At 44.2% G+C, this 57365-nt stretch carries 55 protein-coding genes, 1 tRNA gene, 2 pseudogenes and 1 riboswitch (2 of these 59 cut by a window edge); of the genes and pseudogenes, 35 read left to right on the top strand and 23 right to left on the bottom strand.

The window, feature by feature from the left end:
* The 4 genes from AC2UZJ_RS09445 to AC2UZJ_RS09430 all read left to right on the top strand — a co-directional run.
* Window positions 1–814: the 3' portion of a F0F1 ATP synthase subunit alpha gene (locus tag AC2UZJ_RS09445; protein WP_486949903.1), read on the top strand. It extends 689 nt beyond the left edge of the window; only the last 814 of its 1503 coding nucleotides appear in the window; its start codon lies off the left edge, out of view; it ends in the stop codon at window positions 812–814.
* 7 nt (window positions 815–821) lie between these two features.
* Entirely contained in the window at window positions 822–1691 is an 870-nt protein-coding gene (locus AC2UZJ_RS09440) for a F0F1 ATP synthase subunit gamma (RefSeq protein ID WP_486949902.1), read from the top strand.
* A 95-nt stretch (window positions 1692–1786) separates the two neighbouring features.
* Window positions 1787–2230 carry a DsrE family protein gene (locus tag AC2UZJ_RS09435; RefSeq protein ID WP_486949901.1) on the top strand — a complete coding sequence of 148 codons (444 nt, stop codon included), beginning with the start codon at window positions 1787–1789 and terminating at the stop codon, window positions 2228–2230.
* A 20-nt stretch (window positions 2231–2250) separates the two neighbouring features.
* A complete protein-coding gene (locus tag AC2UZJ_RS09430) occupies window positions 2251–2841 on the top strand; it encodes a GNAT family N-acetyltransferase (protein WP_486949900.1) in 591 nt (196 codons plus the stop codon).
* Here AC2UZJ_RS09430 and AC2UZJ_RS09425 read toward each other — a convergent pair.
* Together AC2UZJ_RS09425 and AC2UZJ_RS09420 are read right to left on the bottom strand one after the other, a co-directional pair.
* Window positions 2812–3477, bottom strand: coding sequence for a helix-turn-helix transcriptional regulator (locus AC2UZJ_RS09425; protein WP_486949899.1), 666 nt, complete (start codon window positions 3475–3477; stop codon window positions 2812–2814). The genes AC2UZJ_RS09430 and AC2UZJ_RS09425 overlap by 30 nt on opposite strands.
* Before the next feature lie 381 nt (window positions 3478–3858).
* Window positions 3859–3935 (bottom strand) — tRNA-Pro (locus AC2UZJ_RS09420).
* A 171-nt stretch (window positions 3936–4106) separates the two neighbouring features.
* Here AC2UZJ_RS09420 and AC2UZJ_RS09415 point away from each other — a divergent pair.
* Window positions 4107–4268: a YodC family protein gene (locus AC2UZJ_RS09415; RefSeq protein ID WP_486949898.1), complete on the top strand. Its 162-nt coding sequence runs from the start codon at window positions 4107–4109 to the stop codon at window positions 4266–4268.
* Window positions 4269–4273: 5 nt separating this feature from the next.
* A complete protein-coding gene (locus AC2UZJ_RS09410; protein ID WP_486949897.1) occupies window positions 4274–5536 on the top strand; it encodes a DUF445 domain-containing protein in 1263 nt (420 codons plus the stop codon).
* Between the two features lie 15 nt (window positions 5537–5551).
* On the opposite strand, the gene AC2UZJ_RS09405 is transcribed toward AC2UZJ_RS09410, so the two are convergent.
* From AC2UZJ_RS09405 to pbpG, 6 genes are all read right to left on the bottom strand, one after another.
* Complete coding sequence (locus AC2UZJ_RS09405; RefSeq protein WP_486949896.1) at window positions 5552–6223, bottom strand: putative quorum-sensing-regulated virulence factor; 672 nt, start codon at window positions 6221–6223, stop codon at window positions 5552–5554.
* Window positions 6224–6231: 8 nt separating this feature from the next.
* Window positions 6232–7518: a TrkH family potassium uptake protein gene (locus AC2UZJ_RS09400; RefSeq protein ID WP_486949895.1), complete on the bottom strand. Its 1287-nt coding sequence runs from the start codon at window positions 7516–7518 to the stop codon at window positions 6232–6234.
* Window positions 7519–7611: 93 nt separating this feature from the next.
* Window positions 7612–8265 carry a potassium channel family protein gene (locus AC2UZJ_RS09395; RefSeq protein WP_486949894.1) on the bottom strand — a complete coding sequence of 218 codons (654 nt, stop codon included), beginning with the start codon at window positions 8263–8265 and terminating at the stop codon, window positions 7612–7614.
* A gap of 34 nt (window positions 8266–8299) precedes the next feature.
* The gene (locus tag AC2UZJ_RS09390; protein ID WP_486949893.1) at window positions 8300–8719 is read right to left on the bottom strand and encodes a carboxypeptidase-like regulatory domain-containing protein; all 420 of its coding nucleotides are present in this window, start codon (window positions 8717–8719) and stop codon (window positions 8300–8302) included.
* A 58-nt stretch (window positions 8720–8777) separates the two neighbouring features.
* Window positions 8778–9569 (bottom strand): NRDE family protein, encoded by a 792-nt coding sequence (locus AC2UZJ_RS09385; protein ID WP_486949892.1) that lies wholly within the window; start codon window positions 9567–9569, stop codon window positions 8778–8780.
* A gap of 27 nt (window positions 9570–9596) precedes the next feature.
* Window positions 9597–10529, bottom strand: a complete 933-nt coding sequence (gene pbpG, locus AC2UZJ_RS09380; protein WP_486949891.1) for a D-alanyl-D-alanine endopeptidase — start codon at window positions 10527–10529, stop codon at window positions 9597–9599.
* A gap of 181 nt (window positions 10530–10710) precedes the next feature.
* On the opposite strand from pbpG, the gene AC2UZJ_RS09375 reads away from it, so the two are divergent.
* From AC2UZJ_RS09375 to AC2UZJ_RS09365, 3 genes are all read left to right on the top strand, one after another.
* On the top strand, window positions 10711–11097 hold the full coding sequence (locus AC2UZJ_RS09375; RefSeq protein ID WP_486949890.1) for a hypothetical protein: 387 nt from the start codon (window positions 10711–10713) through the stop codon (window positions 11095–11097).
* 97 nt (window positions 11098–11194) lie between these two features.
* Complete coding sequence (locus AC2UZJ_RS09370) at window positions 11195–11995, top strand: motility protein A (protein ID WP_486949889.1); 801 nt, start codon at window positions 11195–11197, stop codon at window positions 11993–11995.
* On the top strand, window positions 11995–12864 hold the full coding sequence (locus AC2UZJ_RS09365; RefSeq protein ID WP_486949888.1) for an OmpA/MotB family protein: 870 nt from the start codon (window positions 11995–11997) through the stop codon (window positions 12862–12864). The genes AC2UZJ_RS09370 and AC2UZJ_RS09365 overlap by 1 nt, the downstream gene beginning before the upstream one ends.
* On the opposite strand, the gene AC2UZJ_RS09360 is transcribed toward AC2UZJ_RS09365, so the two are convergent.
* A complete protein-coding gene (locus AC2UZJ_RS09360) occupies window positions 12857–14296 on the bottom strand; it encodes a sodium:solute symporter family transporter (protein WP_486949887.1) in 1440 nt (479 codons plus the stop codon). The genes AC2UZJ_RS09365 and AC2UZJ_RS09360 overlap by 8 nt on opposite strands.
* A 54-nt stretch (window positions 14297–14350) precedes the next feature.
* Window positions 14351–14452: riboswitch (TPP riboswitch) on the bottom strand.
* A 73-nt stretch (window positions 14453–14525) separates the two neighbouring features.
* Here AC2UZJ_RS09360 and AC2UZJ_RS09355 point away from each other — a divergent pair.
* Together AC2UZJ_RS09355 and AC2UZJ_RS09350 are read left to right on the top strand one after the other, a co-directional pair.
* On the top strand, window positions 14526–15299 hold the full coding sequence (locus AC2UZJ_RS09355; RefSeq protein ID WP_486949886.1) for a 3-oxoacyl-ACP reductase: 774 nt from the start codon (window positions 14526–14528) through the stop codon (window positions 15297–15299).
* Between the two features lie 4 nt (window positions 15300–15303).
* The gene (locus tag AC2UZJ_RS09350) at window positions 15304–16599 is read left to right on the top strand and encodes an LLM class flavin-dependent oxidoreductase (protein WP_486949885.1); all 1296 of its coding nucleotides are present in this window, start codon (window positions 15304–15306) and stop codon (window positions 16597–16599) included.
* Here AC2UZJ_RS09350 and mgtE read toward each other — a convergent pair.
* A complete protein-coding gene (mgtE, locus tag AC2UZJ_RS09345; RefSeq protein WP_486949884.1) occupies window positions 16596–17948 on the bottom strand; it encodes a magnesium transporter in 1353 nt (450 codons plus the stop codon). The two genes, AC2UZJ_RS09350 and mgtE, sit on opposite strands and share 4 nt — an antisense overlap.
* Window positions 17949–18196: 248 nt before the next feature.
* On the opposite strand from mgtE, the gene AC2UZJ_RS09340 reads away from it, so the two are divergent.
* Window positions 18197–19087, top strand: coding sequence for a TIGR01777 family oxidoreductase (locus AC2UZJ_RS09340; protein WP_486949883.1), 891 nt, complete (start codon window positions 18197–18199; stop codon window positions 19085–19087).
* Here the strand turns inward: AC2UZJ_RS09340 and AC2UZJ_RS09335 are convergent.
* Complete coding sequence (locus AC2UZJ_RS09335; protein WP_486949882.1) at window positions 19073–19570, bottom strand: GNAT family N-acetyltransferase; 498 nt, start codon at window positions 19568–19570, stop codon at window positions 19073–19075. The genes AC2UZJ_RS09340 and AC2UZJ_RS09335 overlap by 15 nt on opposite strands.
* Window positions 19571–19816: 246 nt before the next feature.
* On the opposite strand from AC2UZJ_RS09335, the gene AC2UZJ_RS09330 reads away from it, so the two are divergent.
* Window positions 19817–20272, top strand: a complete 456-nt coding sequence (locus AC2UZJ_RS09330) for a DUF1016 N-terminal domain-containing protein (protein ID WP_486949881.1) — start codon at window positions 19817–19819, stop codon at window positions 20270–20272.
* A gap of 161 nt (window positions 20273–20433) precedes the next feature.
* Here the strand turns inward: AC2UZJ_RS09330 and AC2UZJ_RS09325 are convergent, their stop codons facing one another.
* Window positions 20434–21477, bottom strand: a complete 1044-nt coding sequence (locus AC2UZJ_RS09325; RefSeq protein WP_486949880.1) for a hypothetical protein — start codon at window positions 21475–21477, stop codon at window positions 20434–20436.
* A 403-nt stretch (window positions 21478–21880) separates the two neighbouring features.
* On the opposite strand from AC2UZJ_RS09325, the gene AC2UZJ_RS09320 reads away from it, so the two are divergent.
* The 10 genes and pseudogenes from AC2UZJ_RS09320 to AC2UZJ_RS09275 all read left to right on the top strand — a co-directional run.
* Window positions 21881–22144, top strand: a complete 264-nt coding sequence (locus AC2UZJ_RS09320) for a helix-turn-helix transcriptional regulator (protein ID WP_486949879.1) — start codon at window positions 21881–21883, stop codon at window positions 22142–22144.
* A 465-nt stretch (window positions 22145–22609) separates the two neighbouring features.
* A complete protein-coding gene (gene iscB / locus AC2UZJ_RS09315; RefSeq protein ID WP_486949878.1) occupies window positions 22610–23941 on the top strand; it encodes an RNA-guided endonuclease IscB in 1332 nt (443 codons plus the stop codon).
* A 102-nt stretch (window positions 23942–24043) separates the two neighbouring features.
* Window positions 24044–24700, top strand: coding sequence for an IrmA family protein (locus tag AC2UZJ_RS09310; protein WP_486949877.1), 657 nt, complete (start codon window positions 24044–24046; stop codon window positions 24698–24700).
* Between the two features lie 20 nt (window positions 24701–24720).
* Window positions 24721–25782: a Fic family protein gene (locus tag AC2UZJ_RS09305; protein ID WP_269902075.1), complete on the top strand. Its 1062-nt coding sequence runs from the start codon at window positions 24721–24723 to the stop codon at window positions 25780–25782.
* A gap of 306 nt (window positions 25783–26088) precedes the next feature.
* On the top strand, window positions 26089–26715 hold the full coding sequence (locus AC2UZJ_RS09300; protein WP_486949876.1) for a YagK/YfjJ domain-containing protein: 627 nt from the start codon (window positions 26089–26091) through the stop codon (window positions 26713–26715).
* A 101-nt stretch (window positions 26716–26816) separates the two neighbouring features.
* A complete protein-coding gene (locus tag AC2UZJ_RS09295) occupies window positions 26817–27731 on the top strand; it encodes a GIY-YIG nuclease family protein (RefSeq protein WP_486949875.1) in 915 nt (304 codons plus the stop codon).
* 125 nt (window positions 27732–27856) lie between these two features.
* Window positions 27857–32848, top strand: coding sequence for a DEAD/DEAH box helicase (locus AC2UZJ_RS09290; protein WP_486949874.1), 4992 nt, complete (start codon window positions 27857–27859; stop codon window positions 32846–32848).
* Window positions 32849–32895: 47 nt separating this feature from the next.
* On the top strand, window positions 32896–33396 hold the full coding sequence (locus tag AC2UZJ_RS09285) for an early set domain-containing protein (protein WP_486949873.1): 501 nt from the start codon (window positions 32896–32898) through the stop codon (window positions 33394–33396).
* 208 nt (window positions 33397–33604) lie between these two features.
* Window positions 33605–34012, top strand: a pseudogene (locus tag AC2UZJ_RS09280) (flagellin N-terminal helical domain-containing protein); the annotation flags it as partial.
* Window positions 34013–35180: 1168 nt separating this feature from the next.
* A pseudogene (locus AC2UZJ_RS09275) lies at window positions 35181–35267 on the top strand (flagellin); the annotation flags it as partial.
* A 136-nt stretch (window positions 35268–35403) separates the two neighbouring features.
* Here AC2UZJ_RS09275 and radC read toward each other — a convergent pair.
* The 5 genes from radC to AC2UZJ_RS09250 form a co-directional block, all read right to left on the bottom strand.
* Complete coding sequence (gene radC / locus AC2UZJ_RS09270; RefSeq protein WP_486949872.1) at window positions 35404–35904, bottom strand: RadC family protein; 501 nt, start codon at window positions 35902–35904, stop codon at window positions 35404–35406.
* A gap of 69 nt (window positions 35905–35973) precedes the next feature.
* Window positions 35974–36840 (bottom strand): recombination directionality factor, encoded by an 867-nt coding sequence (locus AC2UZJ_RS09265; protein ID WP_486949871.1) that lies wholly within the window; start codon window positions 36838–36840, stop codon window positions 35974–35976.
* 79 nt (window positions 36841–36919) lie between these two features.
* The gene (locus AC2UZJ_RS09260) at window positions 36920–37921 is read right to left on the bottom strand and encodes a YqaJ viral recombinase family nuclease (RefSeq protein WP_486949870.1); all 1002 of its coding nucleotides are present in this window, start codon (window positions 37919–37921) and stop codon (window positions 36920–36922) included.
* 137 nt (window positions 37922–38058) lie between these two features.
* Entirely contained in the window at window positions 38059–38409 is a 351-nt protein-coding gene (locus tag AC2UZJ_RS09255; RefSeq protein ID WP_486949869.1) for a hypothetical protein, read from the bottom strand.
* Between the two features lie 150 nt (window positions 38410–38559).
* Complete coding sequence (locus tag AC2UZJ_RS09250; protein WP_486949868.1) at window positions 38560–38997, bottom strand: phosphoribosyltransferase; 438 nt, start codon at window positions 38995–38997, stop codon at window positions 38560–38562.
* Between the two features lie 138 nt (window positions 38998–39135).
* Here AC2UZJ_RS09250 and AC2UZJ_RS09245 point away from each other — a divergent pair, with 138 nt between their 5' ends.
* Window positions 39136–39735, top strand: coding sequence for a hypothetical protein (locus AC2UZJ_RS09245; RefSeq protein WP_486949867.1), 600 nt, complete (start codon window positions 39136–39138; stop codon window positions 39733–39735).
* 128 nt (window positions 39736–39863) lie between these two features.
* On the opposite strand, the gene AC2UZJ_RS09240 is transcribed toward AC2UZJ_RS09245, so the two are convergent.
* Together AC2UZJ_RS09240 and AC2UZJ_RS09235 are read right to left on the bottom strand one after the other, a co-directional pair.
* Window positions 39864–41072: a tyrosine-type recombinase/integrase gene (locus tag AC2UZJ_RS09240; RefSeq protein WP_486949866.1), complete on the bottom strand. Its 1209-nt coding sequence runs from the start codon at window positions 41070–41072 to the stop codon at window positions 39864–39866.
* Window positions 41073–41252: 180 nt separating this feature from the next.
* The gene (locus AC2UZJ_RS09235; protein ID WP_486949865.1) at window positions 41253–42179 is read right to left on the bottom strand and encodes a YicC/YloC family endoribonuclease; all 927 of its coding nucleotides are present in this window, start codon (window positions 42177–42179) and stop codon (window positions 41253–41255) included.
* 86 nt (window positions 42180–42265) lie between these two features.
* On the opposite strand from AC2UZJ_RS09235, the gene rph reads away from it, so the two are divergent.
* From rph to AC2UZJ_RS09210, 5 genes are all read left to right on the top strand, one after another.
* Complete coding sequence (gene rph / locus AC2UZJ_RS09230) at window positions 42266–43009, top strand: ribonuclease PH (RefSeq protein ID WP_486949864.1); 744 nt, start codon at window positions 42266–42268, stop codon at window positions 43007–43009.
* Window positions 43006–43608, top strand: a complete 603-nt coding sequence (gene rdgB / locus AC2UZJ_RS09225; protein ID WP_486949863.1) for an RdgB/HAM1 family non-canonical purine NTP pyrophosphatase — start codon at window positions 43006–43008, stop codon at window positions 43606–43608. Before rph ends, rdgB begins: the two co-directional genes overlap by 4 nt.
* A gap of 19 nt (window positions 43609–43627) precedes the next feature.
* Window positions 43628–44833, top strand: a complete 1206-nt coding sequence (hemW, locus tag AC2UZJ_RS09220) for a radical SAM family heme chaperone HemW (protein WP_486949862.1) — start codon at window positions 43628–43630, stop codon at window positions 44831–44833.
* A gap of 57 nt (window positions 44834–44890) precedes the next feature.
* The gene (gene glnA, locus AC2UZJ_RS09215) at window positions 44891–46306 is read left to right on the top strand and encodes a type I glutamate--ammonia ligase (protein WP_486949861.1); all 1416 of its coding nucleotides are present in this window, start codon (window positions 44891–44893) and stop codon (window positions 46304–46306) included.
* A gap of 112 nt (window positions 46307–46418) precedes the next feature.
* Window positions 46419–46739 (top strand): hypothetical protein, encoded by a 321-nt coding sequence (locus AC2UZJ_RS09210; protein ID WP_486949860.1) that lies wholly within the window; start codon window positions 46419–46421, stop codon window positions 46737–46739.
* Window positions 46740–46747: 8 nt separating this feature from the next.
* On the opposite strand, the gene AC2UZJ_RS09205 is transcribed toward AC2UZJ_RS09210, so the two are convergent.
* The 3 genes from AC2UZJ_RS09205 to AC2UZJ_RS09195 form a co-directional block, all read right to left on the bottom strand.
* The gene (locus AC2UZJ_RS09205; RefSeq protein ID WP_486949859.1) at window positions 46748–47536 is read right to left on the bottom strand and encodes an ABC transporter ATP-binding protein; all 789 of its coding nucleotides are present in this window, start codon (window positions 47534–47536) and stop codon (window positions 46748–46750) included.
* A gap of 30 nt (window positions 47537–47566) precedes the next feature.
* Complete coding sequence (locus AC2UZJ_RS09200) at window positions 47567–49225, bottom strand: ABC transporter permease (RefSeq protein WP_486949858.1); 1659 nt, start codon at window positions 49223–49225, stop codon at window positions 47567–47569.
* A gap of 91 nt (window positions 49226–49316) precedes the next feature.
* On the bottom strand, window positions 49317–50339 hold the full coding sequence (locus tag AC2UZJ_RS09195; protein ID WP_486949981.1) for a Fe(3+) ABC transporter substrate-binding protein: 1023 nt from the start codon (window positions 50337–50339) through the stop codon (window positions 49317–49319).
* A gap of 235 nt (window positions 50340–50574) precedes the next feature.
* Here AC2UZJ_RS09195 and AC2UZJ_RS09190 point away from each other — a divergent pair, with 235 nt between their 5' ends.
* From AC2UZJ_RS09190 to AC2UZJ_RS09165, 6 genes are all read left to right on the top strand, one after another.
* The gene (locus AC2UZJ_RS09190; RefSeq protein ID WP_486949857.1) at window positions 50575–51351 is read left to right on the top strand and encodes a ferredoxin--NADP reductase; all 777 of its coding nucleotides are present in this window, start codon (window positions 50575–50577) and stop codon (window positions 51349–51351) included.
* A 30-nt stretch (window positions 51352–51381) separates the two neighbouring features.
* Window positions 51382–51771 (top strand): Rid family detoxifying hydrolase, encoded by a 390-nt coding sequence (locus tag AC2UZJ_RS09185; RefSeq protein WP_486949856.1) that lies wholly within the window; start codon window positions 51382–51384, stop codon window positions 51769–51771.
* Window positions 51772–51775: 4 nt separating this feature from the next.
* The gene (gene recG, locus AC2UZJ_RS09180) at window positions 51776–53851 is read left to right on the top strand and encodes an ATP-dependent DNA helicase RecG (protein WP_486949855.1); all 2076 of its coding nucleotides are present in this window, start codon (window positions 51776–51778) and stop codon (window positions 53849–53851) included.
* Window positions 53852–53880: 29 nt separating this feature from the next.
* A complete protein-coding gene (locus AC2UZJ_RS09175; RefSeq protein WP_486949854.1) occupies window positions 53881–54813 on the top strand; it encodes a LysR substrate-binding domain-containing protein in 933 nt (310 codons plus the stop codon).
* A gap of 35 nt (window positions 54814–54848) precedes the next feature.
* Window positions 54849–55358 carry a Dps family protein gene (locus AC2UZJ_RS09170; protein WP_486949853.1) on the top strand — a complete coding sequence of 170 codons (510 nt, stop codon included), beginning with the start codon at window positions 54849–54851 and terminating at the stop codon, window positions 55356–55358.
* A 99-nt stretch (window positions 55359–55457) separates the two neighbouring features.
* On the top strand, window positions 55458–56582 hold the full coding sequence (locus AC2UZJ_RS09165; protein ID WP_486949852.1) for a high-affinity branched-chain amino acid ABC transporter substrate-binding protein: 1125 nt from the start codon (window positions 55458–55460) through the stop codon (window positions 56580–56582).
* Here the strand turns inward: AC2UZJ_RS09165 and AC2UZJ_RS09160 are convergent.
* A protein-coding gene (locus tag AC2UZJ_RS09160; RefSeq protein ID WP_486949851.1) for an ABCB family ABC transporter ATP-binding protein/permease crosses the window boundary here: on the bottom strand, window positions 56560–57365 show its 3' end. Its footprint extends 1009 nt past the window's final position; only the last 806 of its 1815 coding nucleotides appear in the window; the start codon falls outside the window, past its right edge; its stop codon occupies window positions 56560–56562. The genes AC2UZJ_RS09165 and AC2UZJ_RS09160 overlap by 23 nt on opposite strands.

The raw sequence follows: 57365 nt of genomic DNA, 5'->3' as shown, positions 1-57365 counted from the left end.
ATCGTATGTGGCGCCTTACGCTGCGATGACCATGGCCGAGTATTTCTCGGCGCAGGGTGAGGATGTAGTCGTGATTTTTGATGATATGACGCACCATGCCCGTGCTTATCGTGAATTATCCCTATTGTTACGTAGACCGCCAGGGCGTGAAGCTTTTCCAGGCGATATTTTTTATGTGCATGCGCGACTTTTAGAACGAGCAGGGCAGTTTGGTCCAGACATAGGGGGCGGCTCCATTACTGCCTTGCCTGTGGTGGAGACGCAGGCGGGTAATTTGTCGGCGTATATTCCCACTAATCTCATCTCTATTACTGATGGGCAAATTTATTTATCACCGCAGCTAGTGCGTAAAAATCAGTTTCCAGCAGTGGATTTGGGGTTATCTGTTTCTAGGGTAGGTAGTAAAGCGCAGAACCGCACCTTGCGTGCTGTATCGGGGAATTTACGCGTTACTTTGTCACAGTTTGAAGAATTAGAAGATTTTGCGCGTTTTGGTACGCGTTTAGATGATGCGACCCGAGCCCGTTTGGCCCGCGGTTCTGCTGTGCGTACTGCTTTACGTCAGGCTGAGCGTGATCCCATGCCTGCACTGGAGCAGCTAACGGTGCTAGTAGCTGCTATGGCCGGTTTATTTGATCCACTCAATGAGCAAGAAATCAGTGCAGCCATGCATGCAGTACGTGATGCGGCTCAACGAGAGTTAGCAGTGATTGAGCAGCGCATCAAGGATAATCAGCCGCTTTCTGATGAAGATCGTCAATTGATTACCGATTGTGCACGTGACGCCTTAGAAAAACGGGATAAAAAAGAATGAGGTATACATGGCGCAAACCTTAGAGCACCTTTCTAGAAAAAACGATACCTTAACCAGCATTCGCGGTATTGTGCATACCATGAAAACCTTGTCGGCAATTAACGCTGCGCCTTATGAGCAAGCCGCACAGTCCATCGAGTCATACCATCAATCCATTCTTCAAGGTTTGGCTGCTTTTGTGTACCGTAGTGGTGGGATTCGTTTACTTACAGAGGCTGTGCAGCCTACTATCCGCTTAGTGGTGGTATTTGGCTCAGATCACGGTTTATGTGGTAATTACAATGAATTAGTAGCGGATAAAGTCATTGAATACCGCCAAGCGCAACCCATAGCAAAAGAATCTATTCTTTGTCTTGGTTCTAGAATGGCAAATGCTTTAGTAGAACAAGGGTTGGAGCCTGAGGTGGTGTTAATGCCGCCGGCTTCTGCTGATGGCGTAAGGCGTTTAGCCGGTGATATTGTAACGCGTATAGAACAGCTAGGTCGTGGCCAGCCTTTAGCGCATTTAGCGGTAAGTTTGGTTTTTACTCAACGCGCTGCACACGGTTATCAAGAATCAGTGGTTCGCGATTTATTGCCTTTAGATAAAAAATTATTGCAACCAGTACAACGCTGGCCGTCGCGTTCCTTGCCCGATTACAGCATGCCAGCGGATGCATTATTATCTTCATTGATACGTAATCACGTGTTTGCCAGTGTATTTAGAGCTTCTGCTGAAGCCATGGTTACAGAAAATGCCACGCGTTTAGCGTTGATGCAACAAGCAGAGCAGTCTGTGGATGAGCAGTTAGAAAGCTTACAACAGGAATTAAACAGCGTGCGCCAAGATGAAATTACGAATGAATTGATGGATATTATTATTGGACACTTAGCATAAAGCGGCGATAAGTTAAAGAAAGATATTATATATTTATGTATACTGTTAATTATTATTTATAATTCCATAACTCGTAACACATAAAGGACATAACGATGAAAGCACAATTAACCCGTTTATTAGCAGGTGGGGCGCTTGGTTTGGGCCTCATAACTGGAGCACAGGCAAATACTGATACTGTTGAGAAAGCCATGGTAATCGTAAGCAGTGATTCGCTACAAACACAGGGCATGGCAATGGTGTTATCACAAGCTATGCAAGCGCAGGGTACAGCTGTTAATCTTTTACTCTGTGATAAGGCGGGTGATTTAGCCGTGTCTAGTTTTGAAAGCGACGCTGCCTTAAAGCCACATGGCATGAAACCAGAAGGTCTCATGCAAAAAATCATGGCGGACGGCGCTGAGGTTGCCGTTTGTGCTTTATATTTGCCTAATAGCAAATATGAAGAAGCCGATCTACGCGAAGGGGTTACCGTTGCACAACCACCAGTCATGGCGGAAATGATGCGTGCAGCAGATGTAAAGGTTTTTGAGTTCTAAAGTAAATAGTCAATAAAATCTTGTTTACTATCAAGCCTTTGGAGAAAAAGCATTTAGTCTTAGCGGCTGCTATATGTGCGCAAGCTATGTTGCATAACCCCCTGCATATTCGTGTATTTGGTGGGGTATCTTCACTACGTCAACGTCGTCTCGAGCGATTCTTCCCGGGCTTACTGGCTTATATATATAGAAAAGGCGCACTTTATGGCGCCTTTTCTGAGCAACGCTTAGTGGGAGTTTTAGGCATGTTGCCACCCACCCAATGCAAGCCCTCACTCTGTGAGGTGTTACGGTTACTGCCAAGTCTTATTACTGCTACTAATCCCCTTGGCACCCTCCGTTTAGCAATTTGGTTGGGCACATGGGCAAAGCTTGACCCTGCTACCCCTCATTGGCACTTAGGCCCATTGGCGGTGGATACGGCATGGCAAAAGCAAGGTATAGGCACGCAATTGATGGCGTTGGCTTGTGATAAAGGGAGTCAAGCGAGTATTTACCTAGAAACTGACAAGCTAAGTAATGTTGAATTATATAAAAAACTTGGTTTTTCTGTTTTAGCCGCACCCACTATTTTAGGTGTATCAAGTTGGGTGATGATGCGGCCAGCATAAGGTGGCGCCCTTATTCATGGCAGCGTCTACGGCAGCGTTGCGACTATTTACATCTAGACGGTGATATAGGGTTTCAGTATGAGATTTAGCGGTGGCTACACTAATTTTTAAGTGCTTAGCAACCGTTTTTAGTGGATAACCTTTAGCAAGCAATAATAATACTTCGTATTGACGTTTGGTTAAGCCCAGTAACTCAGCTTCATTGTGCGTGCTAGGTGCAAGAGAGACTGAAGAGTGGTTGTGATTAGCAAAACAGGTACCTCCTTCTAAAACAAATTGCACGGAAGCTTTGATAAGGGCTGCACTGGATTCTTTAGAAATTGAACCGCGTATCATTGGTAAATGATGGTAGTAAATACTAGAAGAAGAGTGGGTACGTGGTTCATCGAGTAATAAAATGAACCGTGGATTATAGACTTGAGTAAGGCGTTCTAAATAAGGACAATCTGCATCTTGAGAGGCTAAAGTAAATAAAATTAAATCACAAGCCTTAGGTGATTCTTCTGGTTTTTTTGGTTCTTTCAGTTGAGAATAGTCATCTGCTAATACGGTGGCCTCAGTAAACTCTTCCTTAAGCAGCTGCTCTAACCCTAACCGTAAAATAGGATGTGGATCAATTACTATAATTTTCTTCACAACATAACCCCTTTGTTCAGTAGATAGAGAACAATTAATGGTTAATAAGACGGGGGTTTATTTTTGCGGCACCATAGTAAAAAAATGGTGCTTAATTATATAAATCGTTTTTATTGCTGTTATACCCGTTTAAGTAGCTTAAACAAAAATCATTTTTGTGTTTGAATAACACGAATAATAATTTACTAAGTTTTACAACTTGAAGCTATAAGGAATTACACTCAAATTTAGCATTGTTATTACTTATTAAATAACAAAAAATACCATAAGCGCATAATTTATTTTTATTATGTAAAGTAACTAAGAGTTTATCTAGAAAATAAAAACAAAAAAGCACTTAAAGCTATTTAGCTCTAAGTGCTTGATTTTGTTTGGGTAATTTGGTCGGAACGGAAGGATTTGAACCTTCGACCCCTTGCACCCCATGCAAGTGCGCTACCAGGCTGCGCTACGCCCCGAAAGATGTAAATATAGCATACAGTGTTTAAAATTGTCAAATAATAGCAAGATAGACGATATATTGCTATTTATTTTAAACTGAACTAGGCGGGCAGGTTTATATCTGCTGTAATGTGCTTATGCAGCATGCCTTGCTGTCGCTAAAAATCTATTATATAGGAAAACAAAAAATGTTTCAATTAGGTGATGTGGTGAAGTTAAATAGTGGTGGTCCGGCGATGACGATCACCCAAGTGGGTCTTACGCATGGGCGAGTTGAGTGTGCTTGGTTCGATAGTGAAGGAAATTTTAAAACCGCCTTTATTCATGCCAAGGCATTGCAAGAGGTGTAGAGCGTATGGCAAATTGGCGACTACCTGCACTAAGCCCTTTAGCCAAAAGTAAATGGATAGCCACAAGCCTCCTCGTAGGGGCTTTTATACTCTTTGTGGTGGCAAAGTTGCAAGACACAGGTGCCGTGAGTTGGGGGTATGTGATTGCCTTTGCAGAAGCGGCGATGGTGGGGGCGGTGGCCGATTGGTTTGCTGTAACGGCCTTGTTTAGGCGGCCTTTAGGCCTGCCTATTCCTCATACGGCCATTATTCCGCGTAATAAACCGCGTATAGCTAGCCGTTTAGGGGATTTTATTTGTGAGCATTTTTTGTCTACCCCGCAGGTAATGCAAAAAATAAAGCAAATGCAATTACCTCGTCAAACTATGCGCTGGTTAGCGAAAAAACAAAATGCCAAACTTATGGCAGGCTACACCACCTTGGTAGCGCAGCACAGTTTAACGGCATTGCGTGATGTGCGTGCTCAGCAATTTATTCAAGACACGGCTATTCATAACTTAAAAAAAATTAATTTTGCTCAGCTGGGTGGGCAGGTGTTGCAGCTACTAACGCACGATCAACGTCATCAAGAGCTTTTAAACCAGGTGTTGAAAAAAATCAGTCAAATAGTAGAAACCCCGGAAACCCAAGCCTTACTCACTGAAAAAATCGCAGCAGAACTAAAACGTACCGTACATATTAAAAAAATTAGCGAGTACTTGGGTGGCTGGACAACCACCAAAATTGTGGATTTAATTGCTAAAGAGATCACTGAAATTGCTGATGACCCGAACCATGAGTTGCGTTATAGTTTTCATGCTTATGTGCAAAGCATGATTTATCGCTTACAGACCGATCCTAGCTTCAAACAAAAAACCGCAGATATACAGCAACAAATGCTGCAAAATCCTGAGGTACAAAATTACTTGCATGGTCTATGGGCAGATATCATTGATTGGTTAGAGCAAGATTTACAAGCGCAAGATTCTGTATTACAAGAAAAGCTAGCGGTGGGTTTACGGCAAGTGGCGCAGCACATTATGACAGATCCGGCTATGCAGCAATTACTCGACGAAAAAATAGCCCAAATCGCGCCTCCCTTAATTGAAAAATATCGTGTGCGCATTGCGCGTTATATAGAAGAGCGGGTTAATGCCTGGGAAGACAGGGAGTTGGTGTATCAGTTAGAACATGCCATTGGTAAAGATTTACAGTTTATACGTGTCAATGGCACCTTGGTGGGAGGTGCCATTGGGGTATTGATTCATTTTATTGGAAGGTGGCTCTAAAGGTGAACGAGGCGCTTAGGCTTGACGCATTTTTTGTATGGCTAGCTTAATATACGGATCCATATTATCTTGACGCAGTAACCAATCCTGATAATCCAGTGGTAATTCCGCCATGGACAAGCCTTTATGCTTACCAAAAGGCATAACGCTTGGTAAGCGAGCGATTTCAGACTGTTCCCAAAGCTGCTCCCACGTACTTACAGCTGTGGGCAACAAAGGGATAAGTTTTTGTAAGATATATTTGCAGTTTTGCACATCTGCTAAGGCTGAATGCGCCTTTTTAAGGCGATCACGCGCATGAGGTCTAAAGAAATAATACATCAACGCCGATTGGCTATGACTGTCTAAGTCAGGTAGCACCATACGACTTAGGGCTAGGGTGCAGATACGTTTTACTTCAGGTTGTTGCGCTACATTCCAATCATAATCTACATTATGACCAATCATATAAGCGGCATCAGTGGGAAAAGTGAAATCCGTACAAGGTGGGCAGTCAGCGAGCTCTTCATCATAAATGTGATGCACGGCTAGGGCACCCAAGGTGTTTGGGTGGCCAGGCTTATAACGTTGCTCAAATTGCGCCACTACCTGTAAAGCAGTGGGCTCTGTGACTTTTAACCAGGCAGCTTCTATGATGTCAGGTTGCTCGGAACCGGTAGTTTCAGTGTCAAAAATATAAGCGTTCATTTAATAAATTATCCTACTTGAAAATGGCCCTCAGGGTAGCGAATACGACTGCGGCGTCTAGTGGCCAGAGTATAAACCAACGTGAGTGGCCCCAAACGTCCTGCAAACATTAAAATGGTGAGTATAAATTGACTGGGGGTAGAAAGTTCGCCCGTAATACCAAAGCTCATGCCGGTGGTAGTGATGGCTGACATCACTTCAAACATCACACTTTTGAATTCTAAATTATCAAAAATAGTAATGGCTAGTAGCCCAAAGAAAAATAAAGCTGAGGTTACAAGCACCAAAGAGAGGGATTTTTGTACCGTTTCTGCAGAGACGGTACGGCTCATAAGCACCACTTCTTGACGATGGCGTAAATAGGAAAACAACGCCGCTAAAAGCACAATGAATGTACCCAGTTTAATACCACTGGCGGTACTGAGTGAGCCACCACCTATAAACATATACACCATAATAACCAAGATGGAGCTGTCTTTCATTTGGCTGGGTTCCATGGTGATCAGACCCGCCGTGCGGCTAGAAATAATCTGAAACCACGAGGCGGTGGCTTGTTCTAAAGTGCTTAGGTAGGCAATGGTATTGGTATTGGTGTATTCAAAGCCCCAAATGGCTAAAAATCCAATAATATTTAAGCAAAGGGTGCCTATAAGTATGGCTTTGGTATAAGGTGAAAATAAAGACCAATGTTTTTTATGCAGTATATTCATGATTACCGGAAAGCCTAGGCCACCTAAAGCGATCATCAGCGATAAGGTAAAGACACTGATGGGATCATGCACAAAACCAATTAAACTGTGATCATATAAAGACATACCGGCATTATTAAACGCCATGGTCACATGAAAGTAAGCTTGGTAGGCAGCCGCTTGATAGCCCAGGCGTGGTCCCCACCATAAACTTAGTAAAACTACCGCGATGGCTTGAATGGTAAAGGCTATTTTCAATACTGAAAATGCCGTTTGTTTAATGCGGGAGACGCTGGTTTGATTAAAGGCTTCTAGTGCTAAGGCTTGTTGTTGTAGGCTGATACGCTTGCCTAAGGTAATGGCTGCCAGCACCGCAAAAGTAACAAAACCCAAGCCGCCTATTTGCACAAGTACAGTCAGTAGTATTTGCCCTCCCAGAGTTAACACCGTAGCAGGCTCAATCACGGTAAGCCCCGTAATGGTAACGGCAGAGGTGGCGGTAAAGAACGCATCAAACCACCCTATGGGACTACGGGTGGCAAAAGGCATTTTGAAAAGTACGGTTCCTAGAGCAATAAGACCTAAAAAGCCGAGAGCTAGCACCATAGGGGGGCTGGCTTGTAAATGGGTTGAGGCCCTTTTTGGTTTTTTTCGAAGTAGCCTAAATGGCCAAAGACGTAACATAGAGGGGGGCATCTCTTAGATGAGTTTAGGTGCAATGTTGCGTAAGGCATTTAAGGGGCCAAAGAGCACTAAAATATCTTTGGCTTGTAAAATAAAACTATCATCAGGACGCATTAAGACTTCTTTTTTTCGTTTAATTAATAAGACCTCAACGGCAGCATTATCTTTATGCAAAACAGCGCCAATACTGATCTCGTCTAAACGCTCACTGGCCGTTATTTCTACAATATACTCGCCATTGCCTAAGGAAATATAATCGTTAACCATTGGGTAACTGAGCATTTGCGCCACGCGTATGCCCATTTCCTCCTCGGGGTGAATAATACGATTAACCCCTAGCTTACTTAAGATAAGGTGTTGTGCATGGGAAATGGCTTTAACCCAGATTTTTTTAACGTCCATGGCTTTTAAATGAATCACACACACGAGACTGGCTTGTATGTCATCGCCAATGGCAATCAGCACCACGTCATAATTATCTAAACCTAGCTCATTAACTGCTTGTCGATCTGTCACATCAGCAATGACGGCACGGCTGAGTCTATCTGCATATTTATCTACTACCTTCGTGTTGGTGTCTACACCTAAGACAGAATGCCCCATATTCATTAACTCCAAGGCCGCTGCCGAGCCAAAGCGGCCTAAACCTATCACAGCAAATTGTGCCATATCAACTCCTTCATAAGTCTTATGTCGTAGTGGTTTAGTGGGCGTTGAGCGATTCAGGCCAAGTAAAACTCAATTGGTGCCCCTGTCGTTTGACGGTGATGGCCTGGTGTATGGTTTTGCCTTCATAGGTCACGTAGATTTGATAGATGCCCGGGTCTATATCAAGTAAGCAAAAAGGGCCATCACTATTGATGTTTAGTACCGTTTGATCATAGTCATTACGCATTACGACTTGTACATCGGCGATAAAAGCGATTTTATTACCTTGTTTTTGTCCAAAATTAAAACTTAAGGGGTAATGAGAGCGTGCTGCTCTAAAAAGGGCGGCTTGATCACTGCCTATGCCGCCGCAGATGTACGCCGTAGCTTGATAAAATTGCACCGCAGGTAAGGTGTTGGCAAAGACGACAGGGCTGCACAAAGCGATCAGTAGCGAGCTAATCCAGAGACGCATAACAATTCCTTGAAACATGTTTTACACTAGTTTAACAAGGTGTGCTGGTTTTAGCGGGTTAAAACATCAAAGGCCAACTATGACGCTCAGTTTCTACTCCCATGGAGTTATAGCTGCATTCATTAAATACACTGTAGCCACTGTTATCAACAGCCCACACCGCTGAGCTGCGTGTGCCGTAAGCACTATTTATAATAAACGGGCTGCTCACTAAAAGTTCTATTTTGGTCTCTAAACCGGTGTTGGGCAGTTTAGTGAGCGGTGCTTTTTGTTCATCACGTAAAAGGTGATAGGCGGCATCCACATCCATAAACTGCTGAGCTTGTACATGTTGCTTTAAGTGCTGTTGTAAGCGCTGGCTTTTGGGCCACGGGGTATTGAGTAGATGATTACTCACCACGTAATGGCCTGCGGGTAAATTGCGTGGGGGCATATCACTACGATTACTGTAGTAGTAACATTCAAATTGTTTGGTCTTCGCTTGCCATTGACCGATGATGAGGTTAAAGCCTTGATATTGATCTGCCTGTTGGCTGACGCGATGCATGTAATCTTGGGCAGATAGCGTGGGGACGGCGTTTAAAAAATCTGTACACAAAGCCCCTCGACTGCGCTCCAATCCCGTGGCGGGTTGCATATCACGGTAATTAGTAAGTAAAGCAAAACGCCCATGGCGCTGCACCGCAAACCACGTGCCGCCAGCCTCTAAGTCTTGACCACCAATTATTTCAGGGTTCTTGGGCCAGGGCGCAGCTGCACGAGTAGGCCGAGCATGGGCTTCGTCACGGTTTGCTGCAATAAATAAGGGCCAGTTAGGGTCTACACCCACGGCCAAATATGCAATACACATAAATAGGGAAAAATAAACAGAGACGACTTAAAGCATAGCGAGTTTATTTGAGCCTTCGACTAAATGACGTAACCGGATAGCGTCTGCTATGCGTGAGGCACGTCCCTGAGCGTTTAAAAGCACAATGGCAATGTCACGCCCTTCAAATTTAGTCATTAAAACTAAACATTGGCCGGCTTCATTAATAAAACCAGTTTTGGATACTTGTATATCCCACTTGTCATTTTTTACAAGGCGATTGGTATTGCCAAAGATGAGTTGCCGTCCCGGTTTAGGCTCTACAATATGTTTTTCACTCGTACTGTACTTATGAATTAATGGCTGTTTGGCGGTGGCTTGCATCAAAGCCACCAGATCTTGTGGGCTGGAAACATTTTCACTAGACAGCCCAGTGGGCTCCACAAAACGCGTTTGTCTCATACCTAGCGCGCGTGCTTTATCATTCATGGCGCGCACAAATGCTTCCAATCCACCTGGGTAATGGCGTCCTAAAGCATTGGCTGCTCGGTTTTCAGAAGACATAAGAGCCAAGTGCAGCATATTGGCTCTGCTGAGTTTTGAGCCAACTGTTAAACGTGAGGTGGTGTTTTTTAAGTGATCAATATCGTCTGTGGTGATTTCTAATATTTCTTGCATATCAAGCCCCGCTTCAATCACGACTAAGGCCGTCATTAGTTTAGTAATGGAGGCAATGGGGCGTACTTCATCACTGTTTTTTTGATACAGTGGCGTGGCGGAGGCTAGATCTTGTACGTAAGCAATTTCTGAACGTAATTGCGCGGGGAGGCTTTGCAGTAAAGGGGTTACGGAGACAGCAGGGGGTGCTTTAACGGGCTGCAGATTATTAGCATAATGCGCATATGGCGTGTGATAATAGACGGTGCTGTTTTCGGTATCTTGTGCGTGCAAAGGCATGGTAATAAATGCCAGTAATGCGGTCAGAAAAAAAGACAAATGCATAAGTCATACCTTGGGTTCGTTAACTACACTATGTATATAGTGTAGATGGTAGCAGATATCAGAATTAGCGTGAGATTAAAGTGAGATTAAAAACAAAAAAATGATACCAAAAATACGTACTAAATATAGTAATCATCGTAACACGTGCAGTATAAAGAATAGATTTGTCTGCGGTGCCGCTGTGGTGATGTTTTGCGCCTTGTTTAGCTCTGCCTTACAAGCACAAAATGCCTGGGCGTTTGATACAGTAAGCCCTCCTATTTATCGTTTAAAGCAACCTATACTGCAGCCCTTTCATACCACAGACTTAGCTAATCCGCCTGCTGAAGGAGCCATGATTAAAGCCATTAATGTGCAAATATCACCTTCAGCCAGTGCGTGGGTAGAGAGTCGATTGTGCACGGCAGATTTACAAAACTGCTTACCCGTTTATGGGGGCAGGCTGTATACCAAAGCCTTTAATCAGTTTGCAGCTACTACGCCTTTAGTAGTGGTGCATCAAGTACAAGCTTGGAATGGCGCTTATCCACCGATCTATATCAAAGCTCAGTTAAATATCTGGTGGTAATACGAGGTCTGACATAGAGAGTTAAGTGGACGTGTGTTAACATTTTTACCCTTGCATACATTCTCTTACTTGCCTCAGGTTTTAGGTAGTTCCATTCATGAATCCATCCACTCTAATAGGGATCGTCGCCAGTACAATTTTACTGGGCGTGGTGATTTTCTATACAGCGGTAGACCCGTCTTTATTCTTAGATATTCCTAGTATTTTAATTGTCTTGGTGGGTACCTTAGCTGCCACTTTTATTAGTTACCCTTTAAGCGAAGTAGTACGGATTTTTGGCTTAATACGTATTGTGATGCGCAATGAAAAGCTTTATACCCAGCACGATTTAGATGAATTGATTGATATTTCTCGCCTTTGGGCTGGAGGAGATATTCGTTCTGTAGAAAATGCCCTTGAGCAGGTTTCAAATCCTTTTTTGAAAACAGGTGTGCAGTTAGTGATTGATATGACACCTGAAGAAGAAATTTTAGAATTACTGCAATGGCGAATTTCTAGAGTACGAGCCCGTGAGCATGCCGAAGCGCAATTATTTCGAGTGATGGCCAGTTATGCGCCAGCATTCGGCATGGTGGGCACCTTAGTGGGCTTAGTGAACTTAATGTTTTTATTAGGTGATGGGGATATGGCGTTGATTGGTCAGCAAATGGCCTTAGCGCTCATGACCACTTTTTACGGTATTTTGTTTTCTAACTTGCTCTTTAAACCTGTGGCCGTAAAGTTAGAACGCCGCACCGAGCAGCGTTTAGTACTTATGAATATGGTGCTGCAAGGGGTTTCTATGATGAGTCAAAAGCGCGGTCCAGCCATGATGCGTGAGACCTTAAACTCCTTTATGGCGCAATACCATGATGAGATTAATGACGGCAATGGGCGTTATGACTACGAGGATGATTAATGAGTGACGATAATCAGCTACTTAGTCAGCTAACTGCCAAAACTAAACGTTTAGAGGCAGAGTTAAAGCTAGCGCGCATGACAAATAAAAACCAAGCTGCAGGTGGCACAAGTAAAGTCTGGCTCGCCTTAGATGATAGTTCGCAGATTAAAGAGGAAGAGGAAACGTGGTTTGCGACCTATTTAGATATGATGACGTTACTCTTAGTTTTGATGATTGTAATGCTGGCTTTTGCTGGTCAAGGCGATTTTATCTCTGGCGCTGATCGGGTCGGTAGTGCGGCAATTACTGGCGGCGCAGGTGATGGTGAAAAACCGGGTGCGATGGTGCAAAAAGAGGGCACGGGGGCGCACTTAGGCGGAGTAAAGCAAGGTGAACATCTACAAAATGAACTGGCTGCTTTAGGTATAGATGGCGTTATTGATGAGGTGGGTGACGAGGAAGACCGTAGCTTAAGTGAGTTAGGCTTTGATCAATTGGGTGATGACATTGATGTGATCATTAATGGTGGCGTGGTGAGCTTTAGAATTAATAGTGAAATTCTCTTTACCTCAGGCCAAGCTGACTTGGGCTTAGCGGGCATTAAAGTATTGAAAAAGTTAGTAGATGTGTTGAAGAAAAATGATTTTCAAATCGCTGTGGAAGGGCATACCGATTCTGTGCCCATTCGGGGGCGTTATCCCTCTAACTGGGAGTTATCTGGTTCTAGAGCGGGCAGTGTGGTGCGTTATTTTGAGGCCAATGGTATTAGTAGTGAGCGTTTACGGGCGGTGGGTTTTGCCGACACACGCCCTTTGGAATCAAATGAAACGGCCGAAGGGCGCGCGCAAAACCGTCGAGTTGAGCTCACGATGGAGATACCTAAGTAGCCGCATCAATGCTTTTGATGTTGGCAAGCTTAGAAAAATCAAAATGCGTATTACTTAAACGTTCCAGAAGCAAGCACAAAATCATAGGCACAAAAGCCGCCACTAAAAAGGATTCTAATAAATAATCCAAGGGGCCAGTAGGAGTAGGGAATAAATACAGTCCTGCTGCCAAGCCCGCTAAAGTACTTAATGTGGCTTGGATACCGCTAATACGACGGCTATACAAGCCATAAAATACCGGAAAAGCCGCCGCTGAGCACAGCAAATCCGCTAATAAAAACAAATACAGCACGCTTAGCCCTTTCGCGGACGTAAACCACACGGGGATGGCGAGCGCCACCATAAGCCAACGGGCTAGGTGCATGAGCTGGGCGCGGCTCAGGCGAGGGAAAATACGGCGAGCATCTACCGCAATAATACTGGTGACAGCGCTAATAGCGGTATCTGCACTACTCATGACTAAGGCTAAGCCTAAGGGGATGAGTAGCACTAAAAACCACATAGGCAAAGTAGGCGCTAGCACATTAAATAGGGCCACCGAGCTATCACCGTCAGGGGTCCATGCCATAAAAGCTAAGCCAAACAAACCCATCACAAAAATAAACGGTACCACGAGTAAACCACTAATGAGAAAGCCACGTCGCATGGCATGGTTGCTTTGAGCGGCGTAAATACGTTGCCAATTGCCTTGGTGAAAGAGTCCCGTTAATAAAATCGCTACAAAAAACGTGAGCCCCGCTTTAATCCCTACACTACTACTAATGTCTAACAGTTGAGGCGCAGAGGCTTGTAGTTTATCAATGGTTAGAGCTGCACCACCGATGGCATTCCAGCCAAAGATCAATAATAAAAATAGTAAAGGTAGCAATACCAGCATTTGCACTTTATCCGTAAAAATACTGGCACGCAAACCACCATACGCGGTGTAAATCAAAGTGGCCACCAGCACTACGGCAGCAGTTACCCACAGCGGAATGGGGGCTACTAAGCTTACAAGTTTTGCCATGGCCGTTACCTCCGCTGTGAGGGAAATAAACATATAAAACAGCATAATAAGCAAAGTGAGTCCATACATGGGTTTACCAAAGCGATGAATCACGTATTCGGTGAGGGTATGGCCCTGTGGGATGAGCTCGCGCATGCGTTGCCCTAAGGGGATCATAGCCAGACGAGGTGCCATGGAGCCCAGCGCATAACCAATCACCGCTCCTATACCACCCCACGTGGCGGCTTGAGCGGGAGAAAATAAAATCCAGGCACCTAAAGACGAAGCGAGTAAGGTTAATATTGTCGCAAAAGTACTTTGGCTATTACGTGCCACAATATAATCTTCTAAACTGTCATTGCTGCGGCGTGCGTACAGCACACCCGCTAAGGCAAACACCGTTGAAAATCCAAACAGCCAAGCAAGTGCAGACCCATGGCTAAGCATATCCCTCTCCATTTATCATTATGTTTTATAGAATTGAATGACGGATTAATGCTTAGCACAGAATATTTCCATTCCCTGCGCCGGCATTATCCGGATCAGGTTCTAAGGGTCGGTAGTCATACCTCTCAGCCAATGTCGGCTCCCCCAGGAACAAAACAAAGAATAAGCGCATTATGAGCAATCTGTCAAATTTTATGCTATGGTTTTTGCCAAACCACTTGGAGGTAACATGAAAAAAACAATAGACATTGATCAGCAAATCGTTTTAATTACGGGGGGGGCTAGGGGCTTAGGCGCCGCCTTAACTCGAGCATTTTTATCGCAAGGTGCCTGCGTAGTTATTAATTACTTAACCAGCAAAGACGCGGCTGAGCAATTAGCTACTACCGCGCCAGATCGGGCGCTGGCCATACAGGCGGATGTAACGGATGCTGCTGCGGTAGAAGCTATGATAGCAAAGGCTCAGGCGCATTTTGGTAAAGCTATTACTACGGTAGTGAACAATGCTTTGCCCACGTTTAGTTTTAATGGGGAAGCACGCCCCCATGCTAATACCTTGACGTGGGATCATATGCAGCAGCAAATGGAAGGCATAGTACGCGGTGCCTTAAACACGACTCAAGCCACCATGGCAGGGATGGCAGAACAAGGCTTTGGCCGTATTGTGAATATTGGCACTAATCTGTTTCAAAACCCGGTGGTACCGTACCATGATTACACGGCCGCCAAAGCTGCCTTATTGTCTTTCACTCGTACCTTATCTCAAGATTTAGGCCCTAAGGGTATTACGGTAAATATGATTTCCGGTGGGTTATTGCGTACTACTGATGCGTCTTCTGCCACACCCGAAGAGGTGTTTGATTTTATCGCTGCTAATACCCCCTTACGAAAAGTGACCGATCCCACTGAGTTTGCGGATACGGCGCTGTTTTTTGCCTCTCCTTGGGCCCGTGCTGTTACCGGGCAAAATCTAATCGTTGATGGTGGTTTAGTAAAAGGTTAATCGTATGAAGCGACAACTCCATTTGAATTTATTTATTTACACCTGCGGTCATCATCGCGCGGCCTGGCGCCACCCTGATTCCCCGGTAGAGCGTTTAGGAGACATTCGTTATTACGAAGAATTAGCGCAAGCCGCAGAACGCGCTAAGCTGGATGCAATCTTTTTTGCCGATGGTCAGTATTTCGGTAATGTAGAAGACGGTCCGCAATGGTTTTTAGAGCCCCTAACCATGCTAGGCCCATTAGCTCGTGCTACGGAAAAAATTGGTTTAATTAGTACGGTTTCTAGCACCTTTCAAACTCCTTTTAACGCCGCGCGTATGTTGTCGTCTTTGGATCATATTTCGGGAGGGCGAGTGGCTTGGAATGTCGTAACCTCTATGTACGACGTAGAAGCCCGAAATCATGGTTATGAATCCATGCCAGACCACGCCTGGCGCTATGAGCGAGCGGTAGAGTTTATTGAAAGCGTGAAGCAACTTTGGGACTCTTGGAGTGATGATGCTTTAGTATTAGATAGGCAGGGGAAGTACGGTGAAGGCAGCCGTGTAAACTCTATTAATTATCAAGGTAAACATTTTTTAGTAGATGGCCCTTTAACCATTCCGCGTTCACCTCAAGGGCACCCGGTATTATTTCAAGCTGGAGCCAGTGAGCAAGGCCGTAATACCGCGGCTCAATTAGCTGAAGCCATTTACGCAGTGGCTTATGATTTACCTGCGGCCCAAGCGTATTACCGTGATGTTAAGCGCCGTATCAAAGCCGCAGGCCGCACAGTGAACGTGCCTATTATGCCAGGGCTGGTTACTTATGTGGCTTCTACCCATGATGAAGCGCTACGTAAGCAACGCGAGTTAGATGAATTATTACCAACGGAAGCGTCGCTAAGACAGCTAGGGATGTTTATCGCGCAAGATTGCTCGGATTGGGAATTAGATGCGCCTGTACCTCAGTTGCCAGCCTTGGAAGACTTTACCGGGCCTAAGGGTCGTTACAGTACGATTTTACGTATTGTGGAAACTGAAAATCCCACTTTGCGTCAGCTCTTAGGGCGTTTAGCAGCGGGCGGTGGGCATTGCACTATGGTGGGTACGCCTGATGTGATTGCCGATCAGATGGAGCATTGGTTTAACAATGAGGGTGCGGATGGTTTTAACTTAATGCCACCGGCTTTACCAGCTAGTTTTACGGATTTTTCTGAGCAAGTGATCCCCGTATTACAACAGCGCGGTTTATTTCGCACCGAATATACGGGTACCACCTTACGTGATCACTTAGGCTTAGCTAGACCCAAAGCTTAGGCGGCAGGTAGGTCTAGAATCATACTGGCAATATTAAAGTAAATCAGTACGCCAGAGGCATCACAAATAGAAGTAATGAGGGGTGCACTGGCGGATGCGGGGTCTTGGTTCAATTTAGTGAGAATAAAAGGTAAAGACATACCAATCACACTGCCTACCATCACAATAATCACCATGGTTAATGACACCACAATCGCTATTTCGTGGCCACCTCGGAAAAAGCCAATAAAAGACACCGCAAAAGCCATACTTAGCCCTAACAGTAGAGCTACTGTTAGTTCTTTACCCAGCATAGAAAACCAATCGCGCATTCGTACATCTCCGGTAGCTAATGCGCGTACCATTAAAGTGGCACTTTGCGATCCTGCATTACCCCCGCTATCCACTAGTAACGGTAGGAAAAACACCAGTACCACCATGCTTTCAATTAGGTCTTCAAAGTGGGCAATACCGGCGCCTGAGAAAATATTACCAAACACCAATATCACTAACCAAAACACCCGGGTTTTGTATAGCATACCAATGCTGGCATGTTTAAGTGACATAGACATACTGCCTACCGCACCCAAACGCATTTGGTCTTCAGTGCTTTCTTCTTGTGTTACGTCTAAGGCATCATCGTGTGTAACTATACCTACCATACGTTGCTCTTCATCGACTACGGGTAGGGCTATGAGGTCATAGCGAGCAATATAATGTGCTGCTTCACTTTGAGCTTCATGAACGCCAGAGCGAATCACATCCTTAATCATAATGTGATTTAAGGTAGTATCAGGTGAGGCCAACATGAGGTCACGTAAGGAAAGCGTACCTTTTAGGTGACGTTGCTCATCAACAATATAAACCTGATAAATAGTTTCTGCATCGGGAGCTACCAGTCGAATACGCTCCAACGCTTCAGTGACAGTGAGCTCTCCAGTTAGACTGATATAGGCGGATGTCATAATCGCGCCCACGGTGCCATCTTCATAGCTGGCTAGTGTGCGTATGTCTTCCCGCTCAGCATGAGCTAATCCCGGTAAGATGCTCTCGCGCTCTTTTTCTGTGAGACGATTGTATAAGTCAGCACGCTCATCGTGATCCATTTTCTCAAAGAGTATGGTGAGCTCAGAGCGACTCATTTTTTGGCCTAAGGCCGATTGCAGTTGGGGTGCTAAGTAGCCAAATAAAGTGGATTGTTTATCTTGGGGGTAGCGTCTTAAGAGTTCTAAGGCGGCGTCTGTGGAGATGTATTCCAGTACAGTGGCCATATCTGGATATGGCAGGGCATTTACTATGCTGCTGGCTTCTTGCCATTCGCTTTGTGCCACGGCGAGTTGCGTGGCTTCGATAGTTGCATCGAGTTTCATCTCAGTGTCCTATTAATTCGTTCGTTTTATTTGATTAAATAGATTGCACTGACTCGGCCACTGTATAGTATGAATAAACAGACACAGCCGACAAAAGAGAGCTATGACTCTACTATACAGTAGCCGATCAGCGATCGATTATTTTCACTCGGATCGGGGTCCATCTAAGCTCTCCATTTTTGAAATCCCAAAGAGTATAGCAGGGTTTTCACTGATGCGGCAATGACAACAACATAAGGAATAAAGCAATGCAACTCTTAATTACCGGTGGTACTGGGTTAATAGGACGTAACCTTTGTCAGCGATGGACGGCCAAAGGTTATGAGATTTATGTGTGGAGCCGCACACCAGAAAAAGTGAAAACGTTGTGTGGTTCAGGGGTGCGAGGGATTAAAACACTGGCTGAAATTGATCAAATTCCTTTTGATGCCGTTATTAACTTAGCGGGAGCGCCTATTGCAGATAAACCGTGGACAGAAGCACGTCGGCAATTATTGCTTGATAGCCGTATTACCTTAACCAATGAGTTAGTGACGTGGTTAGCGAAACAGGATCACAAGCCCGACGTATTAATTTCCGGCTCAGCCGTTGGTTGGTATGGCGATGGGGGCGAGCAAGTATTAACCGAAGAGAGTTCGCCACAAAGCCAAGACTTTGCTACGCATTTGTGTGCGGCGTGGGAAGCTTCAGCATTAGCGGCGGAATCCCTAGGTATACGTGTTGCTTTAATACGTACAGGCCTAGTATTAACCGGACAAGGGGGATTTTTGTTGCGTTTAATGCCTTTGTTTAAATTTGGACTAGGTGGCAAGCAGGGCAGCGGCCAACAATGGATGCCGTGGGTGCATTTAGATGATGAAGTGGGCATTATTGATTATGTGTTGCATCATCCCGAGTGCAGTGGACCGTATAACGCTTGCGCACCGAATCCGATCCGTAATCAAGACTTTGCTAAAGCCCTAGGAAGACATCTTAGTCGTCCAGCTCTCTTACCTGTGCCAGGGTTTATGTTAAAGCTAATACTGGGGGATATGGCCGAGTTATTACTTGGTGGGCAGAGATTGCAACCTAAACGTATTTTAGAGGCGGGGTATGTGTTTAAGCATGAACGTCTGGAGGGAGCGTTAAAGGCGTTGTAAGTCTTTCACCATCCACACATCACAGCCTCCATGCAACGTGCCTGGCCAAGGCGCATCCATGTGTTTAAAGCCCACGCTTTCATATAAACGAATGGCGGCTTGCATAGTGCTTAACGTATCTAAATAGCATTGGTTATAGCCTTGGCTGCAGGCGAAGTTTAAGCAAGCCTCAGTTAAGGCTTTACCTATGCCTAGGCCGCGGGCTTCAGGCAGTAAAAAGAGCTTTTTTAGTTCACACACAGCCTCAAGGTCTAAAAAAGGTGCAATGCCGGCACCGCCTACTATCTTGTCATCAAAAGTTGCTACCAAATAGAGACTACGCTCTTTCGCTACGTAATGCTGGCTCATCGCTGAGACTTCAGCATCAGACGGCCCAAAGCCATCACCTATAGCCCCATATTCCGCGCCGACCTGTTGAATAATACGGGCAATATCGTTATTTTGTTGGGCGTGGATGGGGGCGAGGGTAAAATTATACTTCATTAATGTCTACATCAAAGATTGAGTTTGGGAGATCTCACTATGAAGAAACGTTACAGCGAAGAACAAATTATCTGTGCCATTAAAGAGCGATGGACTTAATTTATGAGAGTGAAACTTTGGGGGATGCCGAAGTTAAAAAGCATCATGATTGCATGCTAGCGCTGTTACGTCATTATTATAGAAGAGACTTAGAAAACTTGTTTAAGTAAGAATTTACAAAATAGTGGCTCAAATAAAGGTGAAGATGTGGATAAAGAAAAGCAAACACGGAGTCTAGTTGATCCTCGTCAACTAGCCAGCTTGATAGAGCCCATCGCACAGATTATTGAAGCAGCACGCAGTGAAGTACGGTATGCCGTTAATCAGGCCATGGTGCAAAGCTATTGGCAGATTGGGCAAATCATTGTAGAGCAAGAGCAGCAAGGTCAAGAGCGTGCGGAGTACGGCACCCAACAATTAAAACAGCTATCAGCTGCACTGACGGACCGCTTAGGCAAAGGCTTTGATGTAACGAACTTACGTAATATGCGACGTTTTTATTTGGCTTTCCCAATTCGAGACGCAGTGCGTCCTGAATTAAAACATCAAGACGTAGGACAGATGGACACCTATGTACGCCTTTATGATGAGCAGCACAAAGGCGACGATGACAATCTTGATATCATTCTATATTCTGCGCCTGAATGTCGACTAAGAAAATAAATCTTATTAGAATCAATAGGTTGCGTTTTATTTTCTTCTTGTTGTGTAATTGTACCCACCAATATACCCACCATTAATTTAATGTCTGCATCAAAGATTGAGTTTGTAATGATACCTCTAGCTTATGCATGCTGCGCAATAGCAGAGAAGGGGGAATACTCTTAGATGCCATTTTCGTAGGCTTCTTGAATTAGGTACTCTACTAATTCTGTCCTAGTCATTTTATTCTGATTGGATAGCAGCTCAAGCATCTCTCGTGTTTCTTCAGATAAGGACAGGTTGGTTTGTTTTTTACCCTTGCGGTTGGCGGCAACCTGTTGAGATTTAAATTTTTTCTTAATCTGCTCTAAATGGTAAAGCGATTCTTCTAAGCTATAGCCAACATCATCAATATACGCTAAGACCTCATCTAAGTTATTAAACTTTGGTGGTGGATTGGCACGTCTTCTTTGAGGGGACTTATTATTACTATACCAATTCCAAGCACATTCACATTTCTTCTTCTCTTGGCGTGGGTCCTTTTTGTACCAGCTAAAAGGTTTTTCTTCTATCAGTTGCCTATTCCAGTCTTGCTGTAGTTGATCTAGTGTCCGTAACTTATTTTCAGAAGATGTTGACCAATAATCAAATTGAGCGACGAATTTCTCTTTGTCACTTAAGTCAGTGGCACTTAAAGAGTTAAGTGTTTTATGGTGATTGAGTAAATCTCCAGTCCGAAAGTAAGGGAGTTTGTCTAGTTGTATTAATAGCCAAGTTGGTTGTCGGCCAGTTTCTTTTATCCAGCTAAAAGCATCTTCATTCAACAGATCTTGATCTAGGTGTGTTCCCACCTCTCTCCAAAAAACTTGTAAAGAGCGAGCTCTAATACGATCTTGTTGCCAGTTTTCGGGGGTTCTCCAAGACGCAAATGGTGCATTTCTTTCACCGTCACCCCACCATTTTTTTGAAATAAATTCTGCCATTTCCTTATGGGCATCAAAAGATTCTGGGTTGTGATCAGAGGGAGAAAGACCAAAATCTTCGAGCATCATGCGTAACCATATTAGCTCACGTTTACCTAGTTTTTTTTGAAATAAAAGATCAAGTTTTTCAGTGGGGGTTAGTATTTTTCTACTCATGGCATGGGGTGGTTGGTCTTTTAGTAGGGCTAAGGTATGACATTTACTCTTGAAAAGTGTCTGTTTAGCAATGTATTTGCCGTACATATTTAGGCAATTAATATATTTAATCTATGTCATGATCTATGTGGTAACTATTTAAGAACTATATCAAAACTATATAAGATCTAGGTTAGTTAATTTGAGTATGACATAAAAAAATCAATGCCTAGCGATGTATTTAGCTTATAAATAATCACTTTTTTCACTATAAGAGATTATAGCAAACTTTGCTTGATTGAGTTTTGGTTCTGTCATCAGTGACGATGGTTCAGGACTATCACGCTTAGCTTTAGATTTTTCCCGCTTATTAAGAGGGGGAGAAAAAGCGATTTAGGCATTTTGTAGACAGCTGCTTTTCGTGATTTTTAATGCGCTTGGTTCATGTTGTAGAAGTGGTGCTGATCATTCGGTTGGCACGAACTTCTGCCTTTCAAGACAGGAGATCGACATGACTACAACAGACGAGTGCAATTCCAATACTAGTGAGTTACCTAAACAATCAGCAGTGTCTTTGCTGGAAGACCAATTTGTGAATATGAAATTCATCACCCAGCTAACCACCTTATCGTATAAGTGGTTTTACAAGCTGATTCAAGATGGTGAGTTTCCCAAACCAATTAAATTTGGTCGTAGATCGTTGTGGTTAAAAAGTGAGGTGGAGCAGTGGCTCATGCAGAAGATTGAGGAGTCCAGAGAAGAGGTGAGTGCTTAGGTCCGTCAGTGATCAATTATTGAGTAAACTTTAGCTTACTTTTATTTGTTATATGATTGGTTGTGTAATCAAAAGTATGGTTACTTAGGTAAAAAGATTAGGGAAGCTATGGTCTTTTTAGATCATAGCTTTTTATGTTCCATTTTTAGTTATTTAATAAAAACCAAGTTTGAAGGTAGTCAACTACCCCGCCCTAAAGGGACGGAGCTTGTAAAAGCAAGCTGGGTTGACCAGGGTTAGCGGCTTTTATTGAGTCGCTCCGTTAACAACAGGTCGTTCAGACCCACCCTAGAGTGCTTCTTCAGCTCTAGGCTCTGGAAAGACAGGATCATGCAGGCGCAAGGTAAAACGCCGAAGGTTCTGTTTGCTGCACGCGCAGGAGCCGGTTGTTGACCTTCCCGAGGAGAGACGGACATTTGTTCCGCGTTACAAGGCCCGTAAGGGCATGGATTAGGAGAAAATCGCATGGCGGTTTTTGTGTTAGGAAAAAACAAACGGCCTTTGATGCCGTGCAGTGAGAAACGCGCTCGGTTATTGTTAGAGCGCGGTCGTGCTCGCGTGCATCGCTTGGTGCCTTTTACGATCCGGCTGGTGGATCGCACGGTCGCAGACTGTGCGTTACAGCCGCTAGAGTTAAAGATTGACCCCGGCAGTAAAACGTCAGGGTTGGCATTGGTTCGCAATAACGAGGCGATTAACACGGAAACGGGCGAAATAACAGCTACCGCTCACGTACTAAACCTGTTCGAGTTGATACATCGGGGGACTCAGATTAGCCAAGCACTGACGGCCCGTAGTCAAATGCGTCGCCGCCGTCGCAGCGCCAATCTGCGCTATCGCGCTCCGCGATTCCTGAATAGAACTCGACCCACAGGCTGGTTGGCGCCCAGCCTACAGCACCGCGTGGATACAATTCAATCATGGGTGCAGCGCATCCGACGATACGCGCCGGTCATGCAGCTAGCACAAGAGTTGGTACGCTTTGATATGCAACAACTTGAAAACCCTGAAATAGCGGACGTGGAATACCAGCAAGGCGAGTTAGCGGGTTACGAAGTCCGCGAGTATTTGCTAGAAAAATGGCAGCGACAATGCGCGTACTGCGACGCTCAAAATATACCCTTACAAATCGAACACATTCACCCCAAAGCACGAGGTGGCTCAAACCGCATCAGCAATTTAACGCTGGCCTGTGCGCCGTGTAATGTAAAGAAAGCAGCCCAACACATTACCGAGTTTTTGGCCAAAGACCCTAAACGCCTCGCTAAAATTCAAGCTCAAGCCAAACGCCCCTTGCGGGATGCCGCTGCCGTTAACGCCACACGATGGAAGCTGTTTAATGCGCTTAAGGCAACGGGATTGCCAGTCAATACAGCTTCAAGCGGCTTAACGAAATTTAATCGCTCACGGCTACACATACCTAAAACGCACGCCCTCGATGCGGTATGTGTCGGCCAAATAGGTCACGTTAAACAGTGGCAAAAACCCACCTTAGTCATTAAAGCCACCGGTCGCGGCAGCTACCAACGCACCCGCTTGAATCGCTTTGGCTTTCCACGAGGCTATTTAACCCGACAAAAGCAGATTCATGGCTTTCAGACGGGTGATCGTGTGAAGGCTGTGGTGACTCAAGGCAAAAAAATCGGCACCTATGTAGGCCGTGTTGCCGTTAGAGCCTCGGGCAGTTTCAACATCCAAACCGCCCAAAGTTTGATACAAGGCATTAGCCATCGCTACTGTACCCTGATTCAACGGGGCGATGGCTACGGATATTCACTTAGAACGGATAGCAATTAACTACGGAGAAGCGAGAACAAGGTTGGCTTACGCCAACGCGCTATCCCTCCCCGCCATCAATGACGGGGTATCTCGCGCAACATCTTGATGATAATGAAAAAAATGACTCCTTTACTAGCAGGATTACTGACGGCAATTACTTTTTCCTCATCGGCGCAAGCGGTTGATTTCTGGCACTCTAATACCGTTTGGGCAGGGCAAGGTATGTGTGCCGCATCATTTACGTTTGATAGCGGCCTTGAGCCGGTAGAGCAGCTTCAGGTACGTATAGATGTAGTAGATAAAGCGAATACAGTTGTTGATGATGCTGTGCTTGAAATAAACTCATTTGGTGGAGCTGGTTTTGAGCGTTATGCAGATGCTTTTTGGGAAAGTGAGTTAGCTTGCGATTCAGATTTAAGCCTAGTGGTTACCCATGCCGAAGCCATTATTAATAATCAAAGGCAGGATTTATTAGCAACAGGGCAGTTCAGCGCACGTGACTTTGTACCATTTCAGATAGAAATAAGCCCACAACCCAAACAAGTCACTCAGCAGATTAATAACTGCAATAATCCTAGGTTTACTACTGTTGCAACTATATTTGATAAAGATGGATATACCAATGTGCGATCACAACCTAATGCCAAAAGTACCATTATAGAAAAAGTGTTCGATGACGAGCCTTTCTCTACCTTCCAGCAAAAAGGTAACTGGTGGCAAGTTTGTACTCCTACAGGGCAAATAGGCTACATGTATCACGACCGTATTAGGATGTAATTTTTTACAGGGAAATCAAGATGAGTCGTTACGAACCGCCAATACAAATTAGTCCAAAAATATTGAACTTGGTCGCTGAGATTAGTGAGTTGCTAGGGCGGTATGCAGAGCGTGAACGTAGAGCTTATTCTTTGCGTTTACGCCGAGCTAACCAAATTCGCACGATTCATGGCTCATTAGCGATAGAAGGTAATAGCTTAAGCGTAGATCAGATTACGGCTGTGTTAGAAGGAAAACCTGTTATTGCCCCACCCAGAGAGGTGCAAGAGGTTAAAAATGCCTTAGCCGTTTATGACAACTTTCATTTTTATCAGCCAGAGAAAGAATCAGACTTATTAGCAGCGCATGACGTTTTAATGGTGGGCCTTATGAATGAGAGTGGGCTGTATAGGAGTGGTGGAGTTGGCGTAATGAGTGGTAAGGAAGTGATTCATATGGCACCGCCTGCTAATCAAGTACCCCGCTTAATGAAAGACCTGTTTAATTGGCTGCAGCGCACTGAGCACCACCCTTTGGTAGCGAGTGCTATTTTTCATTATGAGTTTGAATTCATCCACCCGTTTGCTGATGGCAATGGGCGGATGGGCCGCTTATGGCAAAGTTTGATTTTGGCGAAATGGAATCCCCTGTTTGCTAATTTGCCGATTGAATCCTTGGTCTATGCTAATCAGCCAGAGTATTACCAAGCAATTGCTCACAGTACTGCCCAGACCAACAGCGCGCCGTTTGTGGAGTTTATGTTGGACGTGATTAGTCAAACACTAAGACAGCAAACAGTAAGTGAAGAGCAAGAGGATACGCAAGATCTGGATCAACGGCTAGAGTTGCAGCTAGAGTCGCGGCTAGAGTCAAGCATTGCTGCTAAGGTCTTGTTGTTCATTAGAGATCAATCACTGAGTAAATCAGAGTTGGCTGCTTTGTTGGGACATACATCGATCTCAGGTGAATTGAATAAGCAGGTGAAAGCCTTACTGGAAAAGCAGTGGATTCAAATGACGATTCCTGACAAGCCTACCAGCCGACAACAGAAGTATGAATTGACACTAAAAGGACAAGAGTTCCTACAGCAGTTGAGTAAGTAATTTTTTACTACCCATGCCTTATGTTGTGAGCCTAAGTGTGTAGAAATAATTTTCATGATCATTGCTTAAATTCCTGTAGGGCAGGGATCAATGGAAATGAAGAAGCGACACAGCACAGGTTCATGACTTTAGGTTTTAGATGCTATTAATAAGTAAAAGTAATAAAGAGTATATTTAATGTTTAACTAGTAAATATAGAAATAAACATATTGAAGACTAAAGGGTGTGCTTAACACACCCAAACTATTACTGTAATGCATCTAAGACCTATTCCTTTTTAATTGATTAATGCTAAAGGACATAGGCATGACTAGACCTTCATCTAATGGATCTGATGATCCAATTAATAAGAGAAATCAAAGACGATTACATGGTTTGATTGATAATCTTTTTAATGACTACTCTAAGTTGTTAGTTGTACGTTTGGATTTTTATATTCAAAAAGACTATGAATTAATTAATACCTACGATTACATGAATGAAGCCTTTGAGAGGCTTAGAAATAATCTACGATCTAACCGTTTGTTTGAGCATTACATAACCTACGCAGCAAGGCTAGAGTACGGAACCGATAGAAAGTGGCATTATCATGTGCTGTTCTTCTTTGATGGTCAAAGAGTAAGGGATGACTATGGCTTAGCTAAAGCCATAGGGGAGTACTGGGTGAAGGTGATAACACGCAGACTTGGGGATTACAATAGTCCGAATATGAATAAGTATAAGTATCGCAGGGTAGGGGTGGGTATGATTGATTACAGAGACGAGAAAAAAATAGAATGCCTTAAAAATGATGTAGCTAAATACCTTGTTAAGCTTGATGTAAGCGGCTCAGAAACGAGAGGGCGACGTGCCTATAGGCAGGGGCAGTATAAGCCCAAGCAGGGGCGCTTAGGCAGGCCTAGAGAGGTTGACTATCCTGATGCTTATGCTTGATAGGTTTATTTGGTTTTAAGAGGGTTGGGCTGTTATCAGCCCTTCTTAAGAAACGCAGTTAAGTGTTAATACAAATGATAGTAATCATACGGAGATAAAGGGTGGCTCAAGGTCGTAGTGTTAGGTTGTTTTTAGTAGATGGTTCACCGCAAGGGTTAATTACTGCTGAGATTATGAATTGGACAGGGCATGTGCTAACAGGCCCTAGAACGAAACTTGCAGAGTTAGTGCAACGTCCTGAGAGTAGTCGGACGGGTGTGTACTTCTTAATGGGAAGTGATCCCGATGGCGGGGCGTTGCCCTTGGTGTATATCGGTGAGAGTGATGATGTGGCTACACGGCTTAAACAACATAACCGTGCTGAGGAGTCAGGAGGTAAGGACTTTTGGGAGCATGTTTGGTTAGTCACTAGTAAAGATCAGAATCTAACTAAAGCGCATGCTAAATACCTAGAGAGTCGTTTGATCCGAAATGTCAGTGATAGTGGCTTATGCAAGCTGGTGAATGGTACTGCACACGAGTATGTGAGCTTACCGGAGTCCGATCAAGCCGATATGGCTTTCTTCATTGATCAGTTACGTACCATTTTGCCTGTATTAGACTTTGAGTTTTTACGTAGTCCTGTCGTGACTTCTAAGGATAACGTTGCTGAGTCTTTGACTATGACTACAGAGTCATCCCTATTTGTTTTTACGATGCCATCAAAAGGTATTGCGGCTTCTGCTAGAGAGCAAGACGGGCAGTTTGTTGTATTGGCTGGATCTTCTGCACGCGGTAGCTGGGAGGGTGTCTCAGGTGGTTATGAGCGTTTATACGAACAGTTATGTGCGAGTGGAGTGTTAGCGGAAAAAGAATCTGGTAAGCGTTACTTTACAACAGACACCGCCTTCTCCAGTCCCAGTGCTGCCGCAGCGGTAGTAGCAGGGCGTAGTGCTAATGGCCGATTGTCGTGGGTTATCGAGGGTAAGGGGATGACTTATGGGGCTTGGCAGGAGTTGCAGGTAAGTGTGTTGTAGGATTTCTTACGTAATTAGCAAGGCAACTCCTGTACGCTACAGACCGTCCTAGTGGACGTAACACTTGTTGATATAATTAATTACAATCAAGCCACTACAAAAATTAATGCTTAAAAGGGGTTCGCATGTCAGCTTTATACGAGTTATTGGATTCTTTCCGTCAAGCCGCGGTCACAGAGCGTGAAAAAGGCACGTATTTTGAAGAGCTGATATTGATGTATTTGCGTAATGAGGCCACTTATCGTGATTTATATAGTGATGTGTGGACGTATGCAGACTGGGCTGAGCTACAGCAAATAGATAAGCGCGATATAGGCATTGATTTAGTGGCTAAAACCCGTGGTACGGAGGAGTACCATGCAATTCAATGTAAGTTTTATGCGGAAGACTACAAAGTTCAACGCCGTGACATTGATAGCTTTTTCACGGCTTCCGGTCAGCGTCCTTTTACCCATCGCATTATCATCAGTACGACCAATAACTGGACTGAACACGCAGAAGAAGCCTTACGCGATCAACAGCCGCCTATTAGTAAAATTGATTTGTATGACTTAGAGAGCAGTCAGATTGATTGGTCTCAATACCAAGCGGGTCAGGCCCCTGTTAAGCAGCCACGTAAAACATTAAGACCGCATCAGAAAAACGCCTTAGAAGCCGTCATCAGTGGATTAGAGCAAGCGGATCGCGGCAAGATGATTATGGCTTGTGGCACCGGTAAAACGTTTACTAGCTTAAAAATAGCTGAGCAGGTAGCTGGGGCAGGGGGTCGGGTTTTATTTCTGGTTCCTAGCTTATCGTTGTTGTCGCAGACGTTAACTGAATGGACTCAAGAAAGTGAAATACCATTACACAGCTTTGCCGTTTGCTCAGACAGTGATGTGGGTAAAAAGCGTAAGGTGGATGATGACATGGTGCAAACGTTTACCCATGAGCTGCGCTATCCCGCTACGACGAATGCTAAACGGTTAGCTGAGGAAATGCTTAAGCGGCATGATGCGGACAGCATGAGTGTCGTCTTTAGTACCTATCATTCCATTGCTACGATTAGTGATGCTCAGCATCAGTTTGATTTGTCTGAATTTGATTTGGTCATTTGTGATGAAGCCCACCGCACCACAGGGGCAAGTTTTGCCGATGAAGACGAAAGCGCCTTTGTACGAGTGCATGATGCTGACTTCTTGCGTGCTAAAAAACGCCTGTATATGACAGCTACGCCTCGTATTTATAGTGCAGATGCTAAGATCACTGCCGCAGAAAGTAATGCCGCAGTGTATTCCATGGATAGCGAAGAACACTATGGTAAAGAGTTGTTTGTCATTAACTTCTCTGAAGCCGTACAACGTGGTCTATTGGTGGATTACAAAGTCATTGTGTTAGCGGTCGAAGAGGATTTGGTCAGTCGTCGCCTACAAAGCTTATTGTCCGATGACAACAATCAGCTCAAGGTAGATGATGCCGCGAAGATTGTCGGTTGTTGGAAGGCATTGGCTAAACAGGGCTTAGATGAAGGGTTAATGCATGACCCTGAACCCATGAAGCGAGCCGTGGCCTTTTGTCAGGTGATTCGTCCTAGTGCCAAAGCACGTCGTCATCAAGTGGCATCCGTCAATATCGCCAACATGTTCCAAGACGTGGTTGAGGCATACCAAGAGGCAGAGGCTTTCGAGAGCCTTGATCCAGAAACCGCAGTGCGACTTACATGTGAAGCTAATCACGTTGATGGCAGCATGAACGCCAGTCAAAAAGAAGAAAAACTCAACTGGTTAAAAGCCGACACCCCTGACAACACCTGTCGTATCCTGAGTAATGTACGCTGTTTATCCGAAGGAGTAGACGTGCCTGCGTTGGATGCGGTGTTATTCCTGACACCACGTAACTCACAAGTGGATGTGGTGCAATCGGTGGGTCGTGTGATGCGTAATGCACCCGGAAAGAAGCTGGGTTATGTAGTGCTGCCTGTCGTGATTCCATCAGGCATGGAGCCGCACGAAGCTTTGAACGACAACCAAACCTATCGAGTTGTCTGGCAAGTGCTGCAAGCCTTGCGATCGCACGATGATCGCTTTGATGCGATGGTCAACAAACTAGAGCTAATCGGTCAAGACCGCAGCAAAATGGAGGTCATTGCCATTACAGACAAAGTGCAACAACGCACTAAAAGCACACCTCAACAGAAAAAGAAAAAAGCAGGTAAAGGACAATATGGTCTTGGCGAGCCAAATGCTGGCTATCCAGCCCAGCCACAACAGGCTAGCCTACAGTTTGAAATCGGTGAAATTGAACGTGCTATTTATGCCAAGCTAGTCGAAAAAGTGGGCAACCGCTTGCACTGGGAAGAGTGGGCAGAAGACATTGCCAAAATTGCCAACACTCACATCAGTCGCATTAAAGGGATTCTTGAAAACCCAGACAACGTAACTGAACGAGCCGCCTTTGATGCGTTTGCTCTTGAGCTACGTGACGATCTAAATAACTCCATCAGTGATGATGAAATCATCGAGATGTTGGCGCAGCACTTGATTACCAAGCCCGTGTTTGATGCCTTATTTAAGGGGTACAACTTTACTGAGCATAACCCCATGTCAAAGGCCATGCAGTCAGTGGTAACGGCATTAGAGGCGCATCACATCGACAAAGAAGCCGATACGCTCCAGTCGTTCTATCAGTCAGTGCAAATGCGAGCCGAGGGCATTGAAAGTGCCGAGGGGAAACAACGCATTATTGTTGAGCTGTACGATAAGTTTTTCCGTAAAGCCTTCCCCCGTATGACAGATCGCTTAGGGATTGTGTACACCCCTGTGGAAGTGGTGGACTTTATTATCCATAGTGTCGAAGACGTCATGCGCAAGGAGTTTAACTCTAGCCTAGCGGATAAAAATGTTCACATCATCGACCCCTTTACGGGCACAGGCACATTCATCACACGCTTACTGCAAAGCGGTATCATTCCCGCCGATAAGCTACCGTACAAATTCAAGAATGAAATCCATGCGAATGAGATCGTGCTGCTGGCGTACTATATTGCTGCCATCAATATCGAAGCCACTTATCATGGGATTCTATCGGGTAATGTGACGGGTAAAGAAGATGAGGACGATATTACGGATGTCCCCTATGTACCGTTTGAGGGCATTTGCTTAACTGATACCTTTCAGATGTACGAATCTGAGGACTTGGTAGATCAACTGCTAGAAGAAAACAGCGAACGTAGAAAGCGCCAAAAGTCATTAGACATACGAGTCATTATTGGTAATCCTCCGTATTCAGCTGGACAGTCCAGTGCTAATGATAACAATGCGAATATTGCCTACCCTGAGCTAGACGAGCGCATACGGGCAACCTATGCAGAGCGTTCTGTCGCCACAAATAAAAATGCGTTGTATGACAGTTATATACGAGCCATTCGCTGGGCTTCGGATCGAATTGGAGATCAAGGGGTGATTGGTTTTATCACTAACGGACGATACCTGGAAAGTAGTCAAGCTGATGGCATGAGAAAATGTTTGGCTGAGGAGTTTTCCCACCTATATGTTTTTAATTTACGAGGTGATATTCGTAAAAACATGCTTAGTAAAGGGCTTGCAAAAGAAGGGCAAAATATTTTTGGAAGTGGCAGTATGACAAGTATTGCAATAATAGTTTTGGTTAAAAACCCATTAAGAGGTATAGGGGGAGAGATTTATTATTACGATATAGGCGATAATCTGAGTTCTGTTGAAAAGTTAGAGCGTATCACTGATCTTAGAGGTGTAGAAAGTATTCCAAATTGGAAAATTATTACGCCTGATGAGCATGGGGACTGGTTGAGTCAGCGTGATGAGAGCTTTGAGCAGTATATGTCTTTGGGGGATAAGAAAGATAAGACTGCGGTTACAGTGTTTGAAAACTACTCCAATGGAGTTAAAACTCAAAGAGACGCATGGGCTTATAACTCAAACTTAGACAGTTTAGGTGACAATATTAAGCGTTTGATAGATGGTTACAATCAGGAGCTAACTCGATTTGAAAGTATTGGTAATGGAGAAAGCATTCCAGAGCGTGAAAGTAAAGTGGATGACTTCTTAGATTTTGATCCAACAAAAACGAGCTGGACTAGAGCGCTTAAAAATGATTTAGTAAGAGGAAGGGTTTTAAGTTTTCAGTCAACGGCACCCATCAAGTCCCTGTACCGACCTTTTACTAAGCAGTGGTTGTACTTTGATCGAAAACTCAATGAAATGGTTTACCAAATGCCTCGCATTTTCCCCAATGCTAGTGCTGAGAATTTAATTATTCAAGTTACAGGAGTGGGTTCAAGAGCAGGGTTTTCTGTTTTGCTTTCCGATAAAGCAACAGACTTACATACTTTAGATACTGGGCAGGGCTTTCCTCTTTATCTTTACGAAGAGTCCGTGGTTTCAAATGAAGCTGACTTATTTAGCGAAGTCACAACCGAAACAGGCCTAGTTCGTCGTGATGCCATCACAGACGAAGGCTTAGCGCACTTCCAAGAAGCCTACCCTAACCAAACCATCAGCAAAGAAGACTTGTTCTACTACGTATACGGTATTTTGCACAGCGAAGATTACCGCAGCCGCTTTGCAAACAACCTAAGCAAAGAACTACCTCGCATTCCTCGAGTTAAAACCTTTGAGGATTTCACCACCTTTAGTCAAGCTGGCCGCCAGCTTGCCCAGTTGCACTTGAACTATGAAACCGTAGACAAGTACCCCGTGACCTTTACAGGCAAGCTTCAGCATAACGGTACTGATTTCGTAGGGGCTACAGATGAGGACTTTTACGTCACCAAAATGAAGCACCCAAAGAAAAAAGACGAGGAAACGGGTAAGAGCGTAAATGACCTGAGTAAGATCATTTACAACACAAAGATCACCCTGTCTGACATTCCCTTAGAGGCTTATGACTATGTGGTGAACGGTAAGTCTGCCATTGCATGGGTCATGGAACGCCAAGGCGTTTCTACGCATAAAGCCTCGGGTATTGTGAATGATGCCAATGACTGGGCGATAGAAACAATGAACAATCCACGTTATCCGTTGGAGTTATTACAACGGGTTATTACGGTCAGCTTGGAGACGATGAAAATCGTACAGGGCTTGCCTGAGTTGGATATTTGACACGAAAAGTTAATTCGAAAAAGTTCTATATTTCTGCTGGGTGAGTAATGAAAAAATTTAAAGTATATATATTTTTTGTTTTGTTAATGATGTCTTGTGGAGTCCAAGCTTGCTATGAATCTGTAATACAGTCCCCAAGTCCTTTCATGGGAAATCATGGAGAGATTTTTAAGTTGGCTAACGGAGAGATTGGTGAGGTGCTGTATGAGTATGAGTATTTGTATGAGTATTACCCGCAGGTTGTTGTTTGTGAGGCTCAAGGAAAGCTCCTCGTAGCAGGTAGGTCTTTGGATGTGAAGTTAATAAATAAGACCTTACAATCGAGGGGGTCGGAGATGTTTGAGGTAACAATAGATGGTGAGTTTAATGGGTGGGAGGGTGAGACCTTAGTAAAGCTAACAAATGGACAAATTTGGCAGCAAACGGACTATTTTTACCTTTATAAGTATGCCTTTATGCCTAAAGCTGTAATTTATAAAGAAGGGGCAACGTATAAAATGAAAATTGAAGGAATAGAGAGGTCGGTTGGTGTAGAGCGGCTTAAATAAAGTGCTTTTTTGCAATAGGCGGCTCTAGTTGTAAGTCACCTATCCTGCCTATATGCTTCTTTCATAATACCCCCTTCTCCGCCAACGACTCATACTCTTTAGCCCCACCAAAGTCAGCTGCTCAAATTAAAGATTTCTAGATATATGTCGTTACATTATCACGGGCCTATTATGAGGGATAAAAGCTTGAGTACAAAAAATACAAACGATGATTACTGTAAAAACTAACCTGCCATCGCTAAAGGCCCAATATCAGCTAAATAAAAATAAAAATGCTCTTAGTACAGCCATAGAACGCTTATCTTCTGGCGTACGTATTAATAGTGCAAAGGATGATGCCGCAGGTTTGGCTATAGCTAATCGTATGAGCTCTCAATACAGAGGGCAAAATGTAGCGATCCGTAATGCTAACGATGGGATTTCTTTGATTCAGGTTAGTGAAAAATACCTTTCTGATATTAATGAGCGCCTACAACGCATACGAGAGCTTACCGTGCAAGGGCTAAATGGCTCGTATAGCGATGTAGACAAGGATACCATCCAAACTGAAATTAACTTAAATTTTAAAGAAATTGATAGACTTAACAGCTTAGCTTTATTTAATGGTATCAATCTACTTGACGGCAGTGCAGGCAATATAAATTTACAAGTTGGCTCAAAAGACGAACACAAGCTTGCTTTAGATTTAGGGGGTGATGGGTTTGATGTAAACGCCCTGAGCTTACTGGATTTTACAATACAAGGAGACATACCTAAAACCTTAGAGCCCGTGTCGGTCATAAAGGGTGCTGCTCAGAATGTCCCCCTTTATGATGATAAGACAACTCTTACTTATTCGCCGTCAGCTAATGACCCCGTGCTTGTTGATGTAACTGCACATGGCTACTCTAACGGGCAGCTCTATAAAGTAAAAGATGATGGTGGAAGGCTTTATAACGTATCAATATCAGGAATGCACGATACTGATACACTGGAAAATAATGTCAGCATAAGCAAAAGAAGTTATGGTAATTATCAAAATCAGCTTGCAAGTGATATACCATTAGGGAATATACCGTATACTGACCAAGATGGGCAGCCTATAAGTTTAGAGGGTCAATTGTTAGTGCATATAGGCGGTAAAAATTATATTAGAGTTAATACTGGTGATGCCGATGATCCATATCAATATTACGAAGCTCATTTAGACTATTTTGTTCCTGATAACAGTAGCTATGCCACTGTTACAAGGGTAGAAATGGTTGACGGCCAAGTAATAACCCAATCGGATTTGGGCACTACTAATACGGGTGGTGATAGCCGGTACATGCCTCAAATAAGTGGTATTAACGCTCACGAAGAAACCATATTTAAACTAGATGACAATAATGTTGATAAAAATGAGTACAGCTTAGTACAGCTTAATGCTTATTATTACCTAGAGCATTTTAACGGTACTGAGTATGAGTATTTTAGGGCCAGAGTAGAGGTAACAAATAGGGGTGAAAGTGATAGTCAAGCCATCTTGGTTACTGCTGATAGTAACAAGCAACTGAAAACAGAAGATTCTACGCATTTAAAACGTGGCATTAATAGCACAATTCACCTTAAGCCAGAAAATAATAATGTGGAAGTTAATTATAGGGATCAGCTCGGTATAACTCATAAGAACGTTTTAAGTGTAGATAAATATGGAAACTATCAATTTAATATTCAAGGCCCTGCTAGCAGCCCATATAAAAGAGGGTCACTAGTACAAGACCAAGAAGGCAACTACTACATAAAAACAATAGATAGAGGTGAAGCGGAATCAAATTTTGCAACAGGCGGGAGCGGCAGTATTAGCTCAGGCCAATCAAGTGCCACAAACTATTCTTAATTTGCTTACTTAATTAGATAAAAAAACTGATGCCATGGATAATTTGTTTGGATCAGTCACTTTAATCACTTATGGATTAGAGCGGATATTTATGTTCCAAGCAAAAAATAAAGCCCCCTAAAAGCCGTACTGGCCTTTAGGGGAGTGCTTTATATATGACCCATTTGAGCCAACGACTCACACCCCTCCATCCCCACCACAATGTGATCCAACACCCTCACATCCACCAAAGCCAACGCATCACGTAGCTGCTTCGTCAGTTCAATGTCTGCCTGACTGGGCGTAGGGTCTCCCGATGGGTGGTTGTGTGTCATGATAATGGCAGCGGCATTGCGTTCTAAAGCCAGCTTAACCACTTCTCTTGGGTAAACAGGGGCTTGGGTGATGGTGCCTCTAAACAGCTCTTCAAAGCCAATTACTTTGTGTTTGTTGTCCAGTAACAGCACAGCAAAGACCTCATGCTCGTAGTCTTGTAGTAAGTTTTGCAAATAGGTTTTAACGGTTTGAGGACTGCTGATGCTGCGGCCTTTAGCTAGGCGCTTTCTAGCAAGCTGGTTTGCCATCGTTAAGATGTCTGCTTCTGAAAGTACGTTGGACTCCATCAGATACAGGCCAGACTTGGGGCAGGCTTTCATTTTGTGATAACGCATAATTTTTCCTTTAGACGTAAAAAACGCCACCTTTTAGGGTGGCGTTTATGTTGTTTGGATAGGTAGGGGTTAAGCCGTTGCACGTTGCTCTAGCTTTTCAGCGAGGGTAGTGGATTGATTAGGCTGGGCTTGTGTGTGGGCTTCAGGGTAAAACTCTTCGATAACCTCTAAGGCTTCATCCTCACTATCTTCAAAAGCCCCATTAGCAAAGCCCAACCGTGCTGCTTGATCTAAAGCCGCTTGGTCGTAGCCAGCGCTGAGGCGTTGTTGATGTAGGGCTTGGGCTTGTTGAAGGGCCTCTTCTAGGCTCAGTCCTTCTCGGATGGTCATGTCTACGTAGTAGATGGCAGACCTAAAGCTTTGGGTGGTGCTTTTGCCCCGTAGCTTGAGCTCTAGAGGCATACAGGCTAACAAGCCACCAGATACCGCATGGTAGTAATGCAGTCGTGCTGCAAGAGTACGAATGCTGTTAAAGCCTGTGGTTCTAAAGATAAAGGTGCCCAGTTCATCGTCTTGGTCGATCACGACGTTTAAGCGTCCGTAGGGCTTACAGTAACCGCTTTGCCCAAACTCACATTGGTCAGGCGCGGGGCAGGCCAGCGACTGCATCCCGCCTTGTGTGACCCGTTTACAGGCCTCACCATTGCCTATACAAAGGGGTCGGCCTGATGTGCGGTCAAACAGGCTGTATTCGGCTCGTAGGTTAAGATCTGGCTCGTTAAAGAGCAGGCGTATAGGAATGGAGCGTAGTTTGTCATCCCCCTTGCGTAAGGCACTATCTAAGGGGTGAGGTATCCAACCGTCTTTGGTTTGTACTTGGCTAGTAATCGTGAACTGATCGTCTTTGATAGGCAGGCGTTTACCGTTCTTTTCTACCACTCGACCAATGGCAATACGACCCAAGGTCGGTGGGGTAATCATTAAACCTTTAATCATGAGGGTGTCCTTATAAAGCGTACAAAAAGCCAGCCTGTCAGTGACGACGGGCTGGCTATATGCTGTGATGAAATAGGGCTTAGGCTTGGATTAAAAAACGACGGCTACCACTGCGAGTCATGCTGTATTGATGCAGTAGTTCAGGGTGATCCGCCAAGAGGCGTTTGGTGTCTAAGGTGATGCTGTCTTTGCTGCGTTTCCATGTTACCGAGCCTGTCTCAAACAGCGCTTTGCTGGCATCGCCCATTTGCTCTTGGATTTGTTGTTTGAGTTGCTCTTCACGTTTCTTCAGTTGATCGGCTTGCTGGCGCACTGCAATGAGATCCCCGAACAAGGCTGACTTGCTGCTGTCTTGGCTCCAGTCTAGTTCCTCGCTGTTATCGTGAGGGTATAGTGCTTGGAGGGCTTTAGCGGCTGACTCTGAGCCATCCGCAGGTGGCGGGGTGTCGGTTTGTACGTAATGCCAAAATTTGGATTCTAGTTCAATCAAGCGAGCAATTACGGCTTCGTCTCGGTAGATGCGATGGATCTGTAGGTCTTGTCCACAGATCAAGACCGCTACGTCGGCGGCGTGTTTACCTGTGACGGCTAACTGATGCTGGACTTGGATTTGCACGTATTCCGGCACACTGTCACGCCAGTGTCTCGCCCCAAACTCACCTGCGGTTTTACACTCTAAAATATCCACCTCAGTCGTACCCACCACTTCACGATCAATATTCGCTAGCATCCAAGGGTGGTCAGGGTGCTGTAATACGGCATTGACACGGCGTACCCGATGGCCTGTGTGAGTTTGGTATTGCTTGGCAACTAGGGGCTCAAGCTGTGTACCCCAGTGCATCGGTGCATAACCAATGCTGCTCTCTTCTTTTTGAAAAGCGCTATCTCGTCCCGTTTTAACCATCCACAGTTCAAGCGGTGATTGGTATGGATTTAAGCCGATGGCGGTGGCTGCATCCGAGCTACCAATGCCTTGTTTACGGACAGAGAGCCATTCTGAGTGATCAAGGGTTTTGGTATCCACTAAGCGTAGAGCAGGACGATAGGTAGGACGTGGTTGGGGTAAGGATTGGGTTTGCATGATGGACTCCTAAAAGGCGTAAAAAAAGCCCGATGCAATCACATCGGGCTCATTTATAAAAAAGGGGAAGTTAGGGTACTTAGGCCAGTAAAGACCATGCTTTAACAGAGTGAGCTACAAGACAGTTCTTTAAGCTGTTAATGATCCGAGTTGGCGACATAACTAAAGCTATACCCACAATCAAGGCATTCGTAGTTATCAAACACGGTTTGATCAAGGGCATCACCAAATGCTGCACCTGCGGCACAACCTGCTACACCACCGACTAACCCACCTATCACCGCACTGAGAACGGTATGAGGGGAAGGGCTTTTGTCTGAGAAGTTTTGAATGGCAAACGAAGCCCCTGTAGCCGCTCCGGTCGCCGCACTACTGATTGCTGAACCAAAGCCCGCCATAGCGCCAAGGCCTGCGCCAATTTTGCGACCTGTGTGTTTAGTGAGCACTCGCTTAGAGAGGCAACGTGGGCATTCATGAACAAATGACATACTGATCTCCTTAGAAAACAAAAAGGCAGAGCCAATGCTCTGCCGGGTTCACTAAGGTGATATAGGTATGAAAAAATTTGGATTACACGTTTTTGAAAATGCTTAGTCTTTGCTATTTTTTAATACAAGGTAAGAAGACATTAAAGCTTCTTACTTAATACCTTTTGATAGTAATCTGAGATGTGTCTCTTTTTCTGCCTTAACGCATCGATTTCGGATCTTGTCAAAGGTTCTAAAGCCAACAAGGTAGTTGGCTTCGTTTGCTGTGAGGGCGGGGATATGGATACCGAACTGTTGTCTAATTTGGTCATGGAATCGTTCCTCTAAAGTTTTCAGATGCTTTTTGATTGGGGTAAAGTTTTTATCCCTACCAGCATTAACAAGTACGATACTGCCTAATACGACTCCACCGTTAAGTCGAATATAATTTGCTAGCTCTGCTAGCGTACCACCCATACTAGTTACATCGTCTACTAAAACATAGCCAGCATCTTGGCTTACACCACCTTCAAAGGAAGGACGAAGCATGAGTCGTTCCATTGGGTCTGCGCCTGTATGGAATACCTTTTGCAACTGTACGATATCCATTTCACTGTACCCATTTAGAAGGTCGGCAGCCATTAAGGATAATAGAAGTGGAATGACATTATCGCCAGTAGCCTCTTCTGCATAGGGGGATACGTAATTTGTACCGACTTATTAGAAGTGATTGAGGATATAGAGTTAATGAAAAAATATTTAAAACCAAGTAATGCGCTTATTGTTGAGCTCGTGCGTAGATATTGGATTTTAGGTATGGAGTGTAGTTTTTTAGAAATTCAATCTTTAGCTTGGTTTATGAAGCGTGCTATTGAGTCCGAAAATTTACCTAATCCTTTAGTATTAAGTTTTATCGCCAATAGTTACGGTCCTTATGCTGACCGATTACGACATTTATTAAATCGTTTAGATGGTAGTTATTTGCAATGTGAAAAGCGGATTAATGATTGTGGTCCTCTAGACGTTATTTGGTTTAACGACCAAAGAAAAGCTGAACTAGAGGTTTATTTGAACACCGAGGCGCAAGCCTATTTGCCTGCGTTAGAAAAGGTGACGACGCTTATTGATGGGTTTGAATCTCCTTTTGGGATGGAACTACTATCAACAGTAGACTGGCTCTTGCACAAAGAGAAAGTGGCTCATGACGAGGACTCATTACTACAAGGCGTACAGAATTGGCCTGCTGGTGAACGCGGGGCACAGCGTAAGCTGAATATTTTTGATCGCCCTAGTCTAGCACTGGCTTTAAATAGACTGGAAACTGTAGGATTAGGAGCAGCCTCTTAAAGCGAGCTGGAGTCGCCTTGCTGTTTGGCGCAGATTTACATCTTTATTTTAATGGATTTAATTCTCATTACTATTTGTATTCAATTTTTAAGCAAAATAAAACCCGTCTTAAAAAGACGGGCAAGACCTTAAATAATCGGTTCCAGTTTTTTTGCCAGCAACTCCAACGCCTCTTTTCTTTCATCAAAGTAATCATGGCGGTTATAGATGCCTTCTACGCCTTTTAATGCGTGATTAAGGCAGCGTTCTGCCACATGACCGGGGATACCAATAGCAGCCAACAAGCTTCGACACGTGCGTCGTAAGTCATGCACAGTGAAGTACGCTATATCTCCCATTTTATTTTCAGGCTGAACAGCTCTGCCGGGTTCTCTGCCGAATAGCTTGGCGATGGCTCGGTTTAAGGTGTCTTTACCCATATGGGGCATTTTGCTTGATCGTCTGTTAGGAAAGACATAAGCAGACCCCAAAGAACGTACTTTCAACTCATTCAGCCATTGAATAGCCAAGTCGGGGAGGGGGATATCAATGGCTACCCCTGACTTACTGCGTTCGCTGGGCAAATACCACGCCTTTTTCTTTAGATCAAATTCACTCCACATCGCTTCAGTTAGCTCACCTTTGCGAACACCTAATAACACTAACAACGCACAAGCTAAATAGTTATCTCGCGTGAAGCTGTCAGATTCTTCTCTGAATTTTTTAAATACCTGCGTGAGCTCTTTGAAGCTAAGCGCTCGGTCTCTGCTTTTTTCCACGCCGCCTGCATCATTTACCGAAAAAGCAAAAGCAGGGTTATGAACAATCAGGTCTAACTTAATGGCATGGTTAAACAACTGTTTGCAGTAGAGCAGGGCATCATTAGCTACCGTAGGCCTATTGCTTTCCACAATGTTTTGCAATATCTGCTTAATGTCTCGCCCTGTGACATCGGATGGTTGCATCTCCCCAATAACAGGGGCGATGTCTTGTGTGTATACCCGCTGTGGGATCTGGTGATGCTTTAAGCGCTTGATATTCCCTTCATGCCAATCCGCAAACAGCTCATTAACCGTATAAATAGAAGCATATTTCGCTTGTTTTTTTGCAACCAGCGGATCAAGACCTTCACGTAGCTGCTTCTTTTTTAAAGCCGCCTCAACACGAGCATCGGCTAAAGATAATTCATCCACTGGGGCAAGCGTCATTTTTTTACGCTTTGAGTTAACTGTATATCTCAGTACCCAATAAGAGCGCCCTCGTTTAGGCACGACCAAATACAACCCACGGCCATCAGAAAAATCACCGGGCTTGCCCTTTACCTTTGCCGCAACCAACTTACTTGTCAGTTTAGTCATCTCTACCATCCCAAAAAATGTACTGACCACTTTATTTTTTGATTATACCTATGTACTGACCAATGTACTTACCACTTTTCGCTTGATACTGGTAGGTACCAGTTGACTTGGGTAGAACTAAAAACTCATAAGATCATTGATTTTAAAGGGTTTGTTGACTTCGGCAGAGCCCCGTAGACATCACTCAATATTCTGCGCCTGCTCTCTTAGCTGTTCAATCATCAGCTTCAAATCAATAGCAGCACGTGTCACTTCTATCGATCCGGCCTTAGAACCTAAAGTGTTAGCTTCACGGTTCATTTCTTGAAACAAAAAGTCTAATCGTTTACCAATGCTACCCTGACGGGTTTTAGAGGTTTTATCAGCGGTATTACCCGTGTTGAGTATATGCGTTAATTCATTAATGTGAGAACGAAGGCGCGTAATTTCTTCGGCAACATCTATACGCAAAGAGAATAAAGACGATTCCTGCGCAATACGAGCAGACAGTTCTTCACCACTAATTTGCGCAAAGCCGTCCGGACTAACTGTTGTTAGGGCTTCTGTTAAGCGGGAGGTGATTTTTTGTTGATGCTCTTCTAAGAGCATAGGTAGATGAGACTCGACCTCATCTAGCAGTTGCGTCATATGTTGTGCCACGTCCAACATCACGGTGGCTAAACGTTGCCCTTCGCGTCGTTTAGCTTGGTCTAGATCGTTAAGAGCAGACGCTAAGCTTCGTACAATAGCAGGCAGCCAACTCTCATGGTCTAAACCTTGCTCTTGATGATTTAAGGCAATGATTTCATTTAAACGGGGGGCGGGTATATCCGGGATTACAGCACGGGCATCGGTTAACTGCGTAGCGATTTGCTTAAGTAGCTCTGGATGTAGTTGATTTTTATCTGCGTTAAAGGCACGCTGAAAATTAACACGTAGTTCCACCTTGCCGCGTTGTAATGCACGGCCTAGTTGTTCACGAATAGTGGCTTCACTAAAACGGAGTTCTTCAGGTAGGCGTAAGTGTAAATCCAAGTAGCGATTATTGACGCTACGCATTTCCATCGTAATGGCACCTAATTCTAGTTCAGTACGAGTATTAGCAAATGCGGTCATGCTGCGAATCATAGTATTCCTTTAGCTTAAAATTCCAAGGCTCTATTGTAGGCTAGAGTACAGGCCGTAGTACACTAAGGGTTTTGTAAGGGAAAAAGATGAACACAATTGAACGAGCAGCTCAGCGCGATGTAAAGCAGTTACGAGACGTAGAGATTCAAACGGGTTTTAGTAAATATGCTGAAGGCTCGGTGCTCATTAAAATGGGTGAAACGCATGTGCTATGCAATGCCAGCGTATTAGATAAAGTTCCACCTTTCTTACGTGGTAAAGAACAAGGTTGGGTCACGGCGGAATACGGCATGTTGCCGCGTTCCACGCATACACGTTCAGATCGCGAAGCGGCGCGTGGTAAACAAAGTGGCCGCACTCAAGAGATTCAGCGTCTTATAGGTCGAAGTCTACGTGCGGTATTTGATTTATCTCTCTTAGGTGAACGCACGATTCAGATTGATTGTGATGTATTGCAAGCCGATGGCGGCACACGTTGTGCCAGTATTACGGGAGCGTGGGTGGCAGCTTCTTTAGCAGTGAGCCATTTATTAGAAAACGATCTTATTGAATCCAATCCTATTACTGATCAGGTAGCAGCTGTGTCTGTAGGTATGAAAGGGGCGCAGCCATTGTTAGATTTGGATTATATTGAAGACTCTAGCTGCGATGCTGATATAAATGTAGTGATGAATGGTGCTATGCACTTTGTGGAGCTACAAGGCACTTCAGAAGGGCGATGTTTTGACCGTAGTGAGCTTAATCTTATCTTGGATTACGCGCAAAAAGGCATTGCTGATCTTTTTGTACTGCAGAAAAATGCCTTAAATAAGACGGATGTTTATTTATGAAAAAAATAGTGTTGGCTTCCAACAATCCCGGTAAGGTGGCTGAGTTTCAGCGCTTATTTGATACGTTACAAATACATCTTATCCCTCAAGGTGAGTTGGGGGTATCAGAAGCTAAAGAGCCGTTTGGCACCTTTGTGGAAAATGCCTTGGCTAAGGCTCGACATGCTAGCGCTATTACAGGGTTGCCCGCGGTTGCCGATGACTCTGGTCTGTCTGTGTTGGCCCTAGAGGGGGCGCCGGGCGTGTATTCTGCGCGCTATGCTGCCATGCATGAGGCCGGCCAAGGTGATACCGCTAATAATGCTTTACTACTTAAACATATGGCAGGCATTACTCATCGCAAAGCGTGCTTTGTATCATTATTGGTTTATGTGAGCAGCCCTGATGATCCACGGCCTATTATTGCCGAAGGCGTGTGGTGGGGGGAGATAACGCAGGCCGAGGTAGGGGAGCATGGTTTTGGCTATGACCCTTTATTTTTTGTACCAGAGTTTAATTTGACAGCAGCCCAACTAACGCCTGAGCAAAAAAACCAACATAGCCATCGTGCCCAGGCTTTGCACTTACTGACTCGTCGCTTAGCTGAAATTCATGCTTAATTTATTACCGTAATATTTCATGATGACCACACCTACTGTACGCATTCGTCCTAGTACTTTATCTAATAACACTTCTATATTAAGTAGCCTGCCGCCATTGGCTTTGTATGTGCATGTGCCGTGGTGCGTGCGTAAATGCCCGTATTGTGATTTTAATTCGCATAAGATGCCCGAGATATTACCAGAGTCAGCGTATTTAGCTGCTCTTAAAGCTGATCTAGAACAAGCTTTGCCTTTGATCTGGGGGCGTTCAGTGGTGTCGGTATTTATAGGGGGAGGGACGCCAAGTTTATTAAGTGCTGCTGCTATCGATGAAATGCTAAGTATGTTACGTGCATATTTGCCCTTACAGCCTACTGCTGAAATCACCTTAGAAGCTAATCCAGGCACAGCCGAGGCAGCTCGTTTCAATGCCTATGCACAAAGTGGTGTTAATCGGATTTCTTTGGGTGTACAAAGCTTTAATGACAAAGCATTGCAGTCCCTAGGACGAGTACACGATGCGGCGGAAGCAAAAGCGGCTATCGGTTTCGCTCTAGATTCATTTGTGCGCATAAATATTGATATTATGTATAGTCTACCAAAACAGTCAGTAAAAGAAGCATTACTTGATATCAATACTGCATTAAGTTTTAATCCGTCGCATTTATCCTTATATCACCTGAGTTTGGAACCCAATACCGTTTTTGCAAAATATCCACCCGTGTTGCCTTCTGAAGATGAAAGTGCCGATATGCAAGATGCTTTGATACAACTAACCGCAGAACAAGGATATGAACATTACGAAGTGTCGGCTTATGCAAAACCGGGCTTTCAATCTGAGCATAATCGTAATTACTGGGAGTTTGGAGATTATCTAGGCATAGGGCCAGGAGCACACAGTAAACTGTCTTTCCATGATCGTATTGTGCGGCAATCGCGCTTAAGTAATCCTCAAAGTTGGATGGACCAAGCCGTGCTTAACGACGGCTCTCATTTAGCAAATAACTATCAGGTGGAAGCTGCAGACTTACCTTTTGAATTTATGCTAAATGCTTTACGACTACGTGAAGGAGTACCCGCGGAGTATTTTGAGCAGCGCACAGGACAGCCCTTAAGCGTTATTTTGCCTACTATCCGCAAAGCCATAGAAAAAGGGTTAATTGATCCGCATCCAAGCCGTATTAAAGCCTCTGATTTAGGCTGGCGATTTTTAACAGATTTACAGGAAATGTTCTTAGAGTAAATACAAATAAACCGTATAATGTATTATATTTGCTAATTTTTTGTACTTGGAGTCTTCATGTCTACCGCCGACGAAATCCTAAGCCGGATCACTGAAAACGATATCGCTTTTATTGACTTTCGTTTTACCGATACCTTAGGACGTGAGCATCACCTCACTATTCCCTCGCATCGTTTTGATGAGGATTTAATCGAATCGGGTGTTCCTTTTGACGGCTCATCTATGCCAGGCTGGAAAGGTATAGAAGCTTCTGATATGTTACTCATCCCAGATTTAAACAGTGTGCGTTTTGATCCCTTTCGTGAAGAATCCACCTTAGTATTTAGTTGTGATGTGGTGGATCCCGCCGATTTAAATGGTTATGATCGTGATCCACGGTCTATTGCCAAACGTGCTGAAATGTATTTACAGTCCACTGGTATTGGGGATACGGCCTATTTTGGGCCTGAGCCAGAGTTTTTTGTTTTTGATGGTGTGCGGTGGAATGACGACGCCTCGGGTAGTTTTGTAGAGATTGAATCTGATACTGCTCCGTGGTCTACAGGAACTAAATACGATAACCGTAAAAACCAAGGTTACAGACCATGCCACAAAGGCGGTTACGCCCCTGTACCACCAGTAGACCATCATCATGACTTACGCTCTGAGATGTGTTTATTGCTTGAACAACAAGGTGTGCCGGTAGAAATTCATCATTCAGAAGTGGCTGCAGCGGGGCAATTGGAGATTGGAACTACATTTTCCACCTTGGTGCAACGCGCTGATTGGAATCAAATTCTAAAATATACCGTGCATAATGTGGCTCATGTATACGGTAAAACGGCTACGTTTATGCCTAAACCAGTGATTGGTGATAATGGCTCTGGTATGCACGTGCATCAATCTTTATGGAAAGATGGTGTCAATATTTTTGCCGGTGATGGTTATGGCGGCTTGTCTGAAATAGCACTGTATTATATTGGTGGCATTATTCATCATGCGCGTGCTTTAAATGCCATTACTAATCCGTCCACTAATTCCTACAAGCGTTTGGTACCACATTTTGAAGCACCCGTAAAACTGGCTTATTCGGCACGTAATCGCTCCGCCTCTATTCGGATTCCGTACGTGAGCAATCCTAAAGCGCGTCGCGTAGAAGCGCGTTTCCCTGACCCTATGGCTAATCCCTATTTAGCTTTTGCCGCTTTAATGATGGCAGGTTTAGACGGCATTCAAAATAAAATGCATCCAGGTGATGCAGCAGATAAAAACCTCTACGATTTACCACCTGAAGAAGATGTAAAAATACCTACGGTATGCTCATCTTTAGAACAAGCTTTGGGGTATTTGGATAAAGATCGCGAATTCTTAACTCGTGGCGGCGTTTTTAGTAATGAAATGATAGATGCCTACATAGAGCTTAAAATGCAGGAAGTTCAACGCATGCGAATGACACCGCATCCTGTAGAGTTTGATATGTATTACACCTTATAAATACATCAACGTACTCATTGTCACATTTACTCAGCTTTGCTCAATCATTTTATTAGGTTCATCGCTACACTGTCTTTACATAGCTTTACCGGTATACAGACAGGAGTTAGTAGTGAAAAAGAAGATAACGAAAATAATTGCAGTAAGTGCATTGCTGGGTATGAGTTTTACAGCAACAGCAGGTAATTGGTATGGCAAATACGACCGCGGTCATAAGCGGTCCTTTAAACAGACTACTGAATACTACGATGGTAATTGTAAAGTAAAGCGTAAATACAAGAAAAATGGCAGTTACGAAGAGAAGCGCAAATGCAAAAAAACCTCTTATAATCGAGGCTATCGTTCCGATAACCGTTATTATCGTGGGCACCGAAATGATGCCGTTGACTTGCTACCCGCTATTATAGAACCGCTAATTCGGGCTATGAACTAACGGTGATTTCAGGCCGCTTCACCCCGAGTTAAGGCTTGGGCTCGTTGAGAGAGGAGGGCTTCTCTACGAATAAAGTCAGCCACAAAATCATTAACCGGATTATGGTGTAAACCATAAGCGGTATCCCATTGCACTATACCCCCGTCTTTCATCACCCCAATGCGATCAGCGATGGCAAAAGCTTCTGCCTGATTATGGGTGACTAAGATGGCGGTTAAACCGGTTTTTTGTAAAATTTCCCGTACCTCAAAAGCTAAACGTTCACGCGTATCCACGTCTAAGTTTGAGAATGGCTCATCTAATAATAATAAAGAAGGCTCGGGGGCCAAGGCACGAGCTAAGGCCACGCGTTGCTGTTGACCACCAGAAAGCTCATGTGGGTAGCGTTTACCCATATCTTCTAAACCCACTAATTCCAGCATTTCTTCAGTGCGCGATACACGTTTAGTTTTGTCTTGTTTACGCAAGCCAAATGCAATATTTTTTTCTATGCTTAAATGAGGAAAAAGGGCGTAGTCTTGAAACATCATCCCCACATTACGCCTTTCTGGTACTACCGTATGTCCTGGTGAGGAAAGTAGCTGATCATTAAGATGTATGGTACCCGTTCGTAAAGGTTCAAAACCTGCTATAGCACGTAATACGGTAGTTTTACCACAACCAGAAGCACCTAATAAACACCCAATATGGCCTTTATCTACCGCTAAATCTAAGTTTTTAACCACAGTTTTAGGCCCATCAGGTGTGTTATAGGCAAGAGAAATATTATCTAGTTTTAAATAGGGGTTATTTGACATGATATTACCTGTACTATTCCTAATCACACATTATGCATGCGTGGTTTTTAATTGGGATTTAGCGAGCAAGACCACGGGTATTAAACCCGCAACTACAATAGCCAAAGCTGCCACCGCTCCTTCTTCATAAGTACCACGTGCAGCTTCGGCATACAGCCATGTAGCTAAGGTTTCTAAATTCATAGGGCGCAGCAAAAGCGTAGCAGGTAGTTCTTTCATTGCATCTACGAAGATCAATAAAGCAGCCGCTCCTAAAGCGGGCCGTAGTAATGGCAAGTGCACTCGCTTTAAGGTGCCAGTTGGCGTTTCACCTAGTAGGCGTGAAGCTTGTTCTATAGATGGTGGTATACGAGATAGTCCTGCTTCTATACCACCAGAGGAAATAGCTAAAAATCGAATCGCATAGGCCAGCACCAATGCGGAAGTGGAGCCCATTAAAAATAATTGAGGCGGAGTATCTTTAAACCAACCGATAATGGTGTTAAGGGTGCTATCAAAAAACACTAAAGGACTCAAAAGACCAATAGCTAATACCGTACCGGGGACGGCATAACCAATAGAAGATAGGCGTGCTAGGCTGAGGGCAAGTTTACGCCGCTCTCCATAACGCACAGTACGCGCTGTCCAAGCCACTAATAAACCAGCGCCTATGGTGACTATAGTGGCCATAAAGGCAATACGTATCGTATTCCAAGCGCTAGACAGCAATTGATCAGAGATCGCCCCCGTTAAATGCAAATGCTTATAACTTTCACTAATTAAATATAAAGCAGGCGCAATAAAACCAATAATCACGGGAGCCCAACCTAGACCGATGGCAATGAATGCGCTACTACCTTTGAGAGCAAACGGCTGCACAGGATGAGAGCGTTGATTTTGACTATAGCGTTGATTGCGCCTGCCATAACGTTCTATCATAATTAAGGTGGCTACAATCACCAGCATGGATAAGGCAATTTGTGCCGCCCCCGCTAAATCAGAGCGCGTAACCCACGTGGTATAAATGGAAACAGTAAGCGTTTGGATGCCTAAAAACTCCGAAGCGCCTATATCATTTAAGGTTTCTAATAAAGCTAAACTTACACCTACCGCAACGGCTGGCCGCGCCATAGGCAGAGCCACTCTATAAAATACGCTACGCTGAGTTTCTCCTAAAACTCGAGCAGCTTCCAATAGACTAGCTGCCTGAGTGGCAAACATAGCACGTGTACTGAGATACACATATGGATACAACACAAAACCTAGAAGAAAAATGGCCCCGGGTAATGAGCGTAAATCCGGTAAGCGAAATTGCCGTGGGCTGCTATAGCCCAAAATATCGCGAATCACCGATTGCACTGGGCCTATAGGGTGCAAAATATCTAAATAAGCAAAAGCCACAATATACGTGGGTACAGCTAAAGGTAATAATAAAGCCCAGGATAAGATGCCCCGCGTAGGGAATTGGTAAGCAGTAATTAACCAAGCACTGCCTACACCTAAGGCGGTCACGAGTATGCCTACCCCAATTAATAACACCACTGTATTACCAAAAGCAGTTGGCAATACATGGTGCAATAGATGTTGCCAGTGTTCAACAGACCCTTGCATAGCCTCCCAAGCTAAAACAGCCACAGGAGCTAAAACAATAATAGTAATGATGAGAGCGGTTAGTAGCCACCCTTTACCCACACTGCGTTGCGACCGCATAAATAATAAAAAAGTAAGAAGTTTTAGAAACACAGAAGGCCGTTGGCCCTGTTTTACAGGCTCAACGGCCTGAGTAAGGGGAGAAGAGGGTTTAGTTATTGAAACCAACTTTATCCACTAGCTCACTGGCTTGTTTACGATGCTTTGCGATTTCTGTGAGAGGCAGTTCATCTACCTTTAACTCACCAAAACTCGCCACGATTGGATCTAACTCTACGCCTGCCTTGACTGGATATTCGTAGTTGGCCTTAGCGTATAGACTCTGAGCATCATCAGAGACCAAATACTCTAAGAGTTTAACCGCATTGTCTTTATTAGGCGAATGTTTAGCAACAGAAGCACCGGAAATATTGACGTGGGTGCCACCACCATTTTTAAACGTAGGACGAACTACCTTTATGCCTTCACCCCATTTGTGAGAGTCTGAGCCAGGCTCAGCATTTTTCATACGGCCTACGTAATAAGCATTGGCAATGCCTACATCACAAATACCACCTAAAATGTCACGCGCTACATCACGATCCCCACCGGCAGCTTTGCGTCCTAAGTTGGCCTTTACGTCTTTTAGCCATTGCTCTGTAGCATCTGCCCCATTATGAGCGATCATGGCAGCAATGAGGGCGGTATTATATGGGTGTTGACCTGATCGTATACACACTTTGCCTTTCCATCGTGGATCAGCAAAATCTTCATAAGTGAGCTCAGTGACGTCATCTAGATCATTAGCCACATAACCCACCCGATCCCGCATAGATAGCGTAAACCATTGATTGTCTGTTCCGCGTAAATTAGCAGGAATAGCTTCGGCAAGTACGGTAGAATCAACTGGTTGAGTAATGCCCGCTTCTACTAAGTCTAATAAATTGCCAATGTCTACGGTCATAAGAATATCGGCAGGGGATTGTTTCCCTTCCGTTTTAACACGTTCAATCAATCCGTCTTTAACAAATACAGTATTCACTTTAATATCTGTTTCAGAGGTAAATGACTCGAGTAGGGGTAGAATCAAGCCAGGCTCTCGTGTGGTGTAAAGATTGATCTCTTCGGCTGCAAGCGCAGGGGCTGCTGTAAGGCCTAATGAGGTTAAAGCTAGGCAGCCTATCAAGGCGCGCATCGACGTGTTTAAACGCATTCCTAAACTCCATAATTGTTGTATATCTAAATGATAATGATTATCATCTATAGTTGCAACGATAGCAGAGCTTATTAAAAGCGGCAAGTATTTTTTCAGCCTAATTTTCACTACAGGAACTATATGGCTTTTTATTGATCTGTTATAAGGTATAGCTAGTCAATTCACGTTATCCTATTCTTTTGTTTTTTCGTTTTTCGAGTTATTGAGTTTTTATATGGCAGCCTTCAACACAGAAACTGTACTAAGTGTCCATCATTGGAATGACACGCTATTTTCTTTTACCACTACACGAGATGATGCCTTACGCTTTACTAATGGTCATTTTGTAATGCTTGGCTTAGAGGTGGATGGTAAGCCCTTAATGCGTGCTTATAGTGTAGCTAGCCCTAATTATGCAGAGCATCTTGAGTTCTTGAGCATCAAAGTTCAAGAAGGTCCATTAACCTCACGTTTACAGCATTTAGAGGTCGGTGATGAAGTGTTAATGAGTCGTAAACCGGTAGGCACCTTAGTGGTGGATGATTTGCGTGCCGGTCGCAATTTGTATTTATTTGGAACGGGTACGGGTTTAGCGCCTTATATGAGTATTATCCAAGATCCGGAAACCTATGAGCGTTTTGAAAAAGTCGTATTAATTCATGGTGTGCGTTATGTTAGTGAGTTAGCTTATGCTGATTACATAGAAAAAGAGCTACCTAATCATGAGTATTTTGGTGATATTATTAGTAACCAATTGATTTACTATCCTACTGTAACGCGTGAACCTTTCCGTAACGAAGGGCGGATTACTGAATTAATAGAAAGCGGTAAGCTATTTACTGATATAGGCTTGCCAGAGTTAGATCCAGAGCTAGACCGAGCCATGATCTGCGGTAGCCCTGCTATGTTAGATGACATAAGCAAACTTTTAAATGCGCGTGGTTTTACCATTTCCCCAGGAGTAGGGCAGCCAGGAGATTATGTGATTGAGCGCGCATTTGTAGAAAAATAATTGAAATATTTAACTGCTATAAGGTAAACCATGAGTCAGAAACAAATTATTCAAACCGATGCGGCTCCTGCTGCAGTAGGCCCATACTCTCAAGCTATTGCTGTTACTGGAGGGAAAACCGTTTATGTATCAGGCCAGCTGGGCCTAGACACAAAAACCGGTGAGCTAGTTTCTGAAAACTTCGAAGCCCAAGTTCGCCAATGCTTCACTAACCTGCAAGCTGTGGTTAAAGAGGCGGGTGGTACGTTAGAACAAGTGGTTAAGCTCAACCTATTTCTTACTGATCTTAGTAAATTTGCTAGTGTGAACGCCATCATGGCTGAGATGATTCCTGAACCTTATCCAGCGCGCTCTACCATTGGTGTGGCCAGCTTACCTAAAAACGCGCAGTTTGAAGTAGAGGCTATCTTAGTTATTTAATGCTATGAGCGCATCCTCTTCAGTGGCGTCAAGCACAAAAACTCCAAAAAAACCTACCCAAGCTCAGTTAATGAAAAAACTGGGCTTGGTAGATGATATGGATTTTATTGTGCATTTGCCTCTGCGGTATGAAGATCAAACACAAATTTTTGATATTGCGAGTTTAGCAGTAGGTGAATATGCGCAGATTGAAGGCACCGTAGTTCAACAAAACATAGTGCAGCGACCCCGGCGTCAGCTACATGCTTTAATACGAGATCAAAGTGGCGAACTTTTAGTTCGCCTTTTACATTTTTACCCCAATCAAATAAAACAATTTGCCGTAGGCAATCAATTACGTTTACGAGGCGAAGTGCGGCGGGGTTACAGTACAGCCATAGAAATGGTGCACCCGAAAGTATCTCAAGCAGGTGCCGCTTTAGCCCAAACCTTAACGCCCATTTATCCCACAACAGAAGGTCTGAGTCAGTCGGTTTTACGCAAAGCGATCTTAGCGGCTTTAGAGCGTGTGAACTTACATGATAACGATACTTTGCCAACGTCCATACGCCAACAGTATGGGCTTATGGATTTTTCTCAAGCGGTACGCCAATTGCATTACCCCCAAGTGGAGCATAATCAGGCCTTACTTAATCAAACGCATCCAGCCTGGCAACGAATTAAATTTGATGAGCTTTTAGCGCAACAACTCTCACTAGCAGCAGCCAGAACACGTAGAGCAAAATTACGAGCACCAAAAATAACACCTTCTCTACGTTTGACGTCTTTATTAGCACAGCAATTAGGATTTACTTTAACTCAAGCACAACAGCGTGTAATTGCAGAAATTGCCGCTGATTTAAACCGTGATCAACCTATGCATCGATTGTTGCAAGGAGATGTGGGCAGCGGAAAAACAGTAGTGGCAGCGTACGCGGCCTTACAAGCCATCGAGCAAGGCTATCAAGTGGCGTTGATGGCGCCTACGGAGCTTTTAGCAGAGCAGCATCAGCAAAAACTCCAACACTGGTTAGCCCCTTTAGGCTTAGAGGTGACCTGGTTAAGTGGCAGTTTAACAGTAGCACAACGTAAAACGGCTTATGCTACCGTTCAAAGTGGATCTAGCCATTTAATAGTGGGTACGCAAGCCTTAATACAAGAAGCCGTGCATTTTGCTTGCTTAGGCTTAGTAATACTCGATGAGCAGCATCGCTTTGGGGTAGAGCAGCGTTTAACTCTAAGTGCAAAGGGGACGGAAAGTCTACAAGAAGGCATGCTCCCGCATCAGTTAAATATGAGTGCCACCCCTATTCCTCGTACCTTGGCCATGACTTTTTATTCCGATTTGGATGTATCCGTGATTGATGAGTTACCGCCTGGTCGTAGCCCTGTACAAACCAAGTTATTATCTGCAGACAGGCGAGAGGAAATGATGGCACGCATACAGGCTGCAGTGTCTGCAGAAGGGCAACAGGTATATTGGGTTTGCCCTTTAGTTGAAGAAAGTGAAGCTCTACAATTGCAAACTGCGGTTGATACTTATGAGCTTATGAAGCAAGAATTGGCACCTTTGCGCTTAGGTTTATTACATGGACGCATGTCTACCCTTGAAAAAAATACCGTAATGAATGCTTTTAGAGCTGCTGATATTGATGTATTAGTGGCCACTACCGTCATAGAAGTGGGAGTCGATGTGCCTAATGCCACTATTATGGTGATTGAACATGCTGAACGTTTTGGCTTAGCACAATTACATCAATTACGCGGTAGAGTGGGTCGAGGTGCTAAACAGTCTTATTGCGTGCTTTTATATCAAACACCTTTATCAGCGATTGCGCGTGAGCGTCTGCGTGCCATGTATGAAACCACGGATGGTTTTGAAATTGCACAGCGCGATTTAGCATTGCGTGGACCAGGAGAATTTTTAGGAATACGTCAATCGGGTCAAATGTTATTACGATTTGCTAACCTAGAACATGATCAAGCGCTCATAGAGCAAGCCAAAGCGTGTGCAGTAGATTTATACAATCACCAGCCTGAGGTTGCTGTTAATCATGTGCAACGGTGGTTAGGTGGTAAAGAAGATTTTTTACGCAGTTAACGAAACAAAAAATAATTGAAATAAACGAAATGACTTTAACCGAATTAAAATATATTGTGGCTGTTGCACGCGAGCGGCATTTTGGCCGTGCAGCAGAGGCTTGTTTTGTAAGCCAACCGACTTTATCAGTCGCTATACGCAAATTAGAGGAAGAGCTAGAGGTCACTATTTTTGAACGCGGTGGCACGGAGGTAGGTATAACTCCTATCGGCTTATCCATCATAGAACAAGCTCAAAAGATTTTAGAAGAAAGTGATAATCTCAAAGAGATTGCCCGTCAAGGCCAAGATCCGCTAAATGGGCCCTTGCGAGTTGGTATAATTTATACTATTGCGCCTTATCTATTACCAGCCTTAGTCCCAGAGCAAATTAAGCTCACTCCGAATATGTCGTTGGTTTTACAAGAAAACTATACAGTGCGCTTATTGGAACTATTACGTCAAGGTGAAATTGATGCGGCTATTATTGCCTTGCCCTTGCCAGATAGTTCTTTTATGGTGCGTGAACTTTATGATGAGCCTTTTTTGGTAGCTGTGCCTCAAGATCATAAGTGGGCTACACGCACCGCCATAGATGCGTCTGAATTAAAAGACGAAACCATGTTGCTCTTAGGGGCAGGGCATTGTTTCAGAGATCAAGTTTTAGATGTGTGCCCGGAGTTGTCACGATTTTCAGCATCTAGTGAAGGCATACAGCGTACCTTTGAAGGTTCCTCCTTAGAGACCATTCGTCATATGGTGGCCACAGGGATAGGAGTTACCGTATTACCCGCTACCGCTTTGCACGCTTCGGGCCAAGATTCTGCGTTATTAACTTATATCCCATTTAAAGAACCTGTGCCTACACGTCGCATCGCTTTAGTTTGGCGTAAAAGTTTTACACGCGAAGCTGCTATTGATTCTTTAGCTCAAGCTGTAGCACAATGCAACTTACCAAATGTAGATTATACTGATATTCTGTAGAGACACTTATCTATTCCATAAGGAGTGAAAAAATTATGGCTAAAACTGCAAAAACAAATGTTGCACACACTGATGTAATCGCCGTAAATATTGGTATTACGCCCGAAGATAGAGCCAAAGTGGCCGCTGAGCTGTCTAAGGTCTTAGCAGATTCTTACACCTTGTATTTAATGACGCATAACTTCCACTGGAACGTGACAGGTCCCATGTTTAATACCTTGCACGCCATGTTTATGGACCAGTACACGGAATTATGGCAAGCCTTAGATGAAATAGCCGAGCGTATTCGTTCTTTAGGTCATTTTGCTCCAGGTACTTATGCCGAGTTTGCTAAGCTTTCTTCCATAGAAGAGCCCACCTCTGTGCCTACTGCGGATGAGATGATTACTATGTTATTAGGTGCGAATGAAGCTGTAGCACGCACCGCCCGTGCTGCATTTGAATGTGCTGATGCCGTCAATGACCAACCCACTGCAGACATCCTCACACAGCGTTTGGATGTACATGAAAAAACGGCCTGGATGTTGCGTAGCCTACTTTCCTAAACTAAAAATCTAGTTATAAACCCTAGAATTTACTCACAAGTTGTAATAAAGCATACATTTCGGTGTATGCTTTATTGCACTTACTGGATGAGGTTTTATATGAAAATTCGCATTACTCCTTTGGCGGCTGCATTAGGCTTAGCTGCTGGCATGATGGTCACGACTGCTACGTATGCAGACACCATTAAATTTGCTATAGCAGGTCCTTTTACCGGCGCATTGACTCAATACGGGGAAATGGTTAAGCAAGGCGTAGATACCGCAGTAGAGCAAATTAACGCGGATGGGGGTGTATTAGGCAAGCAAATTGAAATTGTTTTAGTAGATGACGCATGTGAGCCTAAACAAGGGCCAGTGGTAGCTAACCGTATTGTTAATGATGAAATAGGTTATGTGATTGGTCATGTCTGCTCTGGCGCCACAATTGCTGCAACAGAGATCTATGATGATGAAGGCATCATTATGATTACCCCTTCTGCTACAGCGCCTGCTGTGACGGAAGGCAAAGGGTATGAGACCATTTTTCGCACTATAGGTCGTGATGATCAACAAGGCCCCGCTGCTGCAAAAGTAATAATTGAGCAAGTTAAGCCTCAAAAGGTGGCCGTACTACATGATAAACAATCGTATGGTCAAGGTATTGCCAGTGCAGTTAAAGATGACTTAGAAAAAGCCGGTGTAGAAGTAGTTTTATTCGAAGGTATTAATGCTGGTGATAGTGATTACTCTGCAGTAATCACTAAACTAAAAGGCACAGGCGCAGACTTTGTTTACTATGGTGGTTACCATCCTGAAATGGGTTTGTTATTACGCCAAGGAGCAGAGCAAAGTCTAGGTATTCCATTTATGGGCCCAGAGGGCGTAGGTAATCCAGACATTAACGCCATCGCTGGTAAAGCCGTTGAGGGCATGCTTGTGACGTTACCTGCAGATTTCACCGAAGATGAGTCTAATGCAGCTCTAGTTAAAGCCTTTAAAGATAAAGGCCGTGACCCGGGTGGAGCCTTCCAAATGACGGCTTACTCTGCAACCCAAGCTTTAGTTGCCGGTTTAGAAGGCGTAGGTAAAGATGACCCCATTGAAGTGGCTGAGTTCTTACACAACAATGAAGTCTCTACGCCTATAGGTGTAATTTCTTGGAACGAGCAGGGCGACTTAAACGAGTTTAAATTTGATGTATTTGAATGGCATGCTGATGGCACTAAAACGGTGTATGGTCAGTAGTAACAGCTTGTGGGGCTTGTTGTTGTCTCCACAGTCTAGCGTAATAACCGTTTTTCTCTAATAACTCATTATGATTACCGCTTTCAACTATCTCACCGTGCTCCATAACTAAAATGCTATTCGCATGGCGTACGGTAGATAGGCGGTGAGCAATTACTAAGGTAGTGCGCTGGCGGCTAATCGCATTCAGCGCTTCTAAAATAGCCTGCTCAGAAAGAGAATCTAAAGACGAAGTGGCCTCATCAAGGATCAGCAACGGCGGATTTTTCAATAAAACCCGCGCAATAGCCACTCGTTGCTTTTCACCCCCTGAAAGCTTCAAACCACGTTCACCTACTTTGGTATCATACCCGTCAGGCAAGCTCTTAATGAAGCTTTCCAAATGTGCTTGCTGGGCCGCATGAAAAACTTCCGCCTCACTGGCGTTTGGGCGTCCATAGGCTAAATTATTATAGATAGTATCATTAAAAAGCACAGTATCTTGCGGTACTACACCAATAGCTGTACGCAAACTGTCTTGTGTCACTTTCCGTATATCTTGGCCGTCAATGCAAATGCGACCACTATCCACATCAAAAAAACGAAATAACAAACGAGCTAATGTGGATTTTCCGGCGCCACTGGCTCCAACCACCGCCACCGTATGACCCGCAGGTATATCAATATTTACTCCTTTAAGAATAGGGCGATCAGCATTATAACTAAAGTACACCTCTTCGAACTGTATTCGACCAGAGTGAATGGCTAAGGCTTTAGCATCAGTAGCATCTTCAATTACCGGCT

The organism is Paenalcaligenes sp. DL 309 (assembly GCF_057475285.1).
The sequence above is the reverse complement of the archived record's forward strand: the minus strand, read 5'-3'. Positions and strand labels throughout refer to the sequence as shown.

Bases quoted from the DNA above. Each gene is read 5' to 3' on its own strand.
- AC2UZJ_RS09440 (WP_486949902.1), top strand. From the start codon at position 822: ATGGCGCAAACCTTAGAGCACCTTTCTAGAAAAAACGATACCTTAACC.
- AC2UZJ_RS09435 (WP_486949901.1), top strand. From the start codon at position 1,787: ATGAAAGCACAATTAACCCGTTTATTAGCAGGTGGGGCGCTTGGTTTG.
- AC2UZJ_RS09415 (WP_486949898.1), top strand. From the start codon at position 4,107: ATGTTTCAATTAGGTGATGTGGTGAAGTTAAATAGTGGTGGTCCGGCG.
- AC2UZJ_RS09410 (WP_486949897.1), top strand. From the start codon at position 4,274: ATGGCAAATTGGCGACTACCTGCACTAAGCCCTTTAGCCAAAAGTAAA.
- AC2UZJ_RS09405 (WP_486949896.1), bottom strand. From the start codon at position 6,223: ATGAACGCTTATATTTTTGACACTGAAACTACCGGTTCCGAGCAACCT.
- AC2UZJ_RS09400 (WP_486949895.1), bottom strand. From the start codon at position 7,518: ATGGTGCTAGCTCTCGGCTTTTTAGGTCTTATTGCTCTAGGAACCGTA.
- AC2UZJ_RS09395 (WP_486949894.1), bottom strand. From the start codon at position 8,265: ATGGCACAATTTGCTGTGATAGGTTTAGGCCGCTTTGGCTCGGCAGCG.
- AC2UZJ_RS09390 (WP_486949893.1), bottom strand. From the start codon at position 8,719: ATGCGTCTCTGGATTAGCTCGCTACTGATCGCTTTGTGCAGCCCTGTC.
- AC2UZJ_RS09385 (WP_486949892.1), bottom strand. From the start codon at position 9,569: ATGTGTATTGCATATTTGGCCGTGGGTGTAGACCCTAACTGGCCCTTA.
- pbpG (WP_486949891.1), bottom strand. From the start codon at position 10,529: ATGCATTTGTCTTTTTTTCTGACCGCATTACTGGCATTTATTACCATG.
- AC2UZJ_RS09370 (WP_486949889.1), top strand. From the start codon at position 11,195: ATGAATCCATCCACTCTAATAGGGATCGTCGCCAGTACAATTTTACTG.
- AC2UZJ_RS09365 (WP_486949888.1), top strand. From the start codon at position 11,995: ATGAGTGACGATAATCAGCTACTTAGTCAGCTAACTGCCAAAACTAAA.
- AC2UZJ_RS09360 (WP_486949887.1), bottom strand. From the start codon at position 14,296: ATGCTTAGCCATGGGTCTGCACTTGCTTGGCTGTTTGGATTTTCAACG.
- AC2UZJ_RS09355 (WP_486949886.1), top strand. From the start codon at position 14,526: ATGAAAAAAACAATAGACATTGATCAGCAAATCGTTTTAATTACGGGG.
- AC2UZJ_RS09350 (WP_486949885.1), top strand. From the start codon at position 15,304: ATGAAGCGACAACTCCATTTGAATTTATTTATTTACACCTGCGGTCAT.
- mgtE (WP_486949884.1), bottom strand. From the start codon at position 17,948: ATGAAACTCGATGCAACTATCGAAGCCACGCAACTCGCCGTGGCACAA.
- AC2UZJ_RS09340 (WP_486949883.1), top strand. From the start codon at position 18,197: ATGCAACTCTTAATTACCGGTGGTACTGGGTTAATAGGACGTAACCTT.
- AC2UZJ_RS09335 (WP_486949882.1), bottom strand. From the start codon at position 19,570: ATGAAGTATAATTTTACCCTCGCCCCCATCCACGCCCAACAAAATAAC.
- AC2UZJ_RS09325 (WP_486949880.1), bottom strand. From the start codon at position 21,477: ATGTACGGCAAATACATTGCTAAACAGACACTTTTCAAGAGTAAATGT.
- AC2UZJ_RS09320 (WP_486949879.1), top strand. From the start codon at position 21,881: ATGACTACAACAGACGAGTGCAATTCCAATACTAGTGAGTTACCTAAA.
- iscB (WP_486949878.1), top strand. From the start codon at position 22,610: ATGGCGGTTTTTGTGTTAGGAAAAAACAAACGGCCTTTGATGCCGTGC.
- AC2UZJ_RS09310 (WP_486949877.1), top strand. From the start codon at position 24,044: ATGACTCCTTTACTAGCAGGATTACTGACGGCAATTACTTTTTCCTCA.
- AC2UZJ_RS09305 (WP_269902075.1), top strand. From the start codon at position 24,721: ATGAGTCGTTACGAACCGCCAATACAAATTAGTCCAAAAATATTGAAC.
- AC2UZJ_RS09300 (WP_486949876.1), top strand. From the start codon at position 26,089: ATGACTAGACCTTCATCTAATGGATCTGATGATCCAATTAATAAGAGA.
- AC2UZJ_RS09290 (WP_486949874.1), top strand. From the start codon at position 27,857: ATGTCAGCTTTATACGAGTTATTGGATTCTTTCCGTCAAGCCGCGGTC.
- AC2UZJ_RS09285 (WP_486949873.1), top strand. From the start codon at position 32,896: ATGAAAAAATTTAAAGTATATATATTTTTTGTTTTGTTAATGATGTCT.
- radC (WP_486949872.1), bottom strand. From the start codon at position 35,904: ATGCGTTATCACAAAATGAAAGCCTGCCCCAAGTCTGGCCTGTATCTG.
- AC2UZJ_RS09265 (WP_486949871.1), bottom strand. From the start codon at position 36,840: ATGATTAAAGGTTTAATGATTACCCCACCGACCTTGGGTCGTATTGCC.
- AC2UZJ_RS09260 (WP_486949870.1), bottom strand. From the start codon at position 37,921: ATGCAAACCCAATCCTTACCCCAACCACGTCCTACCTATCGTCCTGCT.
- AC2UZJ_RS09255 (WP_486949869.1), bottom strand. From the start codon at position 38,409: ATGTCATTTGTTCATGAATGCCCACGTTGCCTCTCTAAGCGAGTGCTC.
- AC2UZJ_RS09250 (WP_486949868.1), bottom strand. From the start codon at position 38,997: ATGGATATCGTACAGTTGCAAAAGGTATTCCATACAGGCGCAGACCCA.
- AC2UZJ_RS09245 (WP_486949867.1), top strand. From the start codon at position 39,136: ATGAAAAAATATTTAAAACCAAGTAATGCGCTTATTGTTGAGCTCGTG.
- AC2UZJ_RS09240 (WP_486949866.1), bottom strand. From the start codon at position 41,072: ATGACTAAACTGACAAGTAAGTTGGTTGCGGCAAAGGTAAAGGGCAAG.
- AC2UZJ_RS09235 (WP_486949865.1), bottom strand. From the start codon at position 42,179: ATGATTCGCAGCATGACCGCATTTGCTAATACTCGTACTGAACTAGAA.
- rph (WP_486949864.1), top strand. From the start codon at position 42,266: ATGAACACAATTGAACGAGCAGCTCAGCGCGATGTAAAGCAGTTACGA.
- rdgB (WP_486949863.1), top strand. From the start codon at position 43,006: ATGAAAAAAATAGTGTTGGCTTCCAACAATCCCGGTAAGGTGGCTGAG.
- hemW (WP_486949862.1), top strand. From the start codon at position 43,628: ATGATGACCACACCTACTGTACGCATTCGTCCTAGTACTTTATCTAAT.
- glnA (WP_486949861.1), top strand. From the start codon at position 44,891: ATGTCTACCGCCGACGAAATCCTAAGCCGGATCACTGAAAACGATATC.
- AC2UZJ_RS09205 (WP_486949859.1), bottom strand. From the start codon at position 47,536: ATGTCAAATAACCCCTATTTAAAACTAGATAATATTTCTCTTGCCTAT.
- AC2UZJ_RS09200 (WP_486949858.1), bottom strand. From the start codon at position 49,225: ATGCGGTCGCAACGCAGTGTGGGTAAAGGGTGGCTACTAACCGCTCTC.
- AC2UZJ_RS09195 (WP_486949981.1), bottom strand. From the start codon at position 50,339: ATGCGCGCCTTGATAGGCTGCCTAGCTTTAACCTCATTAGGCCTTACA.
- AC2UZJ_RS09190 (WP_486949857.1), top strand. From the start codon at position 50,575: ATGGCAGCCTTCAACACAGAAACTGTACTAAGTGTCCATCATTGGAAT.
- AC2UZJ_RS09185 (WP_486949856.1), top strand. From the start codon at position 51,382: ATGAGTCAGAAACAAATTATTCAAACCGATGCGGCTCCTGCTGCAGTA.
- recG (WP_486949855.1), top strand. From the start codon at position 51,776: ATGAGCGCATCCTCTTCAGTGGCGTCAAGCACAAAAACTCCAAAAAAA.
- AC2UZJ_RS09175 (WP_486949854.1), top strand. From the start codon at position 53,881: ATGACTTTAACCGAATTAAAATATATTGTGGCTGTTGCACGCGAGCGG.
- AC2UZJ_RS09170 (WP_486949853.1), top strand. From the start codon at position 54,849: ATGGCTAAAACTGCAAAAACAAATGTTGCACACACTGATGTAATCGCC.
- AC2UZJ_RS09165 (WP_486949852.1), top strand. From the start codon at position 55,458: ATGAAAATTCGCATTACTCCTTTGGCGGCTGCATTAGGCTTAGCTGCT.